This is a genomic window from Geodermatophilus sp. SYSU D00525 (assembly GCF_054050475.1).
Genome location: NZ_JBJGZK010000010.1, coordinates 1 through 55,012, shown reverse-complemented (window position 1 = coordinate 55,012; position 55,012 = coordinate 1). Strand labels below are relative to the sequence as shown.

65 protein-coding genes (1 of these 65 cut by a window edge) are annotated in these 55,012 nt (G+C 76.6%); 30 read left to right on the top strand and 35 right to left on the bottom strand.

The genetic code is table 11. From position 1 onward, the window contains the following. A protein-coding gene (locus ACI796_RS10910; RefSeq protein WP_456941249.1) for a LacI family DNA-binding transcriptional regulator crosses the window boundary here: on the bottom strand, positions 1–698 show its 5' portion. The gene continues 358 nt to the left of window position 1, outside the view; only the first 698 of its 1,056 coding nucleotides appear in the window; it begins with the start codon at positions 696–698; its stop codon lies off the left edge, out of view. Between the two features lie 15 nt (positions 699–713). Here ACI796_RS10910 and ACI796_RS10905 point away from each other — a divergent pair, with 15 nt between their 5' ends. The 5 genes from ACI796_RS10905 to ACI796_RS10885 all read left to right on the top strand — a co-directional run bounded on the left by ACI796_RS10905 (position 714) and on the right by ACI796_RS10885 (position 5,093). Continuing rightward, on the top strand, positions 714–1,916 hold the full coding sequence (locus ACI796_RS10905; protein WP_456941248.1) for an MFS transporter: 1,203 nt from the start codon (positions 714–716) through the stop codon (positions 1,914–1,916). A 47-nt stretch (positions 1,917–1,963) separates the two neighbouring features. Next, positions 1,964–2,473, top strand: a complete 510-nt coding sequence (locus ACI796_RS10900; protein WP_456941247.1) for a hypothetical protein — start codon at positions 1,964–1,966, stop codon at positions 2,471–2,473. Positions 2,474–2,562: 89 nt separating this feature from the next. After that, positions 2,563–3,354: a DUF4097 family beta strand repeat-containing protein gene (locus tag ACI796_RS10895; protein ID WP_456941246.1), complete on the top strand. Its 792-nt coding sequence runs from the start codon at positions 2,563–2,565 to the stop codon at positions 3,352–3,354. A gap of 12 nt (positions 3,355–3,366) precedes the next feature. After that, entirely contained in the window at positions 3,367–4,308 is a 942-nt protein-coding gene (locus ACI796_RS10890) for an ATP-binding cassette domain-containing protein (RefSeq protein WP_456941245.1), read from the top strand. Beyond that, positions 4,305–5,093 (top strand): ABC transporter permease, encoded by a 789-nt coding sequence (locus ACI796_RS10885; RefSeq protein WP_456941244.1) that lies wholly within the window; start codon positions 4,305–4,307, stop codon positions 5,091–5,093. Before ACI796_RS10890 ends, ACI796_RS10885 begins: the two co-directional genes overlap by 4 nt. A 54-nt stretch (positions 5,094–5,147) precedes the next feature. Here the strand turns inward: ACI796_RS10885 and ACI796_RS10880 are convergent, their stop codons facing one another. The 4 genes from ACI796_RS10880 to ACI796_RS10865 all read right to left on the bottom strand — a co-directional run bounded on the left by ACI796_RS10880 (position 5,148) and on the right by ACI796_RS10865 (position 9,331). Next, positions 5,148–6,344, bottom strand: a complete 1,197-nt coding sequence (locus tag ACI796_RS10880) for an acyl-CoA dehydrogenase family protein (protein ID WP_456941243.1) — start codon at positions 6,342–6,344, stop codon at positions 5,148–5,150. 146 nt (positions 6,345–6,490) lie between these two features. Next, the gene (locus ACI796_RS10875; protein ID WP_456941242.1) at positions 6,491–7,447 is read right to left on the bottom strand and encodes an HpcH/HpaI aldolase/citrate lyase family protein; all 957 of its coding nucleotides are present in this window, start codon (positions 7,445–7,447) and stop codon (positions 6,491–6,493) included. Positions 7,448–7,523: 76 nt separating this feature from the next. Next, the gene (locus tag ACI796_RS10870; RefSeq protein ID WP_456941241.1) at positions 7,524–8,456 is read right to left on the bottom strand and encodes a DMT family transporter; all 933 of its coding nucleotides are present in this window, start codon (positions 8,454–8,456) and stop codon (positions 7,524–7,526) included. Further along, positions 8,453–9,331, bottom strand: a complete 879-nt coding sequence (locus ACI796_RS10865; protein ID WP_456941240.1) for a PhzF family phenazine biosynthesis protein — start codon at positions 9,329–9,331, stop codon at positions 8,453–8,455. Before ACI796_RS10865 ends, ACI796_RS10870 begins: the two co-directional genes overlap by 4 nt. Positions 9,332–9,356: 25 nt before the next feature. Between ACI796_RS10865 and ACI796_RS10860 the strand changes: the two genes are divergently transcribed. Genes ACI796_RS10860 through ACI796_RS10850 form a run of 3 tightly spaced genes read left to right on the top strand, consistent with a single transcriptional unit; the run spans position 9,357 to position 11,652 of the window. Next, positions 9,357–10,595, top strand: coding sequence for a magnesium transporter MgtE N-terminal domain-containing protein (locus tag ACI796_RS10860; RefSeq protein WP_456941239.1), 1,239 nt, complete (start codon positions 9,357–9,359; stop codon positions 10,593–10,595). Beyond that, on the top strand, positions 10,588–11,127 hold the full coding sequence (locus ACI796_RS10855) for a DUF1003 domain-containing protein (protein WP_456941238.1): 540 nt from the start codon (positions 10,588–10,590) through the stop codon (positions 11,125–11,127). The genes ACI796_RS10860 and ACI796_RS10855 overlap by 8 nt, the downstream gene beginning before the upstream one ends. 48 nt (positions 11,128–11,175) lie before the next feature. Further along, positions 11,176–11,652, top strand: coding sequence for a methylated-DNA--[protein]-cysteine S-methyltransferase (locus ACI796_RS10850; RefSeq protein WP_456941237.1), 477 nt, complete (start codon positions 11,176–11,178; stop codon positions 11,650–11,652). A gap of 26 nt (positions 11,653–11,678) precedes the next feature. On the opposite strand, the gene ACI796_RS10845 is transcribed toward ACI796_RS10850, so the two are convergent. From ACI796_RS10845 to ACI796_RS10835, 3 genes are read right to left on the bottom strand one after another with little or no spacing between them, the layout of a single operon-like run. After that, complete coding sequence (locus ACI796_RS10845; RefSeq protein ID WP_456941236.1) at positions 11,679–12,266, bottom strand: hypothetical protein; 588 nt, start codon at positions 12,264–12,266, stop codon at positions 11,679–11,681. Next, entirely contained in the window at positions 12,263–12,580 is a 318-nt protein-coding gene (locus ACI796_RS10840) for an AzlD domain-containing protein (protein WP_456941235.1), read from the bottom strand. The genes ACI796_RS10845 and ACI796_RS10840 overlap by 4 nt, the downstream gene beginning before the upstream one ends. Further along, positions 12,577–13,266 (bottom strand): AzlC family ABC transporter permease, encoded by a 690-nt coding sequence (locus tag ACI796_RS10835; RefSeq protein WP_456941234.1) that lies wholly within the window; start codon positions 13,264–13,266, stop codon positions 12,577–12,579. The genes ACI796_RS10840 and ACI796_RS10835 overlap by 4 nt, the downstream gene beginning before the upstream one ends. 40 nt (positions 13,267–13,306) lie before the next feature. Here ACI796_RS10835 and ACI796_RS10830 point away from each other — a divergent pair, with 40 nt between their 5' ends. Beyond that, entirely contained in the window at positions 13,307–13,627 is a 321-nt protein-coding gene (locus ACI796_RS10830) for a hypothetical protein (RefSeq protein ID WP_456941233.1), read from the top strand. Between the two features lie 157 nt (positions 13,628–13,784). Then, a complete protein-coding gene (locus ACI796_RS10825) occupies positions 13,785–14,945 on the top strand; it encodes an Mrp/NBP35 family ATP-binding protein (protein ID WP_456941232.1) in 1,161 nt (386 codons plus the stop codon). A gap of 192 nt (positions 14,946–15,137) precedes the next feature. On the opposite strand, the gene ACI796_RS10820 is transcribed toward ACI796_RS10825, so the two are convergent. From ACI796_RS10820 to sigE, 4 genes are all read right to left on the bottom strand, one after another. Continuing rightward, positions 15,138–15,527 carry a twin-arginine translocase TatA/TatE family subunit gene (locus ACI796_RS10820; RefSeq protein ID WP_456941231.1) on the bottom strand — a complete coding sequence of 130 codons (390 nt, stop codon included), beginning with the start codon at positions 15,525–15,527 and terminating at the stop codon, positions 15,138–15,140. A 50-nt stretch (positions 15,528–15,577) separates the two neighbouring features. Further along, positions 15,578–17,212: a S1C family serine protease gene (locus ACI796_RS10815; protein ID WP_456941230.1), complete on the bottom strand. Its 1,635-nt coding sequence runs from the start codon at positions 17,210–17,212 to the stop codon at positions 15,578–15,580. Positions 17,213–17,315: 103 nt separating this feature from the next. Then, complete coding sequence (locus ACI796_RS10810) at positions 17,316–17,888, bottom strand: anti-sigma factor family protein (RefSeq protein ID WP_456941229.1); 573 nt, start codon at positions 17,886–17,888, stop codon at positions 17,316–17,318. Further along, entirely contained in the window at positions 17,885–18,484 is a 600-nt protein-coding gene (sigE, locus tag ACI796_RS10805; RefSeq protein ID WP_456941228.1) for an RNA polymerase sigma factor SigE, read from the bottom strand. Before sigE ends, ACI796_RS10810 begins: the two co-directional genes overlap by 4 nt. A 192-nt stretch (positions 18,485–18,676) precedes the next feature. On the opposite strand from sigE, the gene ACI796_RS10800 reads away from it, so the two are divergent. Continuing rightward, positions 18,677–19,333 carry an O-methyltransferase gene (locus tag ACI796_RS10800; RefSeq protein WP_456941227.1) on the top strand — a complete coding sequence of 219 codons (657 nt, stop codon included), beginning with the start codon at positions 18,677–18,679 and terminating at the stop codon, positions 19,331–19,333. Here ACI796_RS10800 and ACI796_RS10795 read toward each other — a convergent pair. Both ACI796_RS10795 and glgC read right to left on the bottom strand, forming a co-directional pair. Continuing rightward, entirely contained in the window at positions 19,330–19,806 is a 477-nt protein-coding gene (locus ACI796_RS10795; RefSeq protein ID WP_456941361.1) for a 2'-5' RNA ligase family protein, read from the bottom strand. The genes ACI796_RS10800 and ACI796_RS10795 overlap by 4 nt on opposite strands. Positions 19,807–19,838: 32 nt before the next feature. Continuing rightward, a complete protein-coding gene (gene glgC, locus ACI796_RS10790; protein ID WP_456941226.1) occupies positions 19,839–21,059 on the bottom strand; it encodes a glucose-1-phosphate adenylyltransferase in 1,221 nt (406 codons plus the stop codon). Between the two features lie 73 nt (positions 21,060–21,132). Here glgC and glgA point away from each other — a divergent pair, with 73 nt between their 5' ends. From glgA to ACI796_RS10760, 6 genes are all read left to right on the top strand, one after another. Then, the gene (gene glgA / locus ACI796_RS10785) at positions 21,133–22,305 is read left to right on the top strand and encodes a glycogen synthase (RefSeq protein ID WP_456941225.1); all 1,173 of its coding nucleotides are present in this window, start codon (positions 21,133–21,135) and stop codon (positions 22,303–22,305) included. Between the two features lie 58 nt (positions 22,306–22,363). Beyond that, positions 22,364–23,572, top strand: a complete 1,209-nt coding sequence (locus ACI796_RS10780; RefSeq protein WP_456941224.1) for a PP2C family protein-serine/threonine phosphatase — start codon at positions 22,364–22,366, stop codon at positions 23,570–23,572. Beyond that, positions 23,569–24,654: a hypothetical protein gene (locus tag ACI796_RS10775; protein ID WP_456941223.1), complete on the top strand. Its 1,086-nt coding sequence runs from the start codon at positions 23,569–23,571 to the stop codon at positions 24,652–24,654. The genes ACI796_RS10780 and ACI796_RS10775 overlap by 4 nt, the downstream gene beginning before the upstream one ends. Positions 24,655–24,694: 40 nt before the next feature. Beyond that, entirely contained in the window at positions 24,695–25,429 is a 735-nt protein-coding gene (locus tag ACI796_RS10770) for a GAF domain-containing protein (protein WP_456941222.1), read from the top strand. 70 nt (positions 25,430–25,499) lie between these two features. Beyond that, positions 25,500–26,606, top strand: coding sequence for a spore photoproduct lyase family protein (locus tag ACI796_RS10765; RefSeq protein WP_456941221.1), 1,107 nt, complete (start codon positions 25,500–25,502; stop codon positions 26,604–26,606). Continuing rightward, positions 26,606–27,661 carry an MsnO8 family LLM class oxidoreductase gene (locus ACI796_RS10760; RefSeq protein ID WP_456941220.1) on the top strand — a complete coding sequence of 352 codons (1,056 nt, stop codon included), beginning with the start codon at positions 26,606–26,608 and terminating at the stop codon, positions 27,659–27,661. Before ACI796_RS10765 ends, ACI796_RS10760 begins: the two co-directional genes overlap by 1 nt. Here the strand turns inward: ACI796_RS10760 and ACI796_RS10755 are convergent. Further along, positions 27,586–28,260 carry a DUF6766 family protein gene (locus ACI796_RS10755; RefSeq protein WP_456941219.1) on the bottom strand — a complete coding sequence of 225 codons (675 nt, stop codon included), beginning with the start codon at positions 28,258–28,260 and terminating at the stop codon, positions 27,586–27,588. The two genes, ACI796_RS10760 and ACI796_RS10755, sit on opposite strands and share 76 nt — an antisense overlap. Positions 28,261–28,354: 94 nt before the next feature. Continuing rightward, positions 28,355–28,735: a hypothetical protein gene (locus ACI796_RS10750; RefSeq protein WP_456941218.1), complete on the bottom strand. Its 381-nt coding sequence runs from the start codon at positions 28,733–28,735 to the stop codon at positions 28,355–28,357. A 139-nt stretch (positions 28,736–28,874) separates the two neighbouring features. On the opposite strand from ACI796_RS10750, the gene ACI796_RS10745 reads away from it, so the two are divergent. Then, a complete protein-coding gene (locus tag ACI796_RS10745) occupies positions 28,875–30,377 on the top strand; it encodes a phytoene desaturase family protein (protein WP_456941217.1) in 1,503 nt (500 codons plus the stop codon). A gap of 27 nt (positions 30,378–30,404) precedes the next feature. Beyond that, positions 30,405–30,914, top strand: coding sequence for a DinB family protein (locus ACI796_RS10740; RefSeq protein WP_456941216.1), 510 nt, complete (start codon positions 30,405–30,407; stop codon positions 30,912–30,914). A gap of 4 nt (positions 30,915–30,918) precedes the next feature. Here ACI796_RS10740 and ACI796_RS10735 read toward each other — a convergent pair whose 3' ends face one another. The 5 genes from ACI796_RS10735 to ACI796_RS10715 form a co-directional block, all read right to left on the bottom strand. Further along, the gene (locus ACI796_RS10735) at positions 30,919–31,572 is read right to left on the bottom strand and encodes a DUF4232 domain-containing protein (protein ID WP_456941215.1); all 654 of its coding nucleotides are present in this window, start codon (positions 31,570–31,572) and stop codon (positions 30,919–30,921) included. Further along, complete coding sequence (locus ACI796_RS10730; protein WP_456941214.1) at positions 31,556–33,019, bottom strand: hypothetical protein; 1,464 nt, start codon at positions 33,017–33,019, stop codon at positions 31,556–31,558. The genes ACI796_RS10735 and ACI796_RS10730 overlap by 17 nt, the downstream gene beginning before the upstream one ends. Positions 33,020–33,026: 7 nt before the next feature. Further along, positions 33,027–34,553 (bottom strand): leucyl aminopeptidase family protein, encoded by a 1,527-nt coding sequence (locus ACI796_RS10725; protein WP_456941213.1) that lies wholly within the window; start codon positions 34,551–34,553, stop codon positions 33,027–33,029. Positions 34,554–34,642: 89 nt separating this feature from the next. Then, positions 34,643–34,810 (bottom strand): DUF3117 domain-containing protein, encoded by a 168-nt coding sequence (locus ACI796_RS10720; protein WP_012947303.1) that lies wholly within the window; start codon positions 34,808–34,810, stop codon positions 34,643–34,645. A 75-nt stretch (positions 34,811–34,885) separates the two neighbouring features. Further along, positions 34,886–35,539: a DNA-3-methyladenine glycosylase I gene (locus tag ACI796_RS10715; RefSeq protein ID WP_456941212.1), complete on the bottom strand. Its 654-nt coding sequence runs from the start codon at positions 35,537–35,539 to the stop codon at positions 34,886–34,888. 114 nt (positions 35,540–35,653) lie between these two features. Here ACI796_RS10715 and ACI796_RS10710 point away from each other — a divergent pair, with 114 nt between their 5' ends. Further along, positions 35,654–36,832, top strand: coding sequence for a DUF222 domain-containing protein (locus ACI796_RS10710; protein WP_456941360.1), 1,179 nt, complete (start codon positions 35,654–35,656; stop codon positions 36,830–36,832). Between the two features lie 30 nt (positions 36,833–36,862). Beyond that, positions 36,863–37,291, top strand: coding sequence for a hypothetical protein (locus tag ACI796_RS10705; protein ID WP_456941211.1), 429 nt, complete (start codon positions 36,863–36,865; stop codon positions 37,289–37,291). A gap of 10 nt (positions 37,292–37,301) precedes the next feature. Here the strand turns inward: ACI796_RS10705 and ACI796_RS10700 are convergent, their stop codons facing one another. Then, positions 37,302–38,198 carry a DMT family transporter gene (locus tag ACI796_RS10700; protein WP_456941210.1) on the bottom strand — a complete coding sequence of 299 codons (897 nt, stop codon included), beginning with the start codon at positions 38,196–38,198 and terminating at the stop codon, positions 37,302–37,304. 71 nt (positions 38,199–38,269) lie between these two features. On the opposite strand from ACI796_RS10700, the gene ACI796_RS10695 reads away from it, so the two are divergent. Further along, entirely contained in the window at positions 38,270–38,605 is a 336-nt protein-coding gene (locus tag ACI796_RS10695; RefSeq protein WP_456941209.1) for a hypothetical protein, read from the top strand. Between the two features lie 6 nt (positions 38,606–38,611). Here the strand turns inward: ACI796_RS10695 and ACI796_RS10690 are convergent, their stop codons facing one another. Continuing rightward, the gene (locus ACI796_RS10690) at positions 38,612–39,460 is read right to left on the bottom strand and encodes an ABC transporter permease (RefSeq protein ID WP_456941208.1); all 849 of its coding nucleotides are present in this window, start codon (positions 39,458–39,460) and stop codon (positions 38,612–38,614) included. After that, entirely contained in the window at positions 39,457–40,503 is a 1,047-nt protein-coding gene (locus ACI796_RS10685; protein WP_456941207.1) for an ATP-binding cassette domain-containing protein, read from the bottom strand. Before ACI796_RS10685 ends, ACI796_RS10690 begins: the two co-directional genes overlap by 4 nt. Before the next feature lie 15 nt (positions 40,504–40,518). Here ACI796_RS10685 and ACI796_RS10680 point away from each other — a divergent pair, with 15 nt between their 5' ends. Further along, entirely contained in the window at positions 40,519–41,214 is a 696-nt protein-coding gene (locus tag ACI796_RS10680) for a TetR/AcrR family transcriptional regulator C-terminal domain-containing protein (protein ID WP_456941206.1), read from the top strand. Positions 41,215–41,482: 268 nt separating this feature from the next. Continuing rightward, positions 41,483–42,112, top strand: a complete 630-nt coding sequence (locus ACI796_RS10675; protein ID WP_456941205.1) for a LysE family translocator — start codon at positions 41,483–41,485, stop codon at positions 42,110–42,112. A 1-nt stretch (position 42,113) separates the two neighbouring features. On the opposite strand, the gene ACI796_RS10670 is transcribed toward ACI796_RS10675, so the two are convergent. Beyond that, on the bottom strand, positions 42,114–42,923 hold the full coding sequence (locus ACI796_RS10670) for a MerR family transcriptional regulator (RefSeq protein ID WP_456941204.1): 810 nt from the start codon (positions 42,921–42,923) through the stop codon (positions 42,114–42,116). A gap of 106 nt (positions 42,924–43,029) precedes the next feature. Between ACI796_RS10670 and ACI796_RS10665 the strand changes: the two genes are divergently transcribed. Continuing rightward, positions 43,030–43,497, top strand: a complete 468-nt coding sequence (locus ACI796_RS10665; protein WP_456941203.1) for a DUF2243 domain-containing protein — start codon at positions 43,030–43,032, stop codon at positions 43,495–43,497. Continuing rightward, positions 43,494–44,219, top strand: a complete 726-nt coding sequence (locus ACI796_RS10660) for a cytochrome c oxidase assembly protein (RefSeq protein WP_456941202.1) — start codon at positions 43,494–43,496, stop codon at positions 44,217–44,219. The genes ACI796_RS10665 and ACI796_RS10660 overlap by 4 nt, the downstream gene beginning before the upstream one ends. On the opposite strand, the gene ACI796_RS10655 is transcribed toward ACI796_RS10660, so the two are convergent. The 4 genes from ACI796_RS10655 to dapE are packed head-to-tail and all read right to left on the bottom strand — an operon-like array spanning position 44,207 to position 47,012. Continuing rightward, complete coding sequence (locus ACI796_RS10655; protein ID WP_456941201.1) at positions 44,207–44,671, bottom strand: SRPBCC family protein; 465 nt, start codon at positions 44,669–44,671, stop codon at positions 44,207–44,209. The two genes, ACI796_RS10660 and ACI796_RS10655, sit on opposite strands and share 13 nt — an antisense overlap. Next, the gene (locus tag ACI796_RS10650) at positions 44,664–45,059 is read right to left on the bottom strand and encodes a DivIVA domain-containing protein (protein WP_456941200.1); all 396 of its coding nucleotides are present in this window, start codon (positions 45,057–45,059) and stop codon (positions 44,664–44,666) included. Before ACI796_RS10650 ends, ACI796_RS10655 begins: the two co-directional genes overlap by 8 nt. A gap of 7 nt (positions 45,060–45,066) precedes the next feature. Continuing rightward, positions 45,067–45,909 carry an LOG family protein gene (locus ACI796_RS10645; RefSeq protein ID WP_456941199.1) on the bottom strand — a complete coding sequence of 281 codons (843 nt, stop codon included), beginning with the start codon at positions 45,907–45,909 and terminating at the stop codon, positions 45,067–45,069. After that, positions 45,906–47,012: a succinyl-diaminopimelate desuccinylase gene (gene dapE, locus ACI796_RS10640; RefSeq protein ID WP_456941198.1), complete on the bottom strand. Its 1,107-nt coding sequence runs from the start codon at positions 47,010–47,012 to the stop codon at positions 45,906–45,908. The genes ACI796_RS10645 and dapE overlap by 4 nt, the downstream gene beginning before the upstream one ends. A gap of 53 nt (positions 47,013–47,065) precedes the next feature. Between dapE and dapD the strand changes: the two genes are divergently transcribed. Next, the gene (gene dapD, locus ACI796_RS10635) at positions 47,066–48,043 is read left to right on the top strand and encodes a 2,3,4,5-tetrahydropyridine-2,6-dicarboxylate N-succinyltransferase (protein WP_456941197.1); all 978 of its coding nucleotides are present in this window, start codon (positions 47,066–47,068) and stop codon (positions 48,041–48,043) included. 12 nt (positions 48,044–48,055) lie between these two features. On the opposite strand, the gene ACI796_RS10630 is transcribed toward dapD, so the two are convergent. Beyond that, entirely contained in the window at positions 48,056–49,162 is a 1,107-nt protein-coding gene (locus ACI796_RS10630) for an alpha/beta fold hydrolase (RefSeq protein ID WP_456941196.1), read from the bottom strand. A gap of 137 nt (positions 49,163–49,299) precedes the next feature. Here ACI796_RS10630 and ACI796_RS10625 point away from each other — a divergent pair, with 137 nt between their 5' ends. Then, positions 49,300–49,995 carry a hypothetical protein gene (locus ACI796_RS10625; protein WP_456941195.1) on the top strand — a complete coding sequence of 232 codons (696 nt, stop codon included), beginning with the start codon at positions 49,300–49,302 and terminating at the stop codon, positions 49,993–49,995. 1 nt (position 49,996) lies between these two features. Here ACI796_RS10625 and ACI796_RS10620 read toward each other — a convergent pair whose 3' ends face one another. The 3 genes from ACI796_RS10620 to fdxA form a co-directional block, all read right to left on the bottom strand. After that, positions 49,997–50,161, bottom strand: coding sequence for a hypothetical protein (locus ACI796_RS10620; RefSeq protein WP_456941194.1), 165 nt, complete (start codon positions 50,159–50,161; stop codon positions 49,997–49,999). A gap of 109 nt (positions 50,162–50,270) precedes the next feature. Then, the gene (dapC, locus tag ACI796_RS10615; protein ID WP_456941359.1) at positions 50,271–51,371 is read right to left on the bottom strand and encodes a succinyldiaminopimelate transaminase; all 1,101 of its coding nucleotides are present in this window, start codon (positions 51,369–51,371) and stop codon (positions 50,271–50,273) included. 32 nt (positions 51,372–51,403) lie between these two features. Continuing rightward, positions 51,404–51,730, bottom strand: a complete 327-nt coding sequence (gene fdxA, locus ACI796_RS10610) for a ferredoxin (RefSeq protein ID WP_456941193.1) — start codon at positions 51,728–51,730, stop codon at positions 51,404–51,406. Positions 51,731–51,891: 161 nt separating this feature from the next. Here fdxA and ACI796_RS10605 point away from each other — a divergent pair, with 161 nt between their 5' ends. Continuing rightward, on the top strand, positions 51,892–52,641 hold the full coding sequence (locus tag ACI796_RS10605; RefSeq protein ID WP_456941192.1) for a GNAT family N-acetyltransferase: 750 nt from the start codon (positions 51,892–51,894) through the stop codon (positions 52,639–52,641). Positions 52,642–52,706: 65 nt separating this feature from the next. Here the strand turns inward: ACI796_RS10605 and ACI796_RS10600 are convergent, their stop codons facing one another. Together ACI796_RS10600 and mshB are read right to left on the bottom strand one after the other, a co-directional pair. After that, positions 52,707–53,102 carry a hypothetical protein gene (locus ACI796_RS10600; protein WP_456941191.1) on the bottom strand — a complete coding sequence of 132 codons (396 nt, stop codon included), beginning with the start codon at positions 53,100–53,102 and terminating at the stop codon, positions 52,707–52,709. Then, positions 53,099–53,995 carry an N-acetyl-1-D-myo-inositol-2-amino-2-deoxy-alpha-D-glucopyranoside deacetylase gene (gene mshB, locus ACI796_RS10595; RefSeq protein WP_456941190.1) on the bottom strand — a complete coding sequence of 299 codons (897 nt, stop codon included), beginning with the start codon at positions 53,993–53,995 and terminating at the stop codon, positions 53,099–53,101. Before mshB ends, ACI796_RS10600 begins: the two co-directional genes overlap by 4 nt. Before the next feature lie 84 nt (positions 53,996–54,079). Here mshB and ACI796_RS10590 point away from each other — a divergent pair, with 84 nt between their 5' ends. Then, a complete protein-coding gene (locus tag ACI796_RS10590) occupies positions 54,080–54,970 on the top strand; it encodes an LLM class flavin-dependent oxidoreductase (protein WP_456941189.1) in 891 nt (296 codons plus the stop codon). Positions 54,971–55,012: the final 42 nt, after the last annotated feature.

Here is a 55,012-nt window from a genome sequence, read left to right as displayed (position 1 = left end):
CCGGCGCCGGTCCAGGCGCCGAGCAGGCCCTCCCACCGGTTGCGCGTCACCGGGAACCGGACCGCCCCCACCTCGGGGCCGGTGAGCAGCCGGCGGGCGCGGTCGCGGTCGAGCGGGAAGCCGAGGACCACCGGGCGCCGGGCCCCGGCGAAGGCCACCCGCCCGATCGCCGCGGCGGCGGCGCGGTCGTCGATGCCGACCACCGGCAGGCCGCGGCGGTGCGGGCCGGCGTGGACGACGGCGGGCAGGCCGGTGTCGGCCACCGCGTCGAGCACCGGATCGTCGTCGCTGGTGGTCCAGACGACGAAGCCGTCGACGACGGCCCGCGCGACCCGCTCGGGATCGCTGGGCGCCCCGGTGGTCGGGACGAGCGTGAGGCCGACCCCCTCGGCGGCGCAGACGTCCGCCACCCCGGCGAGGAAGCGGGCCGCCTGCGGGTCGTCGAAGGCGTAGCCCAGCCGCTCCCCCAGCACGACGCCGAGGCTGCCGACCCGCCCCCGCCGCAGCGAGCGGGCGGCCGGGTGCGGCCCGGGATAGCCGAGCTCCTGCGCCGCCGCCCGCACCCGCGCCGCCGCCTCGGCCGAGACCCGGCCGGGCCGCGAGTAGACGTAGGACACCGTCATCGGCGAGACGCCGGCGGCGCGGGCCACCTCGCGCATCGTCGGCCGGCGCGACCGGTGGTCCGGAGGACTGGCCACCCGTACAGTCTAGGTGTGTATCGATACACAAGGGCCGAGGAGCAGGCGGTCACCCCCTCCGGGGCGGGCGGGGACGGCGGCTTCGTCCGGGACGCGCCGACCGTGCTGGCCTACGCGGTGCTCGGGTGCTTCACCGGCTGGCTGTACGCCTTCGGCCCGGCGCTGTCGCTGCTGCGCGAGGAGCTGGGCTTCTCGTACACGCTGCTGGGCGTCTACTCCCTGCTGTGGTCCGGCGGTGCGGCCGCGGCCGGCGCCGGGTTCGCGGCCGTGGCCCGCCGGCTGTCGCGCTCGGCGCTGCTGTGGTCCTCGGCCCTGGGCACCGCCGCCGGCGCCGCGCTGTTCACCCTCGGGAACGGGCTCGCGCCGACCCTGGCCGGGGCCGCGGTCATGGGCACGGCCGGCACCGTGCTGCTGACGGCGACGCAGGCCGTCCTCTCCGACCGGCACGGCGCCCGGCGCGACCGGGCGCTCACCGAGGCCAACGTCGGCGCCGGGGCGTGCGCGGTCCTCGCACCCCTCGCCCTCGGCGCGCTCGCCGCGGGGCCGGCCGGCTGGCGGGCCGCCTTCGCCCTCCCCGCGCTCGTCCTCGCCCTGCTGTGGCTCCGCTCGAGGCACCGCCCGCTGCCAGCCCCGGCCGACCGCCGGGTCGCCGGGCGGCCCGGACCGCTGCCCCTGGCCGCCTGGCTGTTCGCCGCCCTGACCGCGATCGCCACGGCCGTGGAGTTCTGCCTCGTCTACTTCGGCACCGAGGTGCTCGTCGGCACGGGACTCGCGACCACCACCGCCGCGACGGCGCTGGGCAGCAACTACCTGGGCCTGCTCGTCGGCCGCCTCGGCGGGGCGGCGCTCACCCGGCGCCCGGGCCGCACCATCCCCCTCCTGCACGCCTCCCTGGCGGTGACCGCGGCCGGCTTCGTGCCGTTCTGGCTCACCGACAGCCCGGCCGTCGCCGTCCTCGGCCTGTTCGTCTGCGGGGTCGGCATCGCCAACCTCTACCCCCTCGCCCTGGCGCTCACCCTGGGCGCCGCCCGCGGGCACGAGGACCGGGCCAACGCCCGCACCCAGCTGCTGGGCGGCCTGGTCACGGCCGCCGCTCCGTTCCTGCTCGGCGCCCTGGCCGACGCGCACGGCCTCACCGCGGCCTTCGTGCTCGAGCCCGCGCTGCTCGTGGCGGCGCTCCTGCTCCTGCTCGGCGGGGCCCGCGCGACACCACGGTGACACCACCGGGGTTGCGCGTGACGTCGTGATGGTGTCATCGTGACGTCATGGACCTCACCCCGTTCGTCGAGCAGCTCCGCCGGGAGCTGGTGCTGGCCGCCGCTCCCGGGGGCGAGGAGGCGCGCGAGCTGGCCGAGCGCCTCACCGCGCCGCTGGAGTCCTCGGTCCGGCTGGCCCTGCTGAGCGCGCTGTCGGCCGCGGCCGAGGAGCTGACCGGCCAGCTCGCGCCCGGCTCGGTCGACGTGCGGCTGCGCGGCAGCGAGCTCGGCTTCGTCGTCACCCCGCCCCCGGCGGCCACCGAGCCGCACGACGCCCCCGCGCCGGAGGCCGTCCTCGACGGCGACGACGGCGGCACCATCCGCATCACCCTCCGGCTGCCCGAGCAGCTGAAGGTCCGCGTCGAGGAGGCGGCCGCCCGCCTCGGCTCGTCGGTCAACACGTGGCTGGTCCGGGCCGTCAGCGACGCGGTGACGCGAGCCGACCGTCCCCGCCCCGCCGACGACGGCCGCCGGTCCCGGTGGACCGGCGGCTCGAGCTACACGGGCTGGGCGCGCTAGCCCGTCCCGTCCCGCACCTGGACACGGCACCGCGACCCCGGCCGACCGGCCCGGGGGCGATCCCCCCTGCCCCGAGGAGGGCGCAGACCATGCCCACGTTCGACACCCCCCACCCGATCAGCGCCCGCATCGAGATCGCGGCGGGCACCGTCCGCGTCCGGGCCGCCGAGCGGACCGACACGGTGGTCACCGTCCGGCCGCGCAGCGAGCGCAGCTCCGCCGACGTCGCGGCCGCCGGGCACTGCGTCGTCGAGTACACCGCCGGCGAGCTGCTGGTCCGCTCGACCGGCCGGCCCCGGCTGCTGTTCTTCGGCTCCGGCCCGGAGATCGACGTCGACGTCGCCCTGCCCGAGGGCTCGTCCCTCGTCGCCCGGTCCGCCGCCGGGTCGATCACCTGCACCGGGCGGCTGGGCACCGTCGAGGTCGAGAGCCGCTACGGCGACCTCGAGCTCGACCGCGCCGGGAGCGTGCGGGCCCGCACCTCCAGCGGCGACGTCACCGCGGCGGTCCTCGACGGCGAGGCCGAGGTGCACACCGCCTACGGCGACGTCCGGGTCGGCGAGGTCACCGGGACGGCGCGGCTGGAGACCGCCTGCGGGGACGTCGTCGTCGACCGCGCGCTCGGCTCGGTCACCGGCACCACCAAGTACGGCCAGGTGCGCGTCGGCCAGGCGGTCCGCGGGTCGCTGGTGCTCGAGACCGCGTACGGCGAGGTCGAGGCCGGCGTGCGCGCGGGGACGGCGGCCTGGCTCGACGTGCAGTCGGGCTCCGGCCGCATCCGCAACCTGCTCGGCGAGGCCGAGGGGCCCGGCGACGCGGAGGAGACCGTGGAGATCCACGCCCGCACCGCGTACGGCGACGTCCTCGTCCGCCGGGCCTGAGGGGAGCCGACCGTGACCGCCGCCGTCTCCGTCGCCGGCCTGCGCAAGGCCTTCGGCGCCACCGTCGTCCTCGACGGCCTGGACCTCACCGTGCCCGAGGGCACGGTGTACGCGCTGCTCGGCCCCAACGGGGCCGGCAAGACCACCACCGTCGACGTCCTGTCCACGCTCACCCCCGCCGACGCCGGGGAGGTCACCGTCGCCGGGTGCGACCTCGCCACCGACCCCGCCGGGGTGCGCGCCGCGATCGCGGTGACCGGCCAGTTCTCCGCCGTGGACGGCCTGCTCACCGGCCGGGAGAACCTCCGGCTCATGGCCGACCTGCACCACCTCGGCCGCCGGGAGGGGCAGCGCCGCGCCGCCGGCCTGCTCGAGCGCTTCGACCTCGTCGAGGCGGCCGACCGGCTGCCGGCCACGTACTCCGGCGGCATGCGCCGCCGGCTGGACCTGGCGATGGGCCTGATGGGCGACCCGCGGGTGGTCTTCCTCGACGAGCCCACCACCGGCCTGGACCCGCGCAGCCGCCGGGCGGTGTGGGACGTCGTCCGCGGGCTGGTCGCCGAGGGTGTGACGATCCTGCTCACCACGCAGTACCTGGAGGAGGCCGACCAGCTGGCCGACCGGATCGGCCTGCTCGACGGCGGTCGGCTGGTCGCCGAGGGCACCGCCGACGAGCTCAAGCGGCTGGTCCCCGGCGGGTCGGTGCGGCTGCGGTTCGCCGACGTCGCCGCGCTCGACCGGGCCGCCCGCGTCCTCGGCACCGGGACGGCCGACCCCGCCGGGCTCCAGCTCGAGGTGCCCTCCGACGGCAGCGTTCCCGCGCTGCGGTCCGTGCTCGCCCGCCTCGACGACGCCCGCGTCGACGTCGCCGCGCTCAGCGTCGAGACGCCCGGTCTCGACGACGTCTTCCTGGCCCTCACCGGCCGCCCGACCCCCGAGGAGGTGCCGGCGTGAGCCTCGCCCACACCCTGACCGACAGCCGCACGATGCTGCGCCGCGACCTGCGGCACGCGGTGCGCTACCCGTCGCTGACCCTGATCGTGGCCGCGGTCCCGATCGTGTTCCTGCTGCTGTTCGTCTACGTCCTCGGCGGCACGCTCGGCGCCGGGCTGGGCGGGGCGGCCGGCGGCCGCGCCGAGTACGTCACCTACGTGGTGCCCGGCGTGCTGCTGCTGGCGGTGACCGGCAGCGCGCAGGGCACCGCGATCGCGATGGCCATGGACATGACCGAGGGCATCGTCGGCCGGTTCCGGACCATGTCGATCGCCCGCGCGTCGGTGCTCACCGGGCACGTCCTCGGCGCCGTCGTCCAGACGCTGGTGGGCCTGTCCGTCGTCGTCGGGGTCGCGCTGCTGGTCGGCTTCCGGCCCGACGCCGGCGTGGCCGAGTGGCTCGCCGCGGTCGGCGTCCTGGCCATGACGGCGTTCGCGCTGGCGTGGCTCGCGGTCGCGATGGGCCTGGCCACGAAGACCGTGGAGGGCGCGAGCAACCTGCCGATGCCGCTGATGCTGCTGCCCTTCCTCGCCAGCAGCTTCGTGCCGGTGGAGTCGATGCCGGCCGGGCTGCGGGAGTTCGCCGAGCACCAGCCGTTCACCCCGCTGACCGAGACGCTGCGCGGCCTGCTCACCGGCACCGCGATCGGCTCCAGCGCCTGGGTGGCGACGGCGTGGTGCGCCGGGATCGCGCTGGCCGGCTACCTCTGGGCGCGGCGGAACTACGAGCGCCGTCCGGCCCGCTGAGCACGCGCGTGGCCCGGGACCGAACCGGTCCCGGGCCAAGCGACGTCCGATCGGTCAGCGCTTGAGGCCGTACTCCTTGAGCAGGCCGCGGCTGATGATCGTCTTCTGGATCTCGCTGGTGCCCTCGCCGATGAGCAGGAACGGCGCCTCGCGCATGAGCCGCTCGATCTCGTACTCCTTGGAGTAGCCGTAGCCGCCGTGGATGCGGAAGGACTGCGTGGTCACCTCGGCGCAGTACTCGCTGGCGATCAGCTTGGCCATGCCGGCCTCGACGTCGTTGCGCTTGCCGGCGTCCTTGAGCCGGGCGGCGTTGACCATCATCAGGTGCGCCGCCTCGACCTTGGTGGCCATCTCGGCGAGCTGGAAGGCGATCGCCTGGTGCTGCGCGATCGGCTTGCCGAAGGTCTCCCGCTGCTGGGCGTACTCGACGGCCAGCTCGAACGCCCGGATGGAGATGCCGCAGGCGCGGGCGGCGACGTTCACCCGGCCGACCTCGACGCCGTCCATCATCTGCGCGAAGCCGCGGCCGGGCTCCCCGCCCAGGACCATGTCCGCGCCGATGCGGTAGCCGTCGAACACCAGCTCGGTGGTGTCGACGCCCTTGTAGCCCATCTTGTCGATCTTGCCCGGGATGGTCAGGCCCGGGGCGACGGTGCCGAAGCCGGCCGGCTTCTCGACCAGGAACGTCGTCAGGTTCTGGTGCGGCTTGTCGGCGCCCAGGTCGGTGCGCACCAGCGCGGCCACCAGCGTGGAGGAGCCGCCGTTGGTCAGCCACATCTTCTGGCCGTCGATGACGTACTCGTCGCCGTCCCTGACCGCCTTGGTGCGGATGCCGGCGACGTCGGAGCCCAGGCCCGGCTCGGACATCGAGAAGGCGCCGCGGACCTCGCCGGTGGCCATGCGCGGGAGGAAGTGGTCCTTCTGCTCCTGCGTGCCGTGCTGGCGGATCATGTAGGCGACGATGAAGTGCGTGTTGATGACGCCGGAGACGCTCATCCAGCCGCGGGCGATCTCCTCGACCACCAGCGCGTAGGTCAGCAGCGACTCCCCGAGGCCGCCGTACTCCTCGGGGATCATCAGCCCGAAGATGCCGAGCTCCTTGAGCCCGTCGACGATCTCCTGCGGGTACTCGTCGGCGTGCTCGAGCTCCTGCGCGTGCGGGATGATCTCCTTGTCCACGAAGCTCCTGACCGTCGACAGGATCTCCTGCTGGACGTCGGTCAGGTCGGCGGTCTGCGCCAGTCGGGCCACGCTCACTCCTCGGGGACTCCGGTGTCCGTTGCTACCGGGGAGTATGGGCGACCGCTCGCGACGAGTCGCCGTGTCCCCGGTCACCCCCTCCCGGAACGACGACGGCCCGCCCGGGAGTGCCCGGGCGGGCCGTGCGACGCGGTTGCTCAGGCGGCGTCGGGCGGGGTGAACGACGACGTGCGGCCCATGCCCGCGGCGCGGCCCTTGCCCGCGATGACCAGCGCCATCTTGCGGCTGGCCTCGTCGATCATCTCGTCGCCGAGCATGGCCGAGCCCTTCTTGCCGCCGGCCTCGGACGTGTACCAGTCGTAGGCGTCGAGGATGAGCTCGGCGTGGTCGTAGTCCTCCTGCGACGGCGCGTAGATCTCGTTGGCGGCGTCGATCTGGCCCGGGTGCAGCACCCACTTGCCGTCGAAGCCGAGCACGGCCGAGCGCTTGGCGACCTCCTTGAAGGCCTCGACGTCGCGCACCTGCAGGAAGGGGCCGTCGATGGCCTGCACGCCGCGGGCGCGGGCGGCCATGAGGATCTGCATGAGGATGTAGTGGAAGGGGTCGCCCGGATAGTCGGGGTGCAGGGCGCCGACCACCAGCGACTTCATGTTGATGCTGGCCATGAAGTCGGCCGGGCCGAAGATGATCGTCTCGATCCGCGGGCTGGCGAACGCGATGTCGTTGACGTTGATCAGGCCCTGCGCGGTCTCGATCTGCGCCTCGATGCCGATCCGCCCGACCTCCAGGCCGTTGGCCTTCTCGATCTGGGTGAGCAGGAAGTCCAGCGCCGCCACCTGACGGGCGTCGACGACCTTCGGCAGCATGATGCAGTCGAGGTCCGCGCCGGCGCCCTCGACCACCTCGATGACGTCGCGGTAGGTCCACTCCGTCGTCCAGTCGTTGACCCGGACCGTGCGGATCTTCTCGCCCCAGCCGCCCTCGTTGAGCGCCGCCACGATGTTCTTCCGGGCGCCGGGCTTGGCCAGCGGCGCGCAGGCGTCCTCCAGGTCCAGGAACACCTGGTCGGCCGGGAGACCCTTGGCCTTCTCCAGGAAGCGCGGGTTGCTGCCCGGCACGGCGAGGTTGGAACGGCGGGATCGGAGCTCGGCCACGGTGCCTCCGCTGGTGATCGGGATCTTCGGCTACCGGAGGGTAGCCAGGCGGCGGGAACGGCCGTTCCTGCCGGGGTCAGGTCACCGGCTCGACCGGCACCTGCGGCCGGCCGGCCCGCACCACCAGCGCCACCCCGGCGACGACGGCGACCATCCCCGGCAGCGCGAGCAGCGGCGGGGTCTGGCCGAGCAGGGCCAGCGCCACGAGCAGCGCGCCGGGCACCTCCAGCAGCACCGCGAGCCCGACGACGGTCGGCCCGACGCTGGAGAGCACCAGGTTGAGCAGCGTGTGCCCGAGGATCTGCGCGCACACGGTGATCGCCAGGATCAGCCACCAGTCGCGGGCGGGGAACCCGGCGAGCGGGGTGGTGGTCACCAGCGCCGCGACGGCGAGCACGGCCGCGCAGGTCGAGTAGCAGACCACCGAGTACGCCGACGTCGCCAGGCGCGTGCGGGCGCGGGCCCCGGCGAGCATGTAGCCACCGGCGCAGACGGCCCCGAGCAGCGCGAGCCCGTCCCCGGCCAGCGCCTCCAGGCTGACCGCGACGTCCACCCCGGCGATCAGCGCGGCGCCGACGACGGCCAGCGCCAGCCCGGCCCACACCTGCGCGGGCAGCCGGACGCCGGACACCCGCGCGGCCAGCGCCGTCCAGATCGGCGTGGTGGTGACCAGCGCCGTCGACGCGGCGACCGTGGTCATCGACAGGCTGGGCAGCCAGGCGGCGAAGTGCGCGGCGAGGAACAGCCCGGCCACGACCGAGCTGCCCAGGTGCCGCGGCCGCAGCCCGGCGAGGGTGGCGCGCTCGCGGCCCAGCAGCACCGGCACCAGCAGCGCGGCCCCGGCGGCGTTGCGCCAGAACGCCAGCGCCAGGAACGAGGCGCCGACCAGCGCGGTCAGCGGGCCGGAGAAGGAGACCCCGACGACGGCGACCGCCATGAGCGCGACGTCGCGGGAGCCCGGGCGGTGGACCGCCCACGGCGAGACGGCCGCCGTCGACCCGGCGCTCACGGCACGCGGATGCGCCCGGAGGCCACCGGCACGACCGCCCCGGACACCGTGGCCGCCGTCGCCCGGCCGCCGTCGGCGGTGACCGTGCACGACAGCACCGACGGCCGGCCCATCGCCTCGCCCTGCCGCACGGTGTACGACGACGTCCCGTCCGGGGTGACGAGGCCGGTGGCGGCCAGCCAGACGCCGGCGCCCAGCGCCGCCGAGCCGGTGGCCGGGTCCTCGCCCCAGCGCAGGTCGCCCGCGAACACGCGGGCGTAGGCGGTGGAGCCGTCCCACGACAGCACCGAGACGCCCTCCCCCACGCCGAACGCGGCCAGCGCGGCGGGGTCCGGGACGGCGCGGTCGACCACGTCCGGGTGCGCGGCGAGGAAGGCGAAGGGCAGGCCGCAGCCGGCCACGTGCGCGGGCAGCCCGACGACGTCGGCCGCCGACAGGCCCAGCGCCGCGGCCAGCGCCGCCGGGTCGGGGCCGTCCTCCACCGTCGGCCGCCCGCCGGTCAGCGTCGCGCCGTCGCCGGTGACCTCGATCGGCAGGACACCGGCGCCGCACTCCTGGTGCAGCGGGCCCGCGGCCAGCCGGCCGGTGCGCACCAGCGTGTGCGCGGCCCCGACGCTCGGGTGCCCGGCGAAGGGCAGCTCGGCGAACGGGGTGAAGATCCGGACCCGGTAGTCGGCGCCGGGCTCGGTCGGTGCGCAGAGGAAGGAGGTCTCCGACAGCGCGAACTCGTTGGCCAGCGCCTGGCACTGCTCCGTGGTCAGCGCGTCGGCGTCGAACACCACCGCCAGCGGGTTGCCGGCGAACGCCCGCGGGGCGAACACGTCGACGACCTCGTACTCGACGGACGCCGATCCGACGGACACAGGGCTCGCCACGGCCCCGACGGTAGCCTCACCCAGTGTGAGCACGGTGACCAGGGCGTACGTCTCGCGGCTCGCCGGCCTGCCCGTCTTCGACCCCAACGGGGACCGGGTCGGGCGGCTGCGCGACGTCGTCGTGGCGCTGCGCGTGGGCACCGCCAGCCCCCGGGTGCTGGGCCTGGTCGTGGAGGTCGTGGCCCGCCGCCGCATCTTCGTGCCGATGGGCCGGGTGACCAGCATCGACCCGGGCGCGGTGGTGCTCGCCTCGGGCACGCTCAACCTCAAGCGCTTCGAGCAGCGGCGCGGCGAGACGCTGGTCCTCGGCGAGCTGCTGGACCGGACCGTGACCATCACGGAGTCGGGCCGGCCGGCCGCCGTCGTCGACGCCGGGATCGAGCAGACCCGCACCGGCGAGTGGCAGGTCACCCGCCTCGCCGTGCAGGAGCCGGGCCGGCTCGGCCGCCGCGGGCAGCTGCACCAGCTGGCGTGGGACGAGGTCGCCGGGCTCGCGCTGCCGGAGAGCGGGCAGGGCGCCGAGACGCTGATCGCCACCTACCGCGAGCTGAACGCCGCCGACCTCGCGCACGCGCTGCAGGACCTGCCGATCAAGCGGCGGCACGAGGTGGCCGAGGCCCTCGACGACGAGCGGCTGGCCGACGTGCTCGGCGAGCTGCCGGAGGCCGAGCAGGTCACCATCCTCGGCACGCTGGACGAGTCCCGGGCCGCCGACGTGCTCGAGGTCATGGACCCCGACGACGCCGCCGACGTGCTCGCCGAGCTGTCCAACGTCGACCGCAACCGGCTGCTGGAGCTGATGGAGCCCGACGAGGCCGAACCGGTGCGCCAGCTGCTGCAGTACTCCGAGGACACCGCCGGCGGGATCATGACCAGCGAGCCGGTGATCCTCGCCCCGGACGCGACCATCGCCGAGGCGCTGGCCCGGGTGCGCGAGCCCGAGCTGACCCCGGCGCTGGCCAGCCAGGTGTACGTCTGCCGGCCGCCGTCGGCCACCCCGACGGGGCGCTACCTGGGCCTGGCGCACATCCAGCGGCTGCTGCGCGAGCCGCCGTCCAGCCTGGTGAGCGGCGTGCTCGACGACCTGGACCCGCTGCGGCCGGAGGCGCCGCTGGGCGAGGTCACCCGCTACTTCGCCACCTACAACCTGGTCGCCGCGCCGGTGGTCGACGACCGGGGCCGGCTGGTGGGCGCGGTGAGCGTCGACGACGTCCTCGACCACCTGCTGCCCGAGGACTGGCGCGAGCGGGCCCGCCGTGGCTGACGGCCGCCGCCTCGACGTCCCCCGCGGCTCGTCCCGCGGGATCACCGGCTACCTGCGGCTGGACCCCGACGCGGTCGGCCGGTTCGCCGAGGGGATCGCCCGCTTCCTCGGCACCGGGCGGTTCCTCGCCGTCCAGACGGTGATCGTGGTGCTGTGGATCGGCCTCAACGTCTTCGCCGTCCGGCTGCGCTGGGACCCCTATCCGTTCATCCTGCTCAACCTGGCCTTCTCCACCCAGGCCGCCTACGCCGCGCCGCTGATCCTGCTGGCGCAGAACCGGCAGGCCGACCGCGACCGCGTGCAGGCCGAGGAGGACCGCGCCCGCGCCGCGCAGACCCGCGCGGACACCGAGTACCTGGCCCGTGAGCTCGCCGCGCTGCGGGTGGCCATCGGCGAGCTCGCCACCCGCGACTTCATCCGCGGCGAGCTGAACCGCCTCGCCGAGAGCCGCTCGCCCGAGGAGCGGGAGAAGAAGGCCAAGAAGAAGCCGAAGGACGCCGTCCAGCCGGCGCTCGCGGACCCCACGGCGTAGCGCACCGGGCCGCCCGGACCGTCGTCCCCCCGCGGCACACTCCCGGGCATGCGCACGCACGCGGTGGTGGCCTCGCCCGTCGGGCCGCTGACCGTCGTCGCCGACGACGGGGTGCTCGGCCGGCTGTACCTCTCGCCCCCGGGCCCGCAGGCCGACCTCGGCGCGCGGGACGACACCGCGCTCGCCGACGTGACCGGCCAGCTCGGCGAGTACCTCGCCGGTGAGCGGGAGGCGTTCGACCTGCCGCTGCGCCCACGCGGCAGCGACTTCGAGCTGGCCGTCTGGGAGCAGCTCACCCGCATCCCCTACGGCCGGACGACCACCTACGGGGCGGTGGCGCGGGCCGTCGGCGAGCCCGGCGGCGCGCAGGCCGTCGGCCTGGCGTGCGGGCGGAACCCGCTGGCGATCGTCGTCCCGTGCCACCGGGTGGTCGGCGCCGACGGCAGCCTGGTCGGCTTCGGCGGCGGGCTGTCCCGCAAGCGCTTCCTGCTCGACCTGGAGCAGCGGGACGCCCGGCTGTTCTGACCCTGCGGGCAGGGTCGGCCGAGGGCTCAGCCCAGCACCGCGCGCAGCACGTGCAGCCCGGCGGCGGCCGCCGCCGTCGCCGGGACGACCAGCGCGAGCGCCCACGCCCGCGTGCCCCGGCACCGCGGCAGCACGGCGGTGAGCAGCACCGCGGTGACGACGTCGGCAGCCGCCTGCACCGGGCGCGGGTCCGCCCCGCCCGGCCACAGCGCGGGCGCGTCCCCGCCGGCCAGCGCGATGCCCGCGATCCCGGCCATCAGCGCCCCGGGCAGCGGCCCGTCCGCGCGGGTGCCCCGCCACGCGGCCGCCGCGGTCGCCGGGACGGCGGTGGCCGACAGGACCAGCCAGGCGGCGAGGAGCCCCGGCGTCCAGCCGAACCCGAGCACGACCGCGGCCCAGGAGTAGTAGGCGATGGTCATGGCGGCGAAGAACGTGGCCGCGCGGACCGCCGCGGCCCGGGCCGACGGCGCCCAGCGGCCGAGCGCGGCGACGGCCAGCACCCACGCGGCCGGCTGGCTGCCCAGCGCGGCGGCCCAGGCGACCCCCGACTCGTCGGCCGCCTTCGCGGCGACCCCGGCCAGCAGTCCCAGCAACGCGGCCCGCAGCGGCGTCACGTGGTCAGGACGTGCACCAGCGCGCCGGTGGCGCCGGCCAGCACGAGCACCACGATGAACGGCGCCCGCAGCGCGAGGGCGACCGCGGCGACCGCGACCCCGGCCAGCCGGCCGTCCAGCACGAGGTCCTGCCCGGAGGTCAGCGTCTGCACCGCGACCAGCGCGGCCAGCAGCGCCGCGGGCACGAAGGTGACCAGCCGGGTCACCCACGGCCGCTCGACCCAGGCCGCGGGCACCGACAGCCCGGCCAGCTTGAGCAGGTAGCAGCCCAGCGACCCGACGACGACCACCACCCAGAGCGTCCCGGTGCTCACGCCGCCTCCTCCCGCGGCCGCCCGGCCAGCACCACCGCGACGACGGCGGCCACCACCTGCACGCCCGGCGGCACGAACGGCGTCAGCGCCAGCGCCACGGCCGCGCCGCCCAGCGCCACCCGGCGGGCGACGGCCGGCTCCTCGGCACCGCCACGCAGCCGCGGCCACAGCAGGGCCAGGAACGCGGCCGGGACGACAGCGTCCAGCGCCGCCTCCGCGGTCTCCCCCAGCGCCCCCGCCCCCAGCGCGCCGGCCAGCGTGGTCGCGTTCCACACCGTGAAGATCGACGCCCCGCCGGCGAGGAAGGCCAGCCGGGACAGGCCGCGGTCGGGGGCGGCCACGGCCAGCGCGGTCGTCTCGTCGATCACCCAGTGCGCCAGGCCCAGCCGGCGCAGCCGGCCGCGCGGGGACAGCAGTGGCGCCAGGCGGACGCCGTAGACGGTGTTGCGGGTGCCCAGCAGCAGCGCGCTGCCGATCGCGGCCGCGCCCCCGCCGCCGGCGCCGAGCACGCCGACCAGCGCGAACTGCGAGGCGCCGGTGAACATCAGCAGCGACAGGGTCAGCGCCTGCCAGGGGTCCAGGCCCGCGGCGTCGGCGGCCGCGCCGAAGGCGACGCCGTAGAGGCCGACGGCCACCCCCAGGCCGATGGCGTCGCGGAGGACGGCGGCACGGGCGGGAGCGGGCACGTCGCCGCAGCCTACGGCCCGGCTGCGTACGGTCGGGCCCGTGACCGGGGCCGCGGGCGACCGCCGGGTGGTGCTGCGGGACGACCGGGGGCCGCAGGGCACGTGGTCCGAGCGGGCCACGCTGTCCGGCGCCGGCCTGCGGGTCGAGGGCCAGAGCCTGCGCGGCGACGACGGGTACGAGTTCGCCGTCGACGTCGCGCCCGGGCAGTTCCCGGCCCTGCTCGCCGCCCTCGGCGCGCCCGCGCACGCCGACGTCCTCGACGCGCTGGCGGCCTGGTCCCGGGGCGGGGGCCGCGGGCTCACCCGCCTGCTGCAGGACGCCGGCGTCGAGCACCGCCTCTGGAACCGCGTGGGCGGCTGACCGCCCCGTACGGCACCCCCGGGTGCGCAGCACATCACCTCCGCGCCGGGCGGCACCCGGTGCCCGTCGCCGTACAGTGGCAGGTGGACCGGAGTGCAGGTCGCCGCCGTGTGGTGCCGCGGACCGGGTCCCCCCGTCGAAGGAGACACATCCCCCCATGTCCGACACGCTGACCGGCTCGCCGGCGCTCGACGCCGTCAACGCCGCTCTGGCCACCGTCCAGGACCCGGAGATCAACCGTCCGCTGACCGACCTCGGGATGGTCAAGGACGTGCAGATCGGCGTCGGCGGCGACCCGGGCGCCGTGCGCGTCGAGGTCTACCTCACCGTGGCCGGCTGCCCGATGCGCGAGACGATCACCAACCGGGTGACCGCCGCCGTCTCCGCCGTCCCCGGCGTGACGTCGGTGCAGGTCGGCCTGGACGTGATGAGCGACGAGCAGCGCGCCGAGCTGCGCCGCACCGTCCGCGGCACCGACACGGCCGACCCCGTCATCCCCTTCGCCCAGCCGGGTTCGCTGACCCGCGTCTACGCGGTCGCGTCCGGCAAGGGCGGCGTCGGCAAGTCCAGCGTCACGGTCAACCTGGCCGCGGCGCTGGCCAAGCGGGGCCTGTCGGTCGGCGTCGTGGACGCCGACATCTACGGCCACTCGGTGCCGCGCATGCTGGGCGTCGACGACAAGCCGACCCAGGTCGACAACATGATCATGCCGCCGCAGTCGATGGGCGTGAAGGTCATCTCGATCGGCATGTTCACCCCGGGCAACACCCCGGTCGTGTGGCGTGGCCCGATGCTGCACCGCGCGCTGCAGCAGTTCCTCGCCGACGTGTGGTGGGGCGACCTCGACGTCCTGCTGCTCGACCTGCCGCCCGGCACCGGCGACGTCGCGATCTCCATCGCCCAGCTGCTGCCCAACGCCGAGATCCTCGTGGTGACCACGCCGCAGCAGGCCGCCGCCGAGGTGGCCGAGCGGGCCGGCGCGATCGCCACCCAGACCCACCAGCAGGTCGTGGGCGTCATCGAGAACATGTCGTGGCTCGAGCTGCCCGACGGCTCCCGCATGGAGGTCTTCGGCTCCGGCGGCGGCCAGGCGGTCTCCGAGGCGCTGACCCGGCTGCTCGGCGCCAACGTGCCGCTGCTCGGCCAGGTCCCGCTCGACACCCGCCTGCGGGAGGCCGGGGACGCCGGCGCGCCGATCGTGCTCGCCGACCCCGAGACCCCGGCCGCGAAGGCGCTGACGAAGGTCGCCGACTCCCTCGCCGTCCGCCAGCGCGGTCTGTCGGGCATGTCGCTGGGGCTCACCCCCGTCCGCCGCTAGGACGCACACGCACCGGAGGCCCGGTCCCCTCGAGGGGCCGGGCCTCCGCGCGTTCGCGGCCCCGGAGAGCCGCCCCGCGAGGACGGCGGACCGACCGCGGGGCCGGAGGCCCCCGGTCGGGACGGCGTGGCGGGGCTCAGCGTCGGTCGGGGACGGCAGCCGGCCGCGGTGTCGGCCGGTAGGCCGACGACGTCACGTCGCGTCGACGTCGAACGGCGGCGGGACGGTCCGGTCGTGCTCGACGACGGCCGGGCGCGTCGCGGGCTTCACCAGGCTCGCCGCGGTCGCGCCCGCGGTCCCGGCGTCGCCGCGGCGCGCCGGCGGGGCGTCGTCGTCCTCGAACAGCTGGGACCGGATGAACGTCTTCGGGTGGTACTTGCGCAGGTCCAGGTCGCGCAGGCCGGCGAGGTCCTCACCGAGGGAGTCGTCGACCTGGGCACGCACCCCGGTGATCGCCTGCCGGACCTTCTTCAGCCCGGCCGCGGCGTCCCGCGCCAGGGTGGGCAGCCGCTCGGGCCCGAAGATGAACAACGCGGCCAGCGCCAGGACGACGATCTCGCCCCAGCCGATCGAGTCGAACACGCGTCGCTCCCTCCTCCGCCGGTCCCAGGGTATGCGGTGCCGCGGTCCGCTCAGGCCTGGGCGAGCGTGGCCTGGACGGTCGTCGACGACCCGCCGCGGACCAGCTCGATGGTCACCTGATCGCCGGGGTCGTGGGCGTCGACGGCGACGACGAGCTCCTCGGAGCTGCCCACCTCCTGGTCGTCGACGGCGATGACGACGTCCTGCTCGCGGATCCCGGCCCGGGCCGCGGGGCTGTCCGGCTCCACGTTGAGGACCAGCGCGCCGTCGCGGGTGCCGTCGGTGACCGACCGGGTGTTCACCCCGAGGGTCGCGTGCACCGCGCTGCCGGTGGCGATCAGCTGCTCGGCGACGTCGCGGGCGGTGTCGATGGGGATGGCGAAGCCCAGGCCCACGCTGCCGCCGCCGAGCGAGGCGATCGCGGTGTTGATGCCGATGACCGCGCCGGTCGCGTCGACCAGCGCGCCGCCGGAGTTGCCCGGGTTGATCGGCGCGTCGGTCTGCACCGCGCTGATCACGGCGTTGGTGTCGCTGCCCTCCCCCGCCAGCCGCACCGGCCGGTCGAGCGCGGAGACGATGCCGCTGGTGACCGTGCCGGCCAGGCCCAGCGGCGAGCCGATGGCCACCACCGGGTCACCGACGACGACGTCGTCGGAGTTGCCGAGCGAGGCGGTGACCAGGCCGGGCTTCTCCACCTTGACGACGGCGACGTCGCTGGCCGGGTCTCGGCCGACGATGCGCGCGGCCGAGCCGCTGCCGTCGCTGAACACCGCCCGGATCTCCGCGCCGTCCACGCCGTCGGCGCCGGAGATCACGTGGTTGTTGGTGACGATGTAGCCGCCCTCGCCGTCGATGACCACGCCGGACCCGGTCGCGCCGGCGTCGCCGATGCGGACCTCGATCGACACGACCGCCGGCGCCACCCGGCCGGCGATGTCGGACACCGAGCCCGGCTCGCGGCTGATGCCCTCGTCGGTCTCCGAGAGCGTGGTGCCCGGCGCCAGCAGCGGCGTCTCGCTCGCCTCGCGGGTGAGCAGGTAGCCCACGCCGCCGCCGAGCGCGCCCGCGAGCAGGACGGCGAGGACGACCAGCAGGGCCACCCGCACCGACAGGTCGCGCAGCCGCAGCTTCTTCCGGCCCTTCCGGTCGACGACGACCGGGCCCTCCTGCTCGGACTCCTCCTCGAACACCGCGGGGCCGGTGAGGCCGGCCGGGGCGTGCGGGTCGCGCCACGGGTCGCTCTTCGCGTCCGGCTTCCACCACGGTCCGGCCGAGGTGCGACGGCGCCCGGGCCGGCCGCCGGGCGGCTCCTGCAGCCCGGCCTGCCCGGCCGGGGCGCGGAAGGCGCGCAGCACGGCCTCCGGCGGCGGCGGGGCCACCGGCCGCGGGGGCGGGGTCGGGCGGTCCCCGGCGAAGCTGCCCGGGACGGCGGCCGGGCGGCCGAACGCGGCGGCCTGGGCGGGACTGGCCGGCGGCTGCGGCGCCGCCGCGGCCGGGCGCAGCCGCTCCGGCGGCGCAAAGGAGCCGGTGGCCCCGGCGGGACGGGCGAAGACCACGTCGTCCCCCGTGCCGGCGGCGACCGGCGGGTGGACGACCGCCTCGACCGTGCGCTCGCCGTCGCGGGGAGCACCGCCGGGAGCGGGCTCGGCAGGACCGGTCTCGCGGGCGTCGTCGGGTGCGGTCACGGGTTCAGGGTCCTCCCCGGACCTGGCAGCGGACGTGGACTACGGGTGCCGGCGCGACGGTACCCGTCCGCGGGCTCGGGAGTCCGGGGTCAGGGCGCGGTGGTCACGGCGTGGCGCCCCGCGCGGACGACGGGCCGCTCAGCGTGCGGACCACCGGCGGCACGACCTCGGTGCGCTCGTCGGGCGAGGAGGGGCCGGCCACCGACGACGGCGTCCGGGGCGCCCGCTCCACCGGGTCGGGCAGGTGGAGCGCGAGGACCGCGACGCCGAGGCCCAGCCCGGCCAGCGTGCCGGCGACGCTGCGGCGCAGCCAGCGCGCGTGGTGCGGCGACGCGGGACGGACGGGCGGGTCGTCGAGCGACACGGTCCAGCGGCCGGAGGACCCGGAGACGGTCAGCTCCCCCGCCGACGCGGTGACGGTGCCCAGCCCGCCGCCGCCGGGGACGTCGGCGGTGAACGGGATGGCGCACAGCCGGGAGAGCAGGTCGCCGGGGACGGCGACGTCGGCGGCGGCGTGCAGCGCGTCCTTGGCCTCGCGCTGGGCCTGCACGAGCATCCGGCACTCGAGGCAGCCGGCCAGGTGGCGGGCGGCGCGCGCGGCGGGCCCGCTGGCCAGCTCCCCGTCGACCAGCGCGGCGATCGCCTCCTGCGCCAGGTGGCTCTCCGGCAGGCTCATGCGGGAGCCCCCGGTGCCGGGACGCTGCGCGGGGCGAGGTGGGCCAGGGCCTGGCGCAGCTGCACGCGGCCGCGGTGGATGCGGCTGCGCACGGTGCCGAGCTTGATGCCGAGGGTCGCCGCGATCTCCTCGTAGGTCAGGCCCTCGATGTCGCAGAGGACGACGGCCACGCGGAACTCCGGCGGCAGCGCGTCCAGCGCCGCCTGCACCTGCGGGTCGAGGTGGGTGTCGGCGTAGACCTGCTCGGGGCTCGGCGCGGTGCCGGGCAGCCGCTCGGTGTCCTCGGGCAGCGCGTCGAACCGGATCCGCTGGCGGCGGCGGACCATGTCGAGGAACAGGTTCGTGGTGATGCGGTGCAGCCAGCCCTCGAAGGTGCCCGGCGAGAAGTCGGCCAGCGAGCGGAACACCCGGACGAACGTCTCCTGGGTGAGGTCCTCGGCGTCCTGGGCGTTGCCGGAGAGGCGGTAGGCCAGCCGGTAGACGCGCGCCGAGTGGTCCCGCACGACCTGCTCCCAGGTCGGCGCCACCCACACCTCGCCGGCACCGGACGCGGCCGACTGCTGGTCGGCGGCAGGGGGGACGGCGGCCTCGGACACGTCCCCAGTATCGCGGACGCGCACGCTGCCGACCTCCCCCGCGGGATGGACGGGGACGGCGGCACGCTCGGGTGTCACGCCCGGACCAACGGCGGTGACGGCATTCCGTGTTCCCGTCGTCAGTTCTTGCCAGGTTCCTCACAGGAACGCCTCCCGGATCGCGGGCCGCGGTCCCCTTACCCTCGGCCGGTGATGAGCGCCGAGGGACCGTCGCGCGCCGGCGGGACCGGCGCTGCCGCCTGGTCCGACCGCTACGCCGCCGAGGACCCCGTCCTGGCCGCGGCGCGCGCCCGGGCCGCGGCGCTCGGCGGCCCGCCCCCGCCCGGCCCCGCCGCGGGCGCCACCCTCGCGGTCCTCGCGGCCGGCGCGGGCGCCCGCGCGGTCGTGTCGATCGGCAGCGGCGGCGGGGTGGTCGGCCTGTGGCTGCTGCGGGGCATGCGGCCCGACGGCGTCCTCACCGCCCTCGACGCCGACCCCGAGCAGCTGCGCGGCGCGCGGCGGGCGTTCGCCGAGGCCGGCGTGCCGCAGAGCCGGACCCGGCTGATCTTCGGCACCCCGGCCGAGGTGCTGCCCCGCCTGTCCCCCGGCGCCTACGACCTGGTGGTCTGCGCCGGGCCGCCGACCGAGTACGCCGGGCACCTGGCCTCGCTGCTCGCGCTGGTGCGCACCGGCGGGACGCTGGCCTGCCACGGCCTGCTCGCCGGGGACCGCATCGGCGACCGTGCCGCCCGCGACCCCGACACCGTCGCCTGGCGCGACCTCGCCCACAACGTCCGCGAGGACGAGGGGCTGACCTCCGCCGTCCTGCCGATCGGCGCCGGTCTGCTGGTGGCGACCCGCCGGCACTAACCCGCGAACGGGTGCTCGGCCAGCGGCTCCCACGGGCCGCCGAGGTAGCGCCACAACCCCAGCCCGCGGGCGGGCACCTCGCCGGGGACGAACCCCGCGGCCAGCCGGTCGTGCAGCGCCCGGGCCACCGCCGGCTCCACCTTGTTCTGCACGGTCACGTGCGCCGACAGCCGCTGGCGGTCCTGCCGGGTGAGCCACGGGTCGAACTCCGCGGCCAGCCCCGCGTGCAGGGCCGACAGCTCCGGCGCGGCCAGCCGGTAGGCGACCCCGCGGCCGAGCAGCTGGAGGCCGGTCACGGCGACGGCGAACGGCGGCCGGGCGGCGGCCGCGGCCAGGGCGGCGTCGACGGCGTCGCGCCGGTCGCCCGGCAGGGCGTGGAACAGCGTGACGTGCGCGGCGAGGTGGTTGCGGCCGGCCGGGAAGTGCTCGGCGCGCAGCCGGTCGAACCGCGCCTGCGCCTCCGCCCCGAGCAGCAGCGTGACGACCAGAGGGGCGGTGTCGCCGCTCAGACGATCGCCCTGGCGCCCTTGCCGAGGACGGTCACGCCGCCGGCACTCACGTGGTAGCGCTCGCGGTCGGCGCCGGAGTCCACCCCGATCCGCGCCCAGGCGGGGACGACGACGTTCTTGTCGAGGATCGCCCGCCGGACGTAGGCGCCCTCGCCGATCTGGACGCCGTCCATGAGCACGCTGTCCTCGACCCGCGCCCCGCGCTCGACCCGCACGCCGGGCGAGACGACCGAGTTGTGCACCGACCCGCCGCCGATGATCGCGCCGGCGCTGACCATCGACTCCTCGGCCCGCCCGCCGAGCACGAACTTCGCCGGCGGCTGCTGCGGGGGCAGGGTGAGGATCGGCCAGCGGTCGTTGTAGAGGTTGAACACCGGGGTGACCGACACGAGGTCCATGTGGGCGTCGAAGTAGGAGTCGATCGTCCCGACGTCGCGCCAGTAGCCGTGGTCGCGCTCGGTGGCCCCGGGGACGATGTTGGTGGAGAAGTCGTAGACGTACGCGTCCCCGGTCTCGGCGAGCATCGGCATGATCGAGCCGCCCATGTCGTGCGCCGAGTCGGCGTCCTCGGCGTCCACGCGCAGCGCCTCGAGCAGCGCGTCGGTGGTGAAGACGTAGTTGCCCATGGAGGCGAAGGACTCCTCCGGGCTGTCGGGCAGGCCCGGCGGGTCGGCGGGCTTCTCGAGGAAGCCGCGCACCTTGCCGTCGGCGCCGGCGTCGATGACGCCGAACCCGGTGGCCTCCCGCCGCGGCACCCGCAGCCCCGCGATGGTCACCCCCGCGCCGGTCTGCAGGTGCTGGTCGATCATCTGCGCCGGGTCCATGCGGTAGACGTGGTCGGCGCCGAACACCACGACGACGTCCGGCCGCGCGTCGTAGATCAGGTTCAGGCTCTGGAAGATCGCGTCGGCGCTGCCGGTGTACCAGCGCGGCCCGAGCCGCTGCTGCGCCGGCACCGGGGTGATGAAGTTGCCCAGCATCTGCGACAGCCGCCACGTCGTGGTGATGTGCCGGTCGAGGCTGTGGCTCTTGTACTGGGTGAGGACGGCGATCTGCCGTATGTCGGCGTTCACCAGGTTGGACAGCACGAAGTCGATGAGCCGGTAGTTGCCGCCGAACGGCACCGCCGGCTTGGCACGGTCCTGGGTCAGGGGCGCGAGCCGCTTGCCCTCACCACCAGCCAGGACGATGCCGAGCACTCGAGGACCGCCACGCATGGAGGGAACGTAGCCGCTGCGCGGGCCCGCCGTCGCCCCACCTCGGCACCCCCCGCCCCCTAGGGTGACCGCCGTGCGGATCGGCATCGTCACCCGGGAGTGGCCCCCAGACGTCTACGGCGGGGCCGGCGTGCACGTCGAGCACCTCGTCGCGGCCCTGCGCTCGCTGCCGGCGGGCCCGGACCTGGAGGTGCACGCCTTCGGCGGCCCCCGGACCGACGCCCGCGGCTGGGCGGTGCCGCCCGGCCTGGCCGCGGCCAACGGCGCGCTGCAGGCCCTGGGCACCGACGTCGAGATCGCCGCGGCGCTGGCCGACGTGGACCTCGTGCACAGCCACACCTGGTACGCCAACGGCGCCGGCCTGCTCGCCGCGCTGGTGCACGGGGTGCCGCACGTGGTGACCGCGCACTCGCTGGAGCCGCGGCGGCCGTGGAAGGCCGACCAGCTCGGCGGCGGCTACCGGCTGTCGTCGTGGGTGGAGCGCACCGCCTACCTCGCCGCGGATGCGGTGATCGCGGTCAGCCACGGCATGCGCGCCGACGTCCTCGACGCCTATCCCGACCTCGACCCGGCCCGGGTGCACGTCGTCGGCAACGGCGTGGACGCCGAGGCGTACAAGCCGACGCCGGCGCCGGACGTCGTCCGCTCGCTCGGGGTCGACCCCGACCGGCCCTACGCGCTGTTCGTCGGCCGGATCACCCGGCAGAAGGGCGTCGTCCACCTGCTGCGGGCGGCCGAGCAGCTGCCGCCCGACGCGGGGCTGGTGCTGTGCGCCGGCGCCCCCGACACCCCGGGCGAGCGGCAGCAGGTCGCCGACGCCGTGGCCGAGCTGCAGGCCCGCCGGCCGGGCGTCGTCTGGATCGAGGCGATGCTGCCGCGCGAGCAGCTGGTGCCGCTGATCACCGGGGCGACGGTGTTCGTCGTCCCCTCGGTCTACGAGCCGCTGGGCATCGTGAACCTCGAGGCCGCCGCCTGCGGCACCGCGGTGGTCGCCAGCGCCGTCGGCGGGATCCCCGAGGTCGTGGCCGACGGCGTCACCGGGCTGCTGGTCCCCTACGACCCCGGTGACGTCGCCGCCTTCGAGGCGGGGCTGGCCGCGCGGATCGCCGAGCTGCTGGCCGACCCGACCCGGGCCGCGGCGATGGGCGCGGCGGGCCGCGAGCGGGTGCTGTCGGAGTTCGGCTGGCCGGCGATCGCCCAGCAGACGGTCGGCGTCTACACGGCCGTCCTCGAGGCCCGGGGCTGATCTCTCCCCCACCCACTCCCCGCGCCCGCCGCAGGTCGGGATGCGATCCTGACCCGTCGTGGCCACCGATCCGCGCCCGTCCGAGCGGGACCCCGTCCGGGCGCTCGTCCGTGCGTCGCACCACCTGTCCGCCGACGACCTCGGCGCCGTGGTCGCGGAGCAGGCGCGGCGCCTGGGCGTCCGCGGGGCGGTCGTCTACCTCGCCGACTACGCCCAGCACGTCCTGCTGCCCCTGCCCGGCGAGGGCGTGCCCCCCCGGCAGGAGCTGATCATCGACGGGTCGGTGGCCGGGCGCGCGTTCCGCCGGGTCGAGCCGGTCCACGCCCCGGCCGGTGACGGGCCGGCCAGCCTGTGGGTGCCCCTGCTCGACGGCGCCGAGCGGGTCGGCGTGGTCGAGTACGTGCTCGACGGCGACCCGACGCCGGACCTCGAGGACGATGCGCGGTCGTTCACCTCGCTGGTCGCCGAGCTGGTCGTCACCCGCGACGCCTACAGCGACCTGTTCGCCCGGCTGCGGCGGCGACGCGAGCTGACGCTGGCCGCGGAGATCCAGTGGGAGCTGCTGCCGCCGCTGACCTACGCGAGCGACCGCGTCGTCATCACCGGCGCGCTCGAGCCGAGCTACGACATCGGCGGGGACACCTTCGACTACGCGGTCAACGGCGCGCTGGTGGACCTGGCCGTGCTCGACGCCGTCGGCCACGGCCTGCCCGCCGCCCTGCTGACCACCGCCGCCGTCGGCGCCTACCGGCACGCCCGGCGCGCGGGCCTCGACCTCCCGGCGGTCGCGGCCGCGATGGACGCCGTCGTCGCCGCCCAGTTCGCCGGCAGCCGGTTCGCCACCGCGGCCGTCGCCCGGCTCGACCTCGACACCGGGCTGCTCACCTGGGTGAACTGCGGGCACCCCGACCCGATCGTCGTGCGCGACGGCGCCCTGATCCGGCCGCCGGCCTGCCCGCCGGCGCGCCCCCTGGGGCTGCTCGCGGCGGCACCCGCGGTGTGCCGGATGCAACTGCGCCCCGGGGACCGCGTGCTGCTCTACACCGACGGCGTCGTCGAGGCGCGCTCGCCCGACGGCGCGTTCTTCGGCGAGGACCGGCTCGCGGACCTGGTCGTGCGCGCCGAGCTGGCCGGCGACCCGCCGCCGGAGACGATGCGCCGCCTCATGGGCAGCGTCATGCAGCACCAGGACGGCCGGCTGCAGGACGACGCGAGCATCGTCATGGTCGAGTGGCAGACCGGGCACGAGGAGCGGTTGAGGCTGTGAGCACGGCACCGGAAGGACCCCTGACCGGCGAGGCGGCGGGTCCGGCCGACGTCGTCGTGGGGCTGGTCGCCGCGCCCGGCGCGCCGGTGGAGGTGGCCGACGAGCTGGCCGCCGACCTGGCCGGCGCGCTGCGCGAGCGGCACCCCGACGTCGCGTGGGACGTCCGCGTGGTCGAGGACGGGCTGGTCCAGCCGCCGGCCGACGACGCGGAGATCGTCGGCGCCGCGCGCGACCGGCTGCTGGCGGAGGAGTGGGACCTCGCCGTCGTCGTCACCGACCTGCCGCTGTCGGTCGACCGGCGCACCGTCGTCGCGCACGCCAGCCCGGTGCACGGCGTCGCGGTGCTGTCCCTGCCGGCCCTCGGCGCGGTCGGCCGGCGGCGGCGCGCGCTGCAGACGACGGTCGGGCTGGTCCGCACGCTGCTCGGTGACGCCGAGGGCGACGACGACCCGGCCGCGCTGCGCCGCCGGGTGCGCGAGCTGGCCACCGACCCGGCCGACACCGCCGACGGCGTCCGGTTCACCGCCCGGGTGCTGTCGGGCAACCTGCGGCTGCTGGTCGGCATGGTGCGCGCCAACCGGCCGTGGCGGCTGACCATCCAGCTGTCCCGCGCGCTGACGGCGGCGGTCGCGGCCGGCGTCTTCGCCCTGGTGACCGCCGACATCTGGCGGCTGGCCGACCGGTTCGGCTGGCTGCGGCTGTCCGTCGTCGGGCTGGGCTCGGTGGTGGCCATCTGCGCGACGCTGGTCGTCGGCGCGCAGATGTGGGAGCGGGCCCGCTCGCGCCGCGTGCGCAAGCAGGTGGCGCTGTTCAACCTGGCCACCGTCGCCACCGTGGTGATCGGGGTGCTCACCCTCTACGCCGCGCTGTTCGCCCTCGCGCTGGCCGGCTCGCTGCTGCTGGTGCCGTCGGCGCTGTTCGCCGAGGGGCTGGGGCACCCGGCCGCGCTCGGCGACTACCTGGAGCTGGCCTGGCTGACCAGCTCGCTGGCGACGGTCGGCGGGGCCCTGGGCGCGGGCCTGGAGGACGACGACGCCGTCCGCGGGGCGGCGTACGCGCACCGGCCGGACGCGGCCGGGTGACCGGGATGGCCCCGGTGCCCGCACGGGGCGAGGATGACGTGTGACCATCTCCACGCGGTTCGCCGCCGCGCTGGACGCCGAGGCCGCCGGGAGCCCCGGGTCGGCCGAGCTGCTGCCGGTCCGCCTGGCCCGGGCCTGCGTCACCACCCTGGGGGTCGACGCCGCGGGGCTGTCGGTCGTCGACGCGTCCGGCCTGCGCATCCCGCTCGGGGCGAGCACCACCGAGGCCGCGTGCGCCGAGCGCCTGCAGTTCACCGTCGGCGGGGGGCCGTGCTGGGAGGCCCAGGAGACCCGGCAGCCGGTGTTCGCGCTGCTGGACGACCTGCGGCGGCGCTGGATGCCCTTCGCCGACCTGCTCACCGCGCAGACGCCGTTCCGCGCGGTGGTCGCCCTCCCGCTGCGCGAGGACCTCGCCGGCGCCGGCGCGCTGGACCTGTACTTCACCGACGAGGCCGCCGTGCCGGGGCTCGACGTCTTCGCGGCGATGGCCGTCGGCGAGCTGGTCACCGCGGCGCTCAGCGACGCCGCCGTCTGGTCGGACTGGCCGGCCGAGCGCGGCCCCGACTGGCTGCACGGCCCCGAGGCGCGCCGGCGGGCCGCGGTGCTGCGGGCCGCGGGCCGGGCGGCGATGGCGCTGGACACCGACCCGGCCACCGCGCTGGACCTGCTGCGCGCCGAGGCCTACGCCGGGGGACGCGCCGTGGAGGACGTCGCCGAGGACCTCGAGCAGGGCCGGCTCGACGTGCGCGAGCTCGCCCCGAACTGGCACCACTGACCCGCACCGTGTGACCGTCCCCGCAGGTCAGGGGCGGAATCCGGGCCCGCGCGCGGGCGCTGCACCCCGCGTGACCGCAGCGCCCCCGCCGTCCGACGTGTCCGCGCCCGTCCCCTCCCCCACGCGGCTGCTCGACGTCCGCACCGTCTACGCCGAGCCGGCCGCCCTGGACTCCGTCCGCGGCCGCGAGGTGCTCGCCCGCTTCCCCGGCGCGGAGGTCGTCGAGGTGCCCTCGCACTGGAGGATCCCGGAGCTGCACGGCAACGAGGGCAACGTGGACCGCTGGGTGCGGGTGAAGACCGAGACGCTGGTGCTCGGCGTGAAGAAGTCGCTCACCGCCCGCCCGAACGGCCGGTCGGCCGACTGGATCGCCCCCTCGACGGCGAACGGCTGCGCGATGGCCTGCGCGTACTGCTACGTGCCGCGGCAGAAGGGCTACGCCAACCCGATCACCGTCTTCACCAACATCGAGCAGATCACCGGCTACCTGCGCCGGCACGTCGCCCGGCAGGGGCCCAAGACCGAGCCCGACCAGGTCGACCCGGTCAGCTGGGTCTACGACATCGGCGAGAACAGCGACTGCTCGGTCGACGCGCTGGTCAGCGACAACGTCGCCGACCTGGTCGCCACCTTCCGCGAGCTGCCCACGGCCAAGGCGTCGTTCGCCACCAAGTACGTCAACCGGCAGCTGCTCGACCTCGACCCGCAGGGCCGCACCCGCATCCGGTTCTCGCTCATGCCCGACGCCGACTCGCGGGTCGTCGACGTGCGCACCAGCCGGGTCGCCGAGCGCGTCGCCGCCGTCGACGACTTCGTCGAGGCGGGGTACGAGGTGCACCTCAACCTCTCGCCGGTGGTGCTGCGCGACGGGTGGGAGGCCGGCTGGGCGCAGCTGCTGCGGCAGCTCGACGACACCCTCTCCCCCGCGGCCAAGGCCCAGGCGGCCGCCGAGGTGATCATGCTGACCCACAACCGGGACCTGCACCAGGTCAACCTCGGCTGGCACCCGAAGGCCGAGGACCTGCTGTGGCGGCCGGACCTGCAGCAGCCCAAGCGCAGCCAGAACGGCCAGTGGAACGTGCGCTACCGCAACGACGTGAAGCGGGCCGGTGTCGAGCGGCTGCGGGAGCTGATCGCCGCCCACGCGCCCTGGCTGCGCGTGCGGTACGCGTTCTGATGCGGCTCTCGCTCCTCGACCGGTCGCGCACCCGCGCCGGCGAGCCGGACGCGGCGGCGCTGCGCGGCACCGTCGCGCGGGCGGTGTCCGCGGAGCGGCTGGGCTACGAGCGGTTCTGGGTCGCCGAGCACCACGGCGTCCCCGGCATCGCCGGGGCCGCGCCCGCGGTGCTGCTGGCCGCGGTCGCCGGCCGGACGACGGCGATCCGGCTGGGCTCGGCCGGCGTCATGCTGCCGCACCACCAGCCGCTCGTCGTCGCCGAGCAGTTCGCCACCCTGGCCGCCCTCGCCCCGGGCCGGGTGGACCTGGGGCTGGGCCGCTCGCCGGGTTTCACCCCGCCGGTGCGCCGGGCGCTGCGGGAGACCGAGCGCGACTTCGCCGCCGACCTCGCCGAGCTGCGCGCGTACCTCACCGGGACGGCGGAGATCACCCTGCACCCGCAGCCCGCCGGGGACGTGCGCGTGGTCGTCCTGGCCACCGGCCGCGGCCTGGAGGTCGCCGCGGACCTGGGCCTGCCGGTCGTCGTCGGAGGGCCGCTGCTCGGGGTGGCCGGCGACCCGGAGCCGGGCCGGCAGGCGCTGGCCCGCTACCGCCGCGCCTACCGGCCCTCGGCGCAGGCGCCGGAGCCGGAGGTCGCGATCAGCCTGGACGTGCTCGTCGCCGACACCGCGGCCGAGGCCGCCGACCTGCTGCTGCCCGAGGCGTGGGCGATGGCGCAGGCGCGCACCACCGGCGTCTTCCCGCCGCTGGAGCCGGTGGCCGCGGTGAGGGCGGCGCCGATGACGGCGGTGCAGCGGCGGCACGCGGAGCGGACGGCGGCCGCGGCGGTCGCCGGCCCGCCGGACCGGGTGGCCGCGCGGCTGGCGGAGCTCGCCGAGCGCACCGGCGCGACCGAGCTGGTCGCCGCGGGCAGCACGCACGACCGCGCGGCGCTGGCCGCCTCCGACGAGGCCCTGGCCCGGCTGCTGGGTGCCCCGGCTCACCCCGTGGCGCCGGTGTCCCCGTGGGACGCGCCGACCGGCTTGGACTCCGGCGACCCCCGCTGGCGCAGGTAGACGGCGAACACCGCCATCGACCCGACCGCGAGCATCTCCGACTGCCAGTTCTGGAAGCTGCGGTTCCAGAAGTCGGCCTGGCCGAGGTAGGACACCCAGCTGACCGGGTCGGCGTGCGACTGCAGCTGCTCGGCGTTGTACGCCGCCCACCCGGCCACCGAGGTCGCCGCCCAGGTGAGCAGGAAGATCCCCGCGAACAGCAGGCCCAGGGACCGGGAGAACAGCGCGCCGCGCCAGCCGCCCACCCGCGCCCACGCCGGCGAGTCGTCACGGGCGTGCGCTCCCGTCCGCTGCTCCTCGTCGCTCTCGGTGCCGACGTCGTCCAGCTCCTTGGACTCCGGCGACCCGCGCTGCACCAGCCAGACGGTGGCGAAGACGTAGAGGAAGAACTGCAGGTACTCCGACTGCCAGTTCTCCATGACGTCGACGGCGAACGACGACGAGGTCACGTAGTCCGCCAGGGAGACCGGTGCGAGGCCCTCGGCCTGCCGGTCCTCGCTCACCTGCGCCGCCCCGGCCACCGCCTGCCCGGCCAGGCTGAGCAGGAACAGCAGGCCGAAACCCAGGCTCAGCGAGTTCTCCCGGACGAACCGCCGCACGCCGCTCACCGCCCCAGCAGGGCGAGGACCACGCAGTAGGCCACGCCGCCGAACACGGTCAGCAGGTAGGCCACGAACACGACGCGCACGGATCTCACGAGCCCTCCACCAGGCAGTCGTAGCGCCCCTCGCCGGAGGGCCGGCAGCCGGCCGCGGCCACCTCCCAGCCGTCGGGCGCGCGGGTGAGGAACAGCGTGTCGTCGGTGAGCCGCACCTGGGCCTCCTGACCCCAGACCTGCGTGGAGACGACGCCGCCGGTGCCGAGCGGGAGCTCCTCGAGCACCACGGGGCAGCCGGTCGGCTCCTCGTGCTCCAGCGCCTGCACCGCGGCGTCGGTGAGCAGGTCGCAGCGGGTGGCGGGATCGGCCACCGCGAAGTCCCCGGCCACCTGCTCGACGTCGGGCAGGTGCACGTCCGAGCACCCGGCCAGCACCCCCAGCACCGGCACCACCAGGGCCGGCACCCACCACGCCACCGTCCGCACGGTCCGTCGCCTCCCGTCCCGCTCCCGCGCGGGCTCCGCGGATCCCCCCGATCGTGGGCCGAGGCCCCGGGCTCCGCCACCCCAGGTGATCACCCGATCGGGCGGTGACCTGCGGCACTACGGTGACCCTGTGGCACGGGTGGTGGTCGTCGGCGCGGGGCTGGGCGGTCTCGCCGCTGCGGCGCGACTGGGCGCCCTGGGTCACCGGGTGACCGTGCTGGAGCAGTCGGCGGCCGTCGGCGGCAAACTCGGCTGGTACGCCCGCGACGGCCACGCCTTCGACACCGGCCCCAGCCTGGTCACGCTGCCGCAGGTGCTGCGCGACTTGTTCGACGCCACCGGCGGCCCGCTGGAGGAGTCCGTCGACCTCGTCCGGCTCGACCCCGCCGTCGACTACCGGTTCGCCGACGGCACCCGGCTGGCCGTGCCCGGGCACCTCGAGGCGGTCCCGGACGCGCTGGACGCCGCCCTCGGCGAGGACGCCGGCACCCAGTGGCGGGCGCTGCTCGAGCGCGCCGGCGCGATGTGGGCGATCACCGAGCAGCCGTTCCTGCGCTCGCCGCTGCGCGGCGCGGCCACCCTCGCCCGGCTGGCCCGCGACCCGGCCGACGTCGCCGCCGTCGCGCCCTGGCAGACGCTGCGCGGCCTGGGCGCCCGCTACCTGCGCGACCCGCGGTTGCGCGTGCTGCTCGACCGCTACGCCACCTACTCCGGCTCCGACCCGCGGCGCGCGCCCGCCGTGCTGGCCACCGTCCCCTACGTCGAGCAGGCGTTCGGCTCCTGGTACGTCCGCGGCGGGCTGCACCGGCTGGCGGAGGCGGTGGCCGAGCGGGCCCGCGAGCACGGCGCCGACGTCCGCACCGGCACGCCGGTGCGGCGGGTGCTGCGCGACGGCAGCCGGGTGGCCGGGGTGGAGCTGGCCGAGGGCGGTGAGGTGACCGCCGACGTCGTCGTCTCCGGCGCCGACGCCACCGCCCTGTACGCCGGGCTGCTGCCGCCGGACCGGCGCACCCGCGCGGTGCGGCGCGGGCTGACCCGGGCGACGCCGTCGCTGTCGGGGTTCGTGCTGCTGCTGGCGCTGCGCGGCCGCACGCCGGGCCTGGCGCACCACACCGTCGCCTTCCCCGCCGACTACGACGCCGAGTTCGACGCGGTCTTCGGCACCGGCCGGCACCGCGGCCTGCCCTGCCCGGTGCCCGACCCGACCGTCTACGTCAGCGCCCCCGACGACCCCGCCACCCGGCCCGACGACGACAGCGAGTCGTGGTTCGTCCTGGTCAACGCGCCGCGGCACGATCCCGACGGCGGCGTCGACTGGGACACCCCCGGCCTGGCCGACCGCTACGGCACCCGGGTGCTGGAGGTGATGGCCGCGCGCGGGCTCGACGTCCGGTCCCGGCTGCGCTGGTGCGTGACCCGCACGCCGGCCGACCTCGCCCGGGAGACCGGCAGCGTCGGCGGCTCGATCTACGGCACCTCGAGCAACGGCGCCCGCGCGGCGTTCCTGCGCCCGGGCAACGCCGCCCCGGTGCGCGGGCTGTACCTGGTCGGCGGCTCGTCGCACCCGGGCGGCGGGCTGCCGCTGGTGACCCTGTCGGCGGAGATCGTCGCCGGGCTGGTCGGCCCGGCCTGACACCTCCCGGCGTGCGAGGGTGCCCGGGTGCGCACCGACCCGCCGGAGACCGCCGACGAGACCACCACGCTGACCGCCTACCTCGCCTACCAGCGCGAGACGCTGCTGCTGAAGACCGAGGGGCTCACCCGTGAGCAGCTGGCGCGGGCGCACCCGCCGTCGTCGCTCACCCTGGCCGGGCTGCTGTACCACCTGGCGCTGGTCGAGGAGACCTGGGCGGTCCAGCGGTTCGCCGGGCAGCCGGAGCCCGCGCCGTGGGACGGCGTCGACTGGGACGCCACCCCCGACTGGGAGTTCGACGCCGCCCTGGACCTCGAGCCGGAGGTGTTGCGCGAGCGCTACCGGGAGGCCGGGCGGCGCACCGACGCGGTGGTCGCCGCGGCCGGGTCGCTGGACGCGCTGTCGGCCGTCCCGCGGCGCGACGGCAAGCGGTTCAGCCTGCGCTGGATGCTGCTGCACCTGGTCGAGGAGACCGCCCGGCACAACGGCCACGCCGACCTGCTGCGCGAGGCGGTGGACGGCGTCGTCGGCGAGTGAGGCGCTACTGCGCCAGCTCCGTCGCCCACGCGGCGACGGCGACCTCCCCGGTGGTGCCGGCGTCGACCCACATCGGCAGGACCTGGCCGGGGTCGCCCGGCACCGGGACGACGTGCAGCGCCCGCCCCTCGGTGAGCCCGCCGTCGGTGACCGTCGCCGACCAGGAGACGCCGGTGACCGCACTCTGGCCCGGCTGCAGCACCAGCGGGGACGGCCCGGGGTCGCGGACCGTGTACGTCGACTCGTGCGCCACGGTGAACGGCATCGGGCGCCCCGTCCCGTCGAGGACGGAGACCTCGGCGTAGCCGGTGACGTCCCGCGGCACGTCCCCGCAGTTGGTCACGGTGACGACGACGCCGCGGTGGCCGAGGCCGGCGTCGACCGGGCCGGCGGTGACGAGCAGGCCCAGCGGTGAGCAGGTCGGCGTCACCGGCTGCGGCACCTCCGGCGCGCCGGGTGCGGGCGTCGGTGCGGTCGGCTCCGCGGCCGGGGTGGGCCCGGGCGGGACGCCGATGCCCGCCGCGTCGGCACCGGCCGGCGCGCGGGCGGCCAGCACACCCGCCGTCACCGCGACGACGGCCAGCGCCACCAGCAGCGGGACCGGCCACCGGGCCCGCGGCGCGTCGGCCCCGCGCGGCGACTCAGCCCCGCGCGGCACCGAGGCCCAGCACCGCGGCCAGCCCGAGCGCGCTGCGGGGCGCGTAGGCCGCCCGCCACAGCCCGCCGTGGACGGCGGCGTACGCCTCGTCCTGCCACGGCTGCTCGTGCCGCGGCCCGCCGCCGGTGTGCAGGTCGTGCACCAGCAGCGCGGCCATGAGCACGTTCGACGTCGCCGGCTCGAACACCTCGACGCCGAACCGGTGCGCCCCGGCGTAGGCGGCGGCCAGGGCCCGGTTCTTCACCACCGACCGGGTGCGGGTGGGCGGCGCGACGTTCATCGACACCGTCGTCCCGGCCGCCCGCGCGACGGTCGCCCGCCACCGCTGCAGCCGCTTGGCCAGCGCGTAGTTCGGGCCCTGCTGCGCGACCAGGCTGTCGCTGACGCCCGGGTCGGTGCCCGGCACGTACGCCCGCTGCAGCAACCGCCCGGCCGAGAGCGTGCGCAGCGGCCGGCCGAGGAGCTTGCCGACGCGGGAGCGGCCGGCATAGGCGCGCGCCGACTGCTCGACGGCGTCGCCGGGGACGGCGAAGACGTCGGTGGGCGTGGCGAGGAAGGCCAGCGCGAGGTCGGGCCGGTCGCGCTGCAGGCGGACGGTGAGCGCGTCGACCGCGGCCGACACCCGCACGTTGGTGGCGCCGTCGGCGTAGACGTAGTCGCCGAGCACCGGGTCGCCGGGCAGGCCGGCCACCCAGTCGCCGACGGCCGGCACCTCGCGCACGAGGTCGGCGCCCGCGGTGCCGGCGAGGTCGCCGTCGTCGGTGGGGGCGGGCAGCAGCAGCCGGCCGGCGCCGCGGCGGCCGGTGTCGAGCACCCGCCGCCACAGGTCCGGCCGCGGCAGGTCGACCCCGGCGACGGTGGCGCCCCACCGCAGCAGCGCCGTCAGCGGACCCATCTCCGCACCCGCACCCAGCACGACGACGGTCCGGCCGGGCAGCGCCAGCCACTCCGGGTGCGCGGCCACGGCGCGCACCGCCTCGGCGAGGCCGGGCTCGGCGATCCCGCCCTCGACCCAGGTGTCCACCTGGCGCAGCAGGTCGTCGCCGCGCAGCCGCCGGCCGTGGAAGGGCAGCGTGAACTCGCGCTCGGGCTCGGCGGTGCCGGCCACCTCGCGGGTCCGCAGTGCCCGCCCGGCCGGCGCCGCGGGCAGCGCGCTCAGCGGCTGTTCGCCGTCGTCGGTGGCCACCCGCAGCCGGGCGTGGACGGCGTCCAGGCCGGCCGCGGCGATGGCCCGGGCCGCGTCCGGGGAGGCCAGTCCCGCCTCGACCAGGCGGCGGAAGTGCACCAGGTAGCCCGCCCGCCAGTTGGTCTCGGACTCGGCGGCGCGGGCGCCGGTCGGGTCGACCGGGCGCAGCGCGTCGGCGACGACGGCACGGCCGACCGCCGCGGTGCTGCGCCGCCCGTCGGGGCCGGTGGGGAAGACGACTCCGGTGTCGTCGGTGCTCATGGGCTCCTCAATCCGTCACGGTCGGCGGCGGGTCGAGCGGGGCGCCGGCCTCCAGCCAGCGCAGCAGCGTGCGGGCGCCGAACCCCGTGCCGCCCTTGACCACCTCGGCCTCGTCGGAGCCGGCCCGGGCCGGGCCCGCGATGTCGAGGTGCGCCCACGGCAGGTCGCCGGCGAACGGGCGGAGGAACAGCGCCGCGGTGGTGCCGCCCGGGTTGCCGGGGGCGTTGTTCGCGTCGGCGACGTCGCTGTCGAGCAGGTCGGCGTACCCCTCGTCCAGCGGCATCCGCCAGACCCGCTCGCCGGCGTGCAGCGCGGCGGTGGACAGCGCGCCGGCCAGCCCGTCGGTGGTGGCGTACAGCCCGGCCGTGCGGGCGCCGAGCGCGGTGCGCATCGCGCCGGTGAGCGTGGCGACGTCGACCAGCGCGGTGGCGCCGAGGTGCAGCCGGGCGTGGGCGAGCCCGTCGGCGAGCACCATCCGGCCCTCGGCGTCGGTGTTCCTCACCTCGGTGGTGCGCCCGCCGACGTGCCGGACGACGTCGGCCGGGCGGTACGCCGACCCGGACACCGCGTTCTCCGCGGCCGGGACGACGGCCGTGACCGCGACCGGCAGCTCCAGCCGCGCGGCAGCGTCGACCGCCGCGAGCACCGCCGCTCCCCCGGCCATGTCGGTCTTCATCTCGCGCATGCCGGGGCCGCGCTTGATCTGGAGGCCTCCGGTGTCGAACGTGATCCCCTTGCCCACCAGCACCGGCCGGGCGGGGCCCGCGCCGGGCGGCTCGTACGCGGCGACGACGACCCGCGGCGGGGACGCCGAGCCGCCGCCGACGGCGAGCACGCCGCCGAAGCCGCCCGCGGCGAGCTCGTCGGGACCGAGCACGGTGACGGTCACGTGCGGCAGGCCGGACAGCCGCTCGACGGCCTGCGCCGCCAGCCAGGCGGGGTCCTCGGTGTTCGGCGGGGTGTTGACCAGGTCGCGGGCCCAGGCGACGGCGCGGCCGGTGACCTCCCCGGCGTGGAGGGCCGCGACGACGGCGGGGTCCTCCGCGTCGGCGGCGACCACGGTGACGGTGGCCAGCCGCGGCGGGTGCGGCTTCGACGTCTCGCGGAACCGGTAGCCGGCCAGCAGCGCGGCCTCGACGGCGGCGCGGACCTCGTCGGCCCCGGCGGGGGCGGTGGCACCGTCGAGGGGCAGGACCAGCCGGGTGGCGCCGTGCTCGGCGAGGGTCTGCGCGCGGCGCACGGCGGTGGCGACGTAGCCGCGCAGGTGCGGCAGCGTCCCGTCGCCCAGACCGACGGCGACGACGCTGCGCGGGGAGCGGCCGGGGACGGGCAGGTTGGTGACCTTGCCCGGCCGGCCGGTGTTGCCGGTGTCGCGCAGCGCGCCGGTGAGCAGGTCGGCCGGGACCGGCGGCAGGGTGCCGGGGGCGGGTGCGGTCAGCCAGGCCGGCAGCGTGCCGCCGGACCCGACCGGGACGGCGAGGACGTCGTCGTTGGTGAGGCGCGGCAGGCGGGCCAGCAGTTCGACCCGCGGCAAGGGTGCGGCCCCGGTCGCCGGCGTGCTGCCGGCGGCCGGGGCCGCGTCGTCCTGCGCGGGGCTGCCCGAGGGCGAGCTCGCGGGGACGTTCAGCTGGTCGCGCCCTTCAGCGCCTCGGAGAGCGCTGCGGCCTCGTCAGGGGACAGCTCGACGACCAGGCGGCCGCCGCCCTCGAGCGGCACCCGCATGACAAGGCCGCGCCCCTCCTTGGTGACCTCCAGGGGACCTTCACCCGTGCGCGGCTTCATGGCCGCCATGCGTGCCTCCTTCGCCGGCCACCCGTCGCCCCTCTGTGGCTGCGGTGTGGCTGTGTCTCGGTGCAGTGAGCTCCGCTACCCATGATCCCGTATGACCGCCGCGGAACCAACCGCAGCCCCCTCCCGGGTGGCGCGGAAGCACGTCGCGACGTGGTCGTCGACCATGCCGGTGGCCTGCATGAGCGCGTAGGCGGTGGTCGGTCCGACGAAGACGAACCCCCGTCGCTTGAGCTCCTTCGCCATCGCGGTGGACTCCGGACTGGTGGCCGGGACGTCGGCGAGGGTGGCCGGCCGCGGGCGCTCCCCCGTCGGCGCGAACGACCACAGCAGCGCCGACAGACCCTCGGGGACCTCCTGCGCCGCGCGGGCGTTGCGGATCGCCGCGGTGATCTTGGCGCGGTTGCGGACGATGCCGGCGTCGGCCATCAGGCGCGCCTCGTCGTCGGCGGTGAAGGCGGCGACGGCGTCGATGGAGAAGCCGGCGAAGGCGGCCCGGAAGGCGGGGCGCTTGCGCAGGATGGTGATCCAGGACAGGCCGGACTGGAACGCCTCGAGGCAGAGCCGCTCGAACAGCGCGTCGTCGCCGTGCAGCGGGGTGCCCCACTCCTCGTCGTGGTATGCGACGTACTCGGGGGCGCTGTCGCCCCAGGCGCAGCGCACGCGGTCGGTGGTCGGCACGGGCTCCACGACGGCGACGCTAGTGCCGCCGTCCGACAGGTCGGTCGTCATGGACACGTCCTACCGCCGTCCGGACGGGCCGCACGACGGCGATCGGTGACCTGTGGACGGGCCGCTGAGCTGGGGATTTGCGCTGCAGGAGGCCACCGGATCGGCTAGACTTCGATCATTTGTTCGGGTGACCTGGAGAGCGGGGACGCCCTCGACGACGTCGCCGCGCTGCTCGCCGAGCGCAACCGGATCGACGCACGGCTGGCCCGCCGGGTCTGTGATGCGGAGAACCAGCAGGCGCCCGAGCGGGACGGACTCAAGTCGATGGCCTCCTGGCTGCGCGGGCACGGCCGGCTCTCGGCCGCGGAGGCCTCCCGGCTGGTGCGCAACGGCCGCGCCCTGGAGCACCTGCCCGCGCTGGCCGAGGCGCACGCCGCCGGGCTGGTGTCGGCCGAGCAGGTCGCGGTGGCCGCCCGCGCCGTGACCCCCGAGCGGCTGGCCTCGGCGCTCGAGCAGGGCGTGAACCTGGCCGTGATCGACGCGGTGCTCACCGGCGTCGCGATCGAACAGCAGCACGCCGATCTGGTGCAGGTGGTGCAGCACTACTGCAACGACCTGGATCCCGACGGCCCGGAACCGGATCCGACCGGGGGCCGGTCGCTGACGTTGTCCAAGCACGCCGACGGCTCGCTGTCGGGCCGGTTCCACCTCGACGCCGTGGGCGGGGAGAAGCTGCAGAGCGCCCTCGAAGCCCACGTGCAGGCCGACCGGCCGGCCGGGGACGCGCGCACCCGCGCCCAGCGGCTCGGCGACGCGCTGGTGCAGGTCGCCGACAACGCGCTGGCGTCCGGGTCGCTGCCGATGCTGCGGGGGCACAAGCCGCAGATCGCCGTGCGGGTCGACCTGGACGACCTGGTCGACCCGGACGGGAGCCCGAACGCCGGGCGGATGGGCTTCGGCGCCACCATCTCCGCCGCCCGAGCGCGGTGGCTGGCCTGCGACGGCGCCGTCTCCCGGGTCGTGTTCGGCCCCGACGGCGCCCCGCTGGACCTGGGCCGGGAACAGCGACTCATGAGCCGCCACATCCGGAAGGCGGCGGAGCTCCGCGACGGCGGCTGCGTGTTCGCCGGGTGCGGGGCCCCGACCAGGTGGTGCGACGTCCACCACCTGGTCCACTGGATCGACGGCGGCGACACCAGCCTCGACAACTCAGCGCTGCTCTGCGAGCGCCACCACACGAAGGTCCACCACGGCTTCCGCGTCGAACGACAACCCGACGGCCGATGGCGCACCTGGCGCCCCGACGGCACCGAGATCACCACCCCGGCGCCGCTGCTCGTCCCTGCCGCCTGAGCGCAACTCCAGCCCACAGGTGGGATGAGCGTGGGCGGCACGGGAGCACGGGTCGTCCGCCTGGGCCACCGGAGCAGTCAGAGGAGCCGAGGCCGGGCCGGTTCGTTCGCGCCCCCGGGGGAAACGGTCCTGCAATCGGGCTGCGTCCACTTCCGCGTCGCGGAGTTCGCCGACCTGACCGACGGGCGCCGTGTGGTGCGGCACGCTGACCGGGGGTCCAGCCTCGGCGCCGGTGCCGATCCGTGGCTGTTCGTGACGCCGGAGAGCCCGGCGGCCGACGTCCGCACGACCGTCCTCCCCGACGACCCCGAGGAGACCGGCGAAGACCACCCCTGGGGATGGCTGTCGGCCCTGCTACGGCAACGAGGCGGCGACGCGTCACCAGCGGAGCTCCGGCACCTTCCCCACGACGTCGAGTTCAGTGACCGTCTCGACGAGCGGCTGTCCGCTCGGGCGTGACCTGCGGGCCTCAGGGGACCGCGGCGTCCACCGCGGCGGGGGCCGGGGCGGGGGCGTTGCGCCGGGTCGCGAGCACGCAGCCGACGAGCACCAGGGGCAGCCCGACGGCGAGGCCCAGGGTGAACGGCTCCCCCAGCAGCAGGACGCCGGCGACCACGGCGACCGCCGGGTTCACGAACGTGATGACCAGCGCCCGCTGCGGCCCGACCTCCCGGATGAGCGCGAAGAACAGCACCAGCGCCACCGCCGTGCACACCACCCCGAGGGCGACCAGCGACGCCAGCGCGGACACCGGAGCGTCGGCCACCTCACCGATCCGCGGCAGCGCGAACGGCGCGTACACGAGCGCGGTGACCGTCAACGCGATCGCGCTGACCGCCACACCGGGGACCTCGGCCAGCGACCGGCTCGCCACCAGGGGTGCGGTGCCGTAGCCGATCACCACCAGCACGACGGCGAGCACCGGCAGCAGCGCGATGCCCTCCACGTCGAGACCGAGCAGCGCGGCGATGCCGACGACACCCAGCCCCATCCCCGCGAGACGCACCGGCGTCAGCCGCTCCTCGCCGCCCACCAGCCGCGCGGCCAGCGCGGCGACGAACGGCACCGAGGCCACCAGCAGCCCGGTCAGCGAGCTCGACAGCGACACCTCGGCGTAGGACAGCAGCAGCCACGGCCCGGTCATCTCCAGGACCGTGAACACCAGCAGCGCCCGCCAGTGCCGCAGCGCCGGGCGCACCTGCCCGCGGGCGAGCGTCCACGGCAGCAGCAGCGCCGCCCCGATCACGCACCGGGTGAAGACGACCACCACCGGCGAGGTCTCCCCGACCGCCACCTTGATCAGCAGGTAGGGCACGCCCCAGATGACCGACATGGCCAGGAACAGGGCCCATCCGCGACGACTCACCGCGACATCCTCACCGATCCGGTGCCCGTTCCCGTTGCGCGTCCCCGGCGACCGGCGCTGGACTGCCTGTCGTGGACCCCGGCCGGCGCTTCGACCTCCTGGTGGAGGCCCTCGCCACCCGGCCCGGCGTCGGCCCGCCGGGCGCGGGCGGGGGCCGGGGCTTCGGCTCGGCCGCGCTCACCGTCGACGGGTCGATCTTCGCGATGGTCGTCGGCAGCGCCCTGGTGCTGAAGCTGCCGCGTCACCGGGTGGAGGGCCTGGTCACCGCCGGCACCGGGCTGCCCTTCGCCGCGGCCAACGGCACCCCGATGCGCGAGTGGGTCGCGCTGGACCACGGCACGCCCGAGTCCGACCTCGCCCTCGCGGAGGAGGCCATGGCGTTCGTGGCCGCGCGCCGGCGCAGCTGACGACCGCTACTCGGGGCGGCTGAACAGCCAGGCGGCGACGCCGAGCAGCACCGCGCCCACCCCGCCCACGATGACGACGTCGAGCCAGACCGGCACCGTCCAGTCCCCCCAGTGCAGCGCGACGGCGTCGGCGCCGGCCGGGTCGACGTAGTGGAGGACCAGCCGCCGCACCGCGTCGACGCCGTAGGTGATCGGGTTGGCCAGCGCGAGCGCGTGCAGCCACCCCGGCAGCGCGGCGCTGACCGGGAAGAACGCACCCGACAGGAACATCAGCGGCGCGAGCAGGAGCTGCACCCGCGGCATGACGGTCTGGATCTGGTCCACGCGGACGGCGATGACCAGGCCCAGCGCGGTGATCGAGAACGCGACGAGGAACAGCAGCGCGATCGTGCCGACGATCATCAGCGGCGCGTAGGGGACGCCGACCAGCCCGGCGAGGGCGAGCAGCACGACCGACTGCAGCGTCGCCACCGTCGCCCCGCCGAGCGCCTTGCCCAGCACGATGCTGGTCCGGCTGACCGGCGCGACGAGCATCTCCCGCAGGAAGCCGAGCTCGCGGTCCCAGACGATCGAGATGGCCGAGAAGACGGCGGTGAACATGACCGAGGTGGCCAGCACGCCGGGGAACAGGAACGTCGAGTAGTCGGCGTCGCCGAAGGTGTCGACCGGGATCGTGGCGCCCAGGCCCTCACCCAGTACGAACAGGAACAGCAGCGGCTGGGCGAACGACGACAGGATCCGGCCGCGGTCGGTGCGGAACCGCAGGATGTCGCGGTGCCACACCACCTTCACCGCGCGCAGCTCGTGCCGCAGGCCGCGGCCCGCGAGGCGGACGGGAGCGGTGGTCATCGTCATCGCCGGCCTCCCCGGAACATCGCCGCCACCATCGGGCTGAGGCCGGCCGCCGCCTGGCGGTCGGCCATCCGCGCGCCGGTGTAGGTCAGGAACACGTCGTCGAGCGTTGGCCGGGACACGCTCACCGAGCGGACCGTGAGGCCGAGCTCGAACAGCCGCGGCACGAACTGCTCGCCGTCGGGGGTGAGGACGACGAGCGCGCCGGCCTCCCGCACCGTCTCCACGCCCAGCCGCTCGCGCACGAGCGCCTCGGCGGCGTCGTCGTCGGTGGTGACCACCCGCACCCGGTCGTGCCCGACGCTGGCCTTGAGCGCCGAGGGGGTGTCCAGCGCGCCGATCCGGCCGGCGTCGACGATCGCGATGCGGTCGCAGCGCTCGGCCTCGTCCATGTAGTGCGTGGTCAGGAAGACGGTGATGTCCTCCTCGGCGCGCAGCCGGTCGACGTAGCGCCACAGCGACGCCCGCGACTCCGGGTCCAGCCCGATGGTCGGCTCGTCGAGGAACAGCACGCGCGGGGAGTGCAGCAGCCCGCGGGCGATCTCCAGCCGGCGCTTCATGCCGCCGGAGAAGGTGCGCACGAGCGAGCCGCGGCGGTCGGTCAGGCCCACCATCTCGAGGACGGCGTCGATCCGCGGCCCGACCTCGGCCCTCGGCATCCCGTAGATGTCGGCGTGGAAGCGGAGGTTCTGCTCGGCGGTGAGGTGGTCGTCGAGGGTCGTCTCCTGGAACACCAGGCCGATGTGCCGGCGTACCTCGGTGCGGTCGCGGACGACGTCGAAGCCCGCCACGCGCGCGGTGCCGGCGGTGGGGCGCAGCAGCGTGCACAGGATCTTGATGGTCGTGGACTTGCCCGCACCGTTCGGGCCGAGGAAGCCGAACAGCTCGCCCCCGCGCACCGAGAGGTCGATGCCGCGGACGGCCTCGACCTCGTCGAACGTCTTCACCAGGCCGGAGACCTCGACCGCGGGCGGGCGGTCGGCAGCGGCCTCCCCCGACGGGGTCCCTAACGCCGTTAGAGTCACACCGCCAGCGTCCTCGAACACCGTTAGAGTGTCAAGGTGCCGATCTCGAGGGACGACGTCGTCCGCGCCGCCATCGCGGTGCTCGACGACGAGGGGCTGGCGGGGCTGACCCTCCGCGGGGTCGCCGCGCGGCTGGGCGTGAGCGCGCCGACGCTCTACTGGCACGTCCGCGACAAGCGGCACCTGCTGGACCTGGTGGCCGACCGGGTCCTGGCCGAGGTGCCGGAGAGCACCCGCGCCCCGCACCCCGGCGAGCCGGTGTGGGAGTGGCTGGCCGAGGCGAGCCGGGTGCGGCGGGCGCTGCTGCTCGCCCACCGCGACAGCGTCCAGGTGGTGGCCGGCAACCGGCCGACCGAGGAGGCGCTGCCCGGCATCGAGCGCACGCTGCGCGTCCTGGTGGAGGCGGGGTTGGAGCCGGGCGAGGCGGTGCGCGTGGTGACCGCGCTGGGGTCGTTCGTCCTCGGGGACGCGCTGGAGACGCAGACGGCGCTCGACCGGCCGGCCGGCGAGCCGGGAGGCGGGCCGCCCGGCGACCCGGACGTCTTCCCCACCCTCGCGGCCGCGGTGCCCGCGGCCGGCGGCGACGAGGAGCGGTTCGAGGAGGGGCTGGCGCTGTTCCTCGACGGGCTGCGCGTTCGCCTGGAGCGCCGCGAGCGCGCCCGGCGCGCGGCGGCGCCGGCGCCCGGGGCCGGGCGCCGGGGTCCGGGGGCGCCGGTCCCGGCCCGGGACTGATCCCGGCCACCGACGACGTGATCGGCGCCGTGCGCCGGCTGCACGAGGCGGCCGCCGGGACCGACGGGCTCGAGGAGAGCGGCGCCTTCCTCGACCGGGAGACCACCCGCGTCGTCGCCGTCTCCGTCCGGTCCTCGCCGGAGGCACTGCAGGCCGGCGGCGCCGCCCTGTTCGCCGGCCGGGGCGAGGCCCCCTTCGACGAGTGGGAGCGGCGGCCCCGCGAGCTGCTGCCCCTGCCCGAGGTCGCCCGGTGGGTACCGTCGGCCGCGTGGAGGGGTCCGGCTACGGCACCTTCGTCGTCCTCGCCGTCGTGCTGGTCCTCGTGCCGGGGCCGGACGTCGCCGTCGTCCTGCGCAACACCCTCGGCGGCGGCCGGGTGCGCGGTTCGTGGAGCGCGGTCGGCATCACCCTCTCCAACGTCCTGCAGGGCGCGGCGGCCGCGACCGGCCTGGCCGCGCTGGTCGTGCGCGTGGAGCCGCTGTTCCAGGCGATCCGCTGGGCGGGGGTCGCCTACCTCGTGTTCCTCGCCGTCCAGGCGTTCCGCTCGGCGGTGCGCGGCCGCTACCCCGACCTGGGCGACGGCGGGCCCGACACCGGGCGGGCCGCGCTCACCGGCCTGCGCCAGGGCTTCCTCAGCAACGTGACCAACCCGAAGGTGCTCGCCTTCTACCTCGCCGTCCTGCCGCAGTTCCTCGCGCCGGGCACCGCCGTGCCGGTGCTGCTGGCCTACGCGCTCACCCACGCGGTGGTCGGGCTGGTGTGGCTGCTCCTGCTGGTGGCCGGGCTGTCCCGGGCGCGGCGGGTGCTGGGGCGGCGCCGGGTCCGCCGGGCCCTCGACGCGTTCACCGGCTGCGCGCTGCTGGCCTTCGGCGCGCGGCTGGCCGTCTCGCGCGGCTGACTCAGGCCACCGGCCAGGCCACCTCGACGTGCGGGGCGTCCGGGTCGGCGTCGCGCCCGCTCAGGTAGACCTCCGCCGGGCTGGCCGCTCGCTCGAGCCCGTGGGCGTCCACCCAGGCGCCGACCGCGTCGTAGGCGCGCAGGACCCCGGGGAACTCCGCCTGCCGCCGGGACAGACAGGTGACCGCCTCGCGCCCGGCCCGCTGCAGCCGGATCCGCAGTTCCCCCGCCGGCTCCACCCGGCCGGTGAACGGCTGCACCACCTCGACCGGTCCGTCGCCGTCCTCGGTGACCATGCCGTGGTAGACGACCCGCAGCGGGCCGGCCGGCGCCGCGCCGGAGCGCTCCAGGTGGGCGGCGATCTCGCCGGACGCTGAAGTGATGAACCCGTCCAGCTCGTCCACGGTCAGCCGCCGCTCGGCGGTCAGCACCGTCTGCTCCGGCACCGCGCGCAGGGACACCTCGGACACGTCGTCCTCCTCGGCCGGTTCCGCGGTCAGCGCATCGACCAGTGCGCGGCGGCGCCGGACGTCGTCCTCGACGCCGGCCCACCAGCGGGCGACGACGGCGCGCCGCTGGGGCGGGTCGAGGTCGACGACGTCGCGCACCCGGGCCAGCGGCATGCCCGCGCGGCGCAGCGCGGCGATGAGCCGGGCCCGCTCGACCTGACCGGCCGCGTAGCCGCGGTAGCCGCTCCACGGGTCCACCGCGTCGGGCACGAGCAGCCCCTGCTCGGCGTAGAGCCGCAGGGCCGTCGCCGACAGCCGGGTGCGCCGCAGGAACTCGCCGGCCCGCAGCAGGTCTCCGCTCACGCCGACGAGCGTGCGGCACGCCCCAGGGGCACGGTCCAGCCGGGGCCCGTTTCCCGCCCGCGCTCGCCGGGCAGCGCCCGGGGACCCCCGACGACGGGAGGGCCCCGTGCCCGACGCACTCCCCCGGCCCGCGCCCCGGCGCCGGCTGCTGGTCTCCGGCCTGCTGCTCGGCGCCGGCACCGCGGGCGCGGTGGACGAGATCGTCTTCCACCAGCTGCTGCACTGGCACCACTTCTACGACCGGGCGAGCGGCGCGGCCGGCCTGGTCTCCGACGGGCTGCTGCACGCCGGCACGTTCTCCGCCGCGGTCGCGGGGCTGGCGCTGCTGGCCGACGCCCGCCGCCGCGGCCCGTTCGCCGCCCTCCTGTGGTGGGGGGCGGTGCTCACCGGGGCCGGCGCCTTTCAGGTGTGGGACGGCCTGGTGCACCACAAGCTGCTGCGGCTGCACCAGGTGCGCTACGGCGTCGACCTCACCGGCTACGACGTCGCGTGGGTGCTGCCCGGCGTGGCGCTGCTGGGCGCCGGGATCCTGCTGCTCCTGCGCTCGCGGGGGCGCCCGGTCCCGCGCCGGTGACCGCCGTCCTCGCGCTGCTGCTCGCCGCGGCCGCCGGCTACGTCGCCGCGACCTGGCGCTGCCGCCGTCCGTGGCCGCTGGCCCGCACCGGCGCGTGGCTCGCCGGGCTGGCCGCCGCGGCGGTGGCGGTCACGGGACCGGGGACCGGTCACGCCGACCTGCACGCCCACGTGGCCGCGCACCTGCTGGTGGGCATGGTCGCCCCGCTGCTGCTCGTGCTCGGCGCCCCGGTCACCCTCGCGCTGCGCGCCCTGCCGCCGCCGGCCGCGCGCCGGCTGTCCCGGCTGCTGCGCACCGCGCCCGCCCGGTGGCCGGCCGACCCGCTGGTCGCCGTCCCGCTCAACGCCGCCGGGCTGTGGGTGCTCTACGGCACCGGGCTGCACACTGCCGTCGCGCACCGGCCGGTCCTGGCCGCGCTCGTCTGGCTGCACGTGCTGGTCACCGGTTACCTGGCCACCGCGGCGGTGCTCGCCGTCGACCCGGCGCCGCACCGCCGGCCGGTGGCCGTGCGCGCGCTGGCGCTGGCCGGCGGGGCGGCCGCGCACGACGTCCTGGCCAAGGTCCTCTACGCCGCCCCGCCCGCGGGGACCGTCGGCGCCGAGGAGGGCGCGCGGCTGATGTACGACGGCGGCACGGTGGTCACCGTGTTGACTGCGGCGCTGCTGTGGCGGCGCTGGTACGTCAGCCGCGACGCCGTCCGGGCGGCCGCTCAGCCCGGGTAGGAGCGGGCGAAGCGGGCGAACCGGCGCAGCGCGATCCGGAAGCCCACGACGACAGCCGGGCGCGCCAGCGGCCAGCCGAGCCGGCCGAGCAGACCGAAGGGCGGATACCACCGTTCGGTCAGGACCAGGTCGGTGCCGCCCTCGGCCGGCGTGAGCTCGAAGATGCCCGGTCCCCGCACGATCCGGCCGGTGTGCTGCACGACCACGCGCCGCGGCGGGTCCCACTCGGTGACCACCATCGTGTCGAGCACCCCGAGGTGCCGGCCGCGCCGCCACGGCAGCGGGACGCCGGTGCGCGCGGCCAGCCGCACGCCGACGCCCTCCTCCGCGGCGGTGACCACCTCGACGTCGGTGGCCGGCATCCACCGGCCCTGACCGCGCCAGTCGGTGAGCGCCGCCCACACCCGCTCCACCGGCGCCTCCACGTGGACCGGCAGGACCAGCTCAGGCATCGCGGCGCACCGGGTCCCCGGCCGGTGCCCCGCCCGGCCCGTCGCCGTCCGGCACGGGCAGGTCGGGGTCGGTGTCGGCGTCCGCGGCCCGCGGCGGCGGGACCGCCCGCAGCGCCGCGATCGCCTCGTCGCGCTCGTCCAGCGTCAGGGCCAGCTGCTCGAGCAGCCAGTCGACCTCGCTCATCCGGTAGCCGCGCACGGCCACCGACACCCGCAGTCCCCGCACGTCCTCGCCGGTCACCGGCCGGTCGTCGGGCAGCTCGACCGGCGAGCGGTCCAGCTCGGCCGGCGGCTGGGTCTCGCCGCGGCCGAGCAGCAGCGAGCCGCCGAGGAACAGCAGCGCCCCGACGACGGCGACCGCGGCGATCCCGACGAGCAGGGACAGCACGGCGTCCTCAGCCCTCGACCGGCTCGACCGGCGGGGCCAGCGGCGCCCGCATGCCCCCGCCGCCCTCGCCGCCCTCGCGGGCGGTCTCGGCCGCGCGGATGTGGGCGAGCACCTCGTCGACGTCGTCGGTGACGGTGAGCAGGTCCAGGTCGCCGGGGCTGATGGTGCCCGCCTCGAGCAGCGTGCCGCGGATCCAGTCGACCAGGCCCGACCAGTACGTGCTTCCGAACAGCACGACCGGGAAGCGGGTGACCTTGCGGGTCTGCACCAGCGTCAGCGCCTCGAACAGCTCGTCGAGGGTGCCGAAGCCGCCGGGGAGGATGACGAAGGCCTGCGCGTACTTCACGAACATGGTCTTGCGCACGAAGAAGTAGCGGAAGCTGATGCCGAGGTCGACCCACTCGTTGAGCTCCTGCTCGAACGGCAGCTCGATGCCCAGGCCCACCGACAGCCCGCCGGCCTCCGACGCGCCGCGGTTGGCCGCCTCCATCCCGCCCGGTCCGCCGCCGGTGATGACGGCGTAGCCGGCCTCCGCCAGCGCGGCGCCGATCTCCACCCCCGCCCGGTAGTACGGGTGGTCGGGCTTGGTGCGGGCGCTGCCGAACACGCTGACCGCCCGCGGCAGCTCGGCGAGCAGGCCGAAGCCCTCGACGAACTCGCTCTGGATCCGCAGCACGCGCCACGGGTCCGTGTGCACCCAGTCGGTCGGCCCGCGGCGGTCGAGCAGCCGCTGGTCGGTCGTCGTCCCGACCGTCTGCGGGTCCGGCTCGCCGCCGCGCAGCGTGATCGGACCCCGGTGACGGGTCGGGCGCGGCTTCCGGGCCCCGTTGGGCTGCGGGATGATCGTCATGCGCTGCCTCCGGACAGGTAGGCGGTCAGGGCGTCCTCGGCCGGCCGCAGCCGGTCCATGAGCACGGACTCCTCGCGGGTGTGGGCGAGCTGGGGGTCCCCGGGTCCGTAGTTGACCGCCGGGATGCCGAGGGCGGCGAACCGGGCGACGTCGGTCCAGCCGAGCTTGGCCCGCGCCGGCCGGCCGACGGCGGCGACGAAGGCCGCGGCGGCGGGCTCGGTCAGCCCGGGCAGCGCGCCGCCGGCGTTGTCGACGACGGTCAGCGTGGCGCCGTCGGCCAGCGCGCCGGCGAACACCTCGCGGACGTGCGCCTCCGCGGCGTCCTCGTCCCGGTCCGGGGCGTAGCGGAAGTTGACCGTCACCCGGCACTCGTCCGGGACGACGTTGCCTGCGACCCCGCCCTCGACGCGGACGGCGTTGAGCCCCTCGCGGTAGGTGCAGCCGTCGATCTCGACCTGCCGCGCCTCGTAGGCGGCCAGCGTGCCGAGGATCCCGGCGGCGCCGTGGATGGCGTTCACCCCGAGCCAGCTGCGCGCCGAGTGCGCCCGGCGGCCGGTCACCTCCAGCACCGCCCGCAGCGTGCCCTGGCAGCCGGCCTCGACCTCGCCGTCGGTGGGCTCGAGGAGGACGGCGAGGTCGCCGTAGAGCCAGCCGCGCCGCTCGCGGGCCACCCGGCCGAGGCCGCTCTTCGCGGACTCGACCTCCTCGTTGTCGTAGAAGACGAACGTGACGTCGTGCGCGGGCTCTGCACCCGGGACGCCGAAGCGACCGGCCAGCCGCAGCATGACGGCGTCGCCGGACTTCATGTCGCTGGTGCCGCAGCCGTGCAGCCGCCCGTCCTCGACCCGGCTCGGCACGTTGTCCGCGATCGGCACCGTGTCCAGGTGGCCGGCCAGCACGATCCGGGTGTCGCGGCCGAGCGTGGTGCGGGCCAGCACCGTGTCGCCGACCCGCTCGACCTCCAGCCCGCCCAGCGCCCGCAGCGCGGCCTCGACGGCGTCGGCGAGCACCCGCTCGTCGCCGGAGACCGACGGGGTGTCGACCAGCGCCCGGGTGAGGGTGAGGACGTCGGCGGACAGGTCCAGGTCGAGCGCGCCGGTCACGGTGCCCGAGCCTACGGGCGGGCGGTGCGACGTCGCTGGGTAGCGTCGGGACCGTGACCGCTCCACGCTCCGCCGTCGCCGCCGGCCTCGCGACCATCACCGCCTCCGGCACCGTCCTGGACACCTGGTACCCCTCCCCCGCGCTCGGCGGCGGCGACGGGCCGGCCGGGACCCACCAGCTCGGCACCCTGGAGCTCGGGGGCGAGCTCGGGCACGAGTTCTCCGGGCTGGTGCGCACCGACGACGCCCGCGGCGTGGAGGTGGTCGGCGTCCGGACGGTCGTCCCCGACCTCGACGCGCCGCCGGCCGACGCCCACGACGTCTACCTGCGGCTGCACCTGCTCTCGCACCGCCTGGTCCGCCCGCACGGGGTCAACCTGGACGGCGTCTTCGGCCTGCTGGCCAACGTGGCCTGGACCAGCGCCGGCCCGGTGCTGGCCACCGAGCTGACCCCCGCCCGCCGCGCGACCCTGCGCGCGGCGCACGGGCACGTGACCGTGCTGTCGGTCGACAAGTTCCCGCGGATGGTCGACTACGTGGTCCCCGCCGGCGTGCGGGTCGCCGACGCCGACCGGGTGCGGCTGGGCGCGCACCTGGCCGAGGGGACGACGGTGATGCACGAGGGCTTCGTCAACTACAACGCCGGCACGCTCGGCCCGTCGATGGTCGAGGGCCGGATCAGCGCGGGCGTCGTCGTCGGCGCCGACAGCGACATCGGCGGCAGCGCGTCGATCATGGGGACGCTGTCCGGGGGCGGCAAGGAGGTCGTCTCGATCGGCACCGGTTGCCTGCTCGGCGCCAACTCCGGCATCGGCATCTCCCTCGGCGACGACTGCGTCGTCGAGGCCGGCTGCTACGTCACCGCGGGCTCGCGGATCACCCTGCCCGACGGGTCGGTGGTCAAGGGCCGCGAGCTGTCCGGCCGCGACGGGCTGCTGTTCCGCCGCAACAGCGTCTCCGGTGCGCTGGAGGCGCTGCCGCGGTCGGGCCAGTGGGGCGCCCTCAACGCCGCCCTGCACGCCAACGACTGACGCCGGTTCGCCTCAGGTGAGGCCGGCGGGCTGCTCGGCGGGGGCGGCGAGGTGCTCGAGCAGCGCGACGACGAACTCCTGCGGCCGCTCGACGTGCGGCGAGTGCCCGACCCCGGGCAGGACCACCTCGCGGTAGGCGCCGCCGGTCGCGGCGTAGCGGTCGAGCACGGCGCGGGTCTGGGTGACCGTCGGCTGCGGCGGGCAGACCTCCGCGCCCGGCCAGCCCGGCACCGCGCCGAGCTGCCCGAGGTACGCCAGGTCGAACACCGAGGTGTCGGAGACGATCGCGTCGGCGTCGCCGCGGATCCACAGCACCGGGGGCTTGTCGGCCAGCTCGGCGATCCCGGAGACGTCGAACACCGTGGGGGCCATGGTGTTGAGCACCCCGCGCGTCCCCGGCGCGGTCCCCGGCCAGGTGTCGCTCGGCACGGCGTCGCCCGGGTAGTGGTCCTCGCCGGTGCGGGTGGACAGCATCGCGGCGACGAAGACGTCCTCCAGCGCCGGGTCCAGCGGCAGCGAGCCCGGCGCCACGTAGAAGGCGCGCAGCACCGAGCGCGGTGAGGACGGCGTGGCGTCGGAGGTGTCGCCGGCGGCCAGCGCCGCCACGAACTCCGGGTTGGCCAGCCCCCCGCCGGAGCCCGCGCCGTCGTCGGCCACCCGCCGGCCGTCCGGTCCGGCCGTGCCGCCGAAGCCGTAGGGCGACACCGGCGCGACCAGGGTCACCGAGGCGATCCGGCCCGGCGCGTCGAGCAGGTGCTGCAGCACGACGGCCGCGCCCATGCTCCAGCCGACCAGGTGCACCCGGTCCAGGCCGAGGGTGTCCAGCAGCGCGCCGAGGTCGTCGGCCCAGTCGCCGACGCCGCGGCCCGCGTCGACCGGCAGCGGGTCGGTGTCGCCGTACCCCCGCAGGTCGACGGCGAGCACCCGGTGCCGCCCGGTCCCGTGCACGGCCAGCACCGTCTGCTGCCAGAACAGCGCGGAGCTGACGTTGCCGTGCACGAACAGCACCGCCTCGCCGGGGCCGCCCGGGTCGGTGCCGTCGGGGTGCAGCACGTTCTGGGTGAGCCGCGTGGTGGGCACGCGGGTGGCGGAGACGCCGGGCAGCAGGACGTCGGGCATGCGGGCTCCAGGGGGCGCGCGGGGCGGGAGGACGGCGTGAGGCGGCCGTCACCGTAGCGATCACGCCCGTCCCACGACACCCGTCCGCACCGCGACGTCCGGGCTCCTGCCGGGGAGCGCACCTACAGTCGGGGGCGATGACCAGCGCACGGACGGCTCCGCCCCGCCGGCCGGCGACGGCTCCCCGGCGCCCGGCGGCCAAGCGGCCCTCCGGCAGCCGGCCCGCCCCCAAGCGCGCCCCCGCCGTGCGTCAACCGGCCCGGCGTCCCGCCGGCCGCCCCCGCCGCGGCGGCCCGGCCGCCCTGCGCACGTGGTGGCCCGCCTACGTGATCGGGATCGTCGTGGTGTTCGCCCTGGCGTGGAAGGCCGACCGGTCCGAGCCGCCCGCGCCGGCGGCGACCGGGATCTGCACCGTCCCGTCGACGTCGGTGACGCTGTCCGCCGAGCAGTGGACCAACGCCCAGACGATCGCGGCCGTCGCCCGGCAGCGCGGGCTCCCCGAGCGGGCCGTGGTCATCGCGCTGGCCACGGCGATGCAGGAGTCGACGCTGCGCAACCTCGACCACGGCGACCGCGACTCCCTCGGCCTGTTCCAGCAGCGGCCCTCGCAGGGCTGGGGCACGCCGGCGCAGGTGCAGGACCCGGTCTACGCGGCCGGCCAGTTCTACGACCGGCTGGTGCGGGTCCCCGGCTGGGACACGATGCGGCTGACCGACGCCGCACAGCGGGTGCAGCGCTCCGGTTTTCCCGAGGCCTACCAGCGCTGGAGCGACTTCGCGCAGGCGCTGACCACGGCGCTGGGCTCCGACGAGCGCGAGCGCAACTGCGGGTGACTCAGCTCAGCCGGGCGCGGCTCTTGCCGTGGAGCTCGGGCCGGTCGAGGGCCGCGGGCATCCCGGCCGAGCCGGCCAGGCTGCGGTTGCGGTGCAGGTGCGCCTCGAGCGCGACCAACGCGACGAGGGCGACGACGGGGAACAGCAGGAACAGCACGAGGAACACGGCAGGGCCTCCGCGACGGGGCCGGGCGGGCTTGCCCGGCTGACGGGACCACCGTGTCGGTGCGCCCTTGCGGGGCTCTGGCGGAGGACTGACGCCTGCTTGCGGGCGGCTAGTGGCGGCCGGCGCCCTCGGCGGTGAGGCGCGCCACGGCGGCGTCGATGCGCTCGTCGCTGGCGGTCAGCGCCATGCGCACGTGCCGCACGCCGGCCGGGCCGTAGAAGGACCCGGGCGCGGGGACGATCCCGAGACCCGCCAGCCAGTCGACGGTCGCCCAGCAGTCCTCGTCGCGGGTGATCCAGAGGTACAGGCCCGCCTCGGAGTGGTCGATCCGCGCGCCGGTCGCGCGCACCGCCGCGGCCAGCCGCTCCCGGCGGGCGCGGTAGCGCTCGCGCTGCGCGTCCACGTGCGCGTCGTCGGCCAGCGCCGCGGCCATGGCGGCCTGCACGGGCCCGGGCACCAGCAGCCCGAGGTGGCGGCGCACCTCCCACACCTGCCGGACCAGCGCCGGGTCGCCCGACAGCAGCCCGGCGCGGTAGCCGGCCGCCGTGGACTGCTTGGACAGCGAGTGGACCGCCAGCAGGCCGGTGTGGTCCCCACCGGCGACGGCGGGGTGCAGCAGCGAGCGGGGCTGCACGTCCCAGCCGAGCGTCGCGTAGCACTCGTCGGCGACGACCGGTACGCCGTGCGCCCGGCCCCACGCCACCCAGGCGCGCAGCTCGTCGTCGGACAGGACGCGGCCGTGCGGGTTGCCCGGGGAGTTCAGCCACACCAGGACGACGCCTGCGGGGTCGTCGGGCGGGGTGTCGGTGCGGCGCACGGCGAGCCCGGACAGGACCGCGCCCACCTCGTAGGTCGGGTAGGCCACCTCGGGGATGACCACGGTGCCCTCGCGCAGGCCCAGCAGCGTGGGCAGCAGTGCCACGAGCTCCTTGGACCCCACGGTCGGGATCACCGACGGGTCCGCGGCGAACGGGTCGGCCACGGTCACGCCGAGCCGGCGCTGCAGCCAGCCGGCCGCCGCGGCCCGCAGCTCACGGATCCCCAGCGCCGTCGGGTAGCCCGGGGAGTTCCCGGCCGCGGCGAGCGCCGTGCGCAGGACCTCGGGGGTCTCGTCGACCGGCGTCCCGATGGAGAGGTCGACGAGGCCGCCCGGGTGCTGCGCGGCGCGCGCCCGGGCGGCCTCGAGGCTGTCCCAGGGGAAGTCGGGCAGCCGCCCGGCCGCCGTCCCCGGGACGGCGGTCGTCAGTGCTCCTCGCCCTGCGGCGGGAGAGCCGCCACCAGCGGGTGGTCCTTGCCGATCTTCCCGGTCTTGGCCGCGCCGCCGGGGCTGCCGAGGTCGGAGAAGAACTCCACGTTGGCGTTGTAGAAGTCCTTCCACCGGTCCGGGACGTCGTCCTCGTAGTAGATGGCCTCGACCGGGCACACCGGCTCGCACGCGCCGCAGTCGACGCACTCGTCGGGGTGGATGTAGAGCATCCGGTCGCCCTCGTAGATGCAGTCCACCGGACACTCGTCGATGCACGCCTTGTCGAGGACGTCGACGCAGGCCTGGGTGATCACGTAGGTCACGGTGGGTCCTCCCTGGGGGACGTGCGGGCAGCGGCCCCGGCTCCCGCCGGGCCCGCGCGTGTCGCCCGTCAGTATGGCCCCGGCTCCGGGGGCCGGGCGCGACGGGTGGACCCACCCGCCCCGGTGGAGGGACGCGGGAGCGCACCCCGCAGGATGCGGCCGTGGGACAGAGCCGCTCGCCGCTGGGCGTGGCCGACCTGGAGCGGGTCGCCGCGCGCGGCTGGCGCGGCACCGAGGAGGAGCCGCTGGGCGACTGGCTGCTGCGCGCCGGGGGCGGGTTCACCGGCCGGGCCAACACCGCGCTGGTCGTCGGCGACCCCGGCCGGCCGGTGCCGGAGGCGGTCGGCGCGGTGACCGCGTGGTACCGCGGGCGCGGGCTGCGGCCGGGCGCGGCGCTGCCCGGCGTGCAGGCCCGCCCCGCCGACGCCGCGTTCGCCGCCGCCGGGTGGGAGCGCGGCGAGGACGTCCTGGTGCTCACCGCGCCGCTGGTCCCCGGCCCGGAGGACGGCGTGCCGGTCGAGCTCTCCCCCACCCCCGACGACGGCTGGCTGGGCGCTTACCGGCACCTCGGGAACGCGCTGCCGCCCACCGCGCCCGCCGTGCTGACCGGCGCCCCCGTCGTCGTCTTCGCGGCCGTGCGGCCGGACCCGGGCGCGGCGCCGGCCGCGGTGGCCCGCGGCGTGGTCACCGGCGACTGGCTGGGCGTCAGCGCGGTCACCGTCGCCGAGGACGCCCGCCGCGCGGGCCTCGCGACGGCGGTGATGGCGGCGGTGACCCGATGGGGCGCCGACCACGGCGCGCGCTGGGTCTACCTGCAGGTGACCGCCTCCAACGCGCCGGCCCGGGCGCTGTACCGCCGGGCCGGCTACGTCGAGCACCACCGCTACCACTACCGGTGGGCGCCGGACTGACGCCCGGGTTCAGCCGGGCACCCGGCGCGCCGCGCGGCCCTCGGCAGCGGGCGGCGCGCCGATCCTCAGGCCGGCGGGCCGGCCGGACGGTGCGGCCTCGCCAGGACCCGGCCCACGGCGACGGCCGCGGCGGTCACCCCGAGACCCAGGAAGGCGAGGGTGACCGCGCCGAGCCCGCCGGTGCCGACGGCGACCAGGTCACCCTCGGGCCGGGGCATCGTCGCGCCGACCGCGACCACCAGCCAGGTGACCGCCGGGAGCAGCGCGACCACGCGCGAGCCGGTGAGCAGGTGCGCGCCGGTGACCAGCAGGTAGTTGCCCGCGACGGCGGCCAGGACCGACAGCGGCAGCAGGACGCCGGCCACCCGCAGCGGCAGCCAGAACACCTCGACCAGCGCCAGCCACCCGGCGACCAGCACCGCCGCGAGCCCGGCGAGGACCAGCCCGGGGAGCCGGCTCACGCGTCCAGGCCGGCGAACAGGTCGTCCTCCCAGCCGTGCGGCCCGTCCCCCGCGGGGCCGCGCTCGCCGCGCACCAGCCGGTAGTGCTCGATGCCGAGCACCTCCAGGCCGTAGTTGTTGGACAGCGCGAAGAACGGCCCGTCGACGGTGATCTGGGTGGCGTGGGCGCGCATGGCGGCGTCCTTGCGGCCGGCGTGGGCGCGGCCGTCGACGGCGGCGGTCACCAGCTCGTCGGGGACGGCGAAGGGGATGTCGTCGATCTCGCCGAGCTGCTCGAACGGCGAGGCCTCCCCCAGCGCGGCCATGGCCTCGGCGCCCTCGCGCAGCACCGACCGCGGCACGCAGGCCCAGTAGACCTTCGCGACGTCCCACGCCGCGCCCAGCTCCGGGCGCCAGGCGGGGTCGGCGGCGCGCTCGACGGCGGCCATCGCGACGCGGTGGGCCTGGATGTGGTCGGGGTGGCCGTAGCCGCCGTTCTCGTCGTAGGTGACCACGACCTGCGGCCGCACCTCCCGCACGACGGCGACCGCGTGGCCCACCGCCTCGTCGAGGGCGGCGTTCCAGAAGGCGCGCGGGTGGTCGTTGGCCGGCGTCCCCATCATCCCGGAGTCCCGGTAGCGGCCGGGGCCGCCGAGGAAGCGGCTGTCGGTGACGCCGAGGGCGGCCATCGCGGCGGCCAGCTCGCCGATCCGGTAGCCGCCGAGCTGGTCGGCCTGGTCGGGGGCCAGCTGAGCCAGCTCCGGGACGAGGACCTCGCCCTCCTCCCCCAGCGTGCAGGTGAGCAGCGTGACCTGCGCCCCCTCGGCGACGTAGCGGGCCATCGTGGCGCCGTTGTTGATCGTCTCGTCGTCGGGGTGGGCGTGGACCAGGAGGATGCGGCGGTCTGCGGTCACGGGCGCACAGTCTCCCACCGGGCTCGCCCGCGCACGGACCTGCGCCCCTGGTGCGGCCCGGCGCCGGGGGCGGACGGTGCCGACGTGGAGTACGGCGCCCACCTCCCCCTCGCCGACCTCGGCGGCGGGTTCTCCCTCCCCGCGCTGCGGGACCACGCCCGGGCGGCGGTGGACCTGGGGTACACGTGGCTGTGCGCCAACGACCACCTCGTCTTCGCCCGGCCCTGGCTGGACGGCCCGACCGCCCTGGCCGCGGTGGCCGACTGCTCCAGGGACGCGACCCTGGCGACCACGGTGGCCCTCCCCGTCGTCCGCGGCGCCGCCGCGACGGCCAAGACGCTGACGGCGATCGACGTCCTGTCCGGCGGGCGCCTGGTGGCCGGCGTGGGCCCCGGGTCGTCCCCGGCGGACCACGCGCTGGCGGGCCTCCCGTTCGAGGAGCGGTGGCGCCGCTTCGACGAGGGCCTGCGCACCCTCCGCGCCCTGCTGCGCGGCGATGCCGCCGGCGACGGCGGGGCGCGGCTGGAGCCGTCCTCCCCGCGGCTGCCCGTGTGGGTGGCCGCCTGGGGCAGTGCCGCCGGGCTGCGGCGCGTCGCCCGCCTGGGGGACGGCTGGGTCGCCTCGGCCTACAACACCTCCCCCGACCGGTTCCGCGAGGCCCTCGGCACCCTCGGGGAGCTCACGGCCGGCCGGCGGACGCCGCTGCCGAACGCACTCGCGACCACGTGGGTCCACGTCACCGAGGACGCCGGCGCGGGCGAGCGGGTGCTCACCGACGTCCTGGCCCCGCTGGTCGGGCGGTCCCCCGAGGCGCTGCGGCAGCTGCCGATCGGGCCGGCGGAGGTGTGCGCCCGGCGGCTGGCGGCGTTCGCCGCGGCGGGGGTGCAGCGGGTGCTGTTCTGGCCGCTGACCGACCCGGTGCACCAGCTCGGGCTGCTCCGGGAGCGGGTGCTGCCGCAGGTCGGCACCCCCTGACGACGACGGTGCGGTGACCACCCCGGCAGCGGCCGGGGCCCG

Excerpts from the sequence above, each read along its gene's own strand:
- ACI796_RS10900 (WP_456941247.1), top strand. The coding sequence starts at position 1,964 with ATGGACCTCACCCCGTTCGTCGAGCAGCTCCGCCGGGAGCTGGTGCTG.
- ACI796_RS10895 (WP_456941246.1), top strand. The coding sequence starts at position 2,563 with ATGCCCACGTTCGACACCCCCCACCCGATCAGCGCCCGCATCGAGATC.
- ACI796_RS10850 (WP_456941237.1), top strand. The coding sequence starts at position 11,176 with ATGCGCACGCACGCGGTGGTGGCCTCGCCCGTCGGGCCGCTGACCGTC.
- ACI796_RS10825 (WP_456941232.1), top strand. The coding sequence starts at position 13,785 with ATGTCCGACACGCTGACCGGCTCGCCGGCGCTCGACGCCGTCAACGCC.
- ACI796_RS10810 (WP_456941229.1), bottom strand. The coding sequence starts at position 17,888 with ATGAGCCTGCCGGAGAGCCACCTGGCGCAGGAGGCGATCGCCGCGCTG.
- ACI796_RS10800 (WP_456941227.1), top strand. The coding sequence starts at position 18,677 with ATGAGCGCCGAGGGACCGTCGCGCGCCGGCGGGACCGGCGCTGCCGCC.
- glgC (WP_456941226.1), bottom strand. The coding sequence starts at position 21,059 with ATGCGTGGCGGTCCTCGAGTGCTCGGCATCGTCCTGGCTGGTGGTGAG.
- ACI796_RS10760 (WP_456941220.1), top strand. The coding sequence starts at position 26,606 with ATGCGGCTCTCGCTCCTCGACCGGTCGCGCACCCGCGCCGGCGAGCCG.
- ACI796_RS10730 (WP_456941214.1), bottom strand. The coding sequence starts at position 33,019 with ATGAGCACCGACGACACCGGAGTCGTCTTCCCCACCGGCCCCGACGGG.
- ACI796_RS10720 (WP_012947303.1), bottom strand. The coding sequence starts at position 34,810 with ATGGCGGCCATGAAGCCGCGCACGGGTGAAGGTCCCCTGGAGGTCACC.
- ACI796_RS10715 (WP_456941212.1), bottom strand. The coding sequence starts at position 35,539 with ATGACGACCGACCTGTCGGACGGCGGCACTAGCGTCGCCGTCGTGGAG.
- ACI796_RS10690 (WP_456941208.1), bottom strand. The coding sequence starts at position 39,460 with ATGACGATGACCACCGCTCCCGTCCGCCTCGCGGGCCGCGGCCTGCGG.
- ACI796_RS10655 (WP_456941201.1), bottom strand. The coding sequence starts at position 44,671 with ATGCCTGAGCTGGTCCTGCCGGTCCACGTGGAGGCGCCGGTGGAGCGG.
- ACI796_RS10645 (WP_456941199.1), bottom strand. The coding sequence starts at position 45,909 with ATGACGATCATCCCGCAGCCCAACGGGGCCCGGAAGCCGCGCCCGACC.
- ACI796_RS10630 (WP_456941196.1), bottom strand. The coding sequence starts at position 49,162 with ATGCCCGACGTCCTGCTGCCCGGCGTCTCCGCCACCCGCGTGCCCACC.
- ACI796_RS10625 (WP_456941195.1), top strand. The coding sequence starts at position 49,300 with ATGACCAGCGCACGGACGGCTCCGCCCCGCCGGCCGGCGACGGCTCCC.